This is a genomic window from Actinocatenispora rupis (genome assembly GCF_016861975.1).
In the GTDB taxonomy this organism is placed as follows: domain Bacteria; phylum Actinomycetota; class Actinomycetes; order Mycobacteriales; family Micromonosporaceae; genus Actinocatenispora; species Actinocatenispora rupis.
In genome coordinates this window covers 225759-281433 of the sequence record NZ_BOMB01000010.1, presented here as the reverse complement: position 1 = coordinate 281433, position 55675 = coordinate 225759, and the positions used below count along the sequence as shown (strand labels likewise).

Sequence of the window (55675 nt, the reverse complement as noted above, 5' to 3'; positions counted from 1 at the left end):
GGCCACCCTGTCCGCCGGGATCGGCGGCTGCCGGCTCGGCATCGGCGTGAGCACCGCCGCGGCCGCGTCCGGACTGCCCGCCGCCGCCGACGAGGCACGCCACCTGTGCCGGCTCGGACACCGGGCGCCGGGCCGGATCCGCGTCACCGACTCCGGCGAACTCACCTCGCACACGCTGCTGCTGTCCAGCGTGCCCGACGACCTGCGCCGGTCGTTCCGCGGGCGGCTGCTCGGCCCGCTGCTCGACTACGACACCCGCCACCACACCGAACTCGCGTACACCCTGGAGGTGTTCCTCGCCTGCGACGGCTCCTGGACCCGTACCGCCGAACGGCTCCACCTGCACGTCAACACCCTGCGGTACCGGATCGGCCGGATCGAGCGGCTCACCGGCCGCGACCTGTCCCGCTTCACCGACCGCGTCGACCTCTACCTGGCCCTCCGCACCCCCTGATCCCCTCGTACGCCCGCGTCGGGTCGACGCGGTGGTACGAACGGCCGAGCCGGGTCGGGCCGCGCGGTGCTGTCTTTCCGTTGATCTTGCTGGTATGATGCGGATCCCTTGTGTGCCAAGGGATCTAGGGTTGCGGTCGTCCGACCCGACCGACGAGGGGATCCCCCGGCATGTGCTACGACGACTCGGCCCGTCCACCCGTGGACACGCCCCCGCGTACCGGCGCGTCCGGTGCCGACCTGGTGCTGACGTCCGCCGACGGCACCCGTTTCGCGGCGTACGAGGCGCGCCCCGACGACGTCACCGGACACGCCGTGGTCGTCCTGCCCGACAACCGCGGCCTGCACCGCTTCTACGCCGACCTCGCGGTACGTCTCGCCGAGCAGGGGCACCCCGCCGTCGTCGTCGACCCGTACGGCCGGACCGACGGGGTGCGGCGGGACCGGCCCGCCGACTTCGACCCGATGCCGCACCTGATGCGCCTCACCACCGACGGCGTGTACGGCGACGTCGCCACCGCGGTACGCCGGCTGCGCGGTACCGGCGCGCCCGTGTGCTGCCTCGGGTTCTGCATCGGCGGACGGTTCGCGTTCACGGCCACCCGCCGTACGCTCGGGCTCGGCCTCGCCGGCGCCATCGGCTTCTACGGCGCGACCGTGCCGCTGTTCGGCCGCCCCGGACCGACCGACCTCGCCGGCGAGCTGACCGGCCCGATCCTCGGACTGTTCGGCGGCGCCGACGACGGCATCCCACCCGACGCGGTCGCCGACTTCGACGCCGCACTCACCGGCGCCGGCGTCGACCACGAGACCGTCACGTACCCGGGGGCGCCGCACGGCTTCTTCGACCTGTACCAGCGCGACCACACCGCCGCCTGCGCCGACGCCTGGCAACGCGTCCTCACCTTCCTCTCCTGACCCGCCAGTACGCCCGCCCGGGGCCGGGCGCAGCCACGGCACGACCGGAAGTACCGGGGCACGCGGCCGGAATCAGGGACCATCGCACGTACGACGAGCCACGCCGGTGACTCCCGGTCGGGCTCAGCGGCCGGCGCGGCCGGACCGTACGCGGCGGGCGATGCGGGCGGCGAGCACACCGGCGAGGGTGAGCAGGGACATGCTGGTGATCAACCAGCGGCGCTGCGCCGTGGTGAGCGTACGGGTGGACCACCGTTCCGGTACGGCCGCGGCGTGCCCGGCCCGACGCGATGCCGGCGGTACGGGGCGGGGTGGCCGCGGCGTGGCCGGTGCCGGCGGCGCACCCCGCGGTACGGGTCCGCCGCGGGCCGGTGGCGGTGGCGGGCGCGGCGCGGTCGCGGCCCGCAGCGGCGGTGGCGCCGGCCCACCCGGCCGTACCGGCGGCGCACCGCCCGGCGCCGGACCCGCCGACCGCGGCGGCCGGACCGGCGGCACCCCTACCGTCGGCGACGGGCTCCCCGACGGCGACACCGGCCGGGCGGACGGCGCGGACGACGGCGAGCGCGAAGGCGACGGGGAGGACGGCGGCGACGGGGAGGGCGACGGCGACACCGACGCGGAGACGGAGGGCGACGGCGACGGGCTGGTGGGGCGGGCCGGACACCAGGCGGCGTCGCTGCCGGCCAGCTCCGGCGCGGTCGCCAACCTGGCCACGGATCCCTTGTGCCGCAACGGAATCCGCAGCAACACGCCGGGGTGGCGTGGACCGTGCCGCCAGGCGTACAGATGGCCGGTGTCGTCGATGGCGACGGCGCCGAACGATCCGGTGCCGGGCAGTCGACGGGCGGGGCCGACGCGGACCGCACCGGTACGCGGGTCGACGCGGACGAGGGCGGTGCCGCCGCGGACCGCGCCGAGCCCGTACAGCAGGTGGTCGGTGGGGTTTGCGGCCCAGTCGCCGAGCCACGGCAGCCGCCCCAGCCGTACGGTGCGGGTCAGGTGCGGCGCCGGGCGCAGGGCGACGACGTCGAGCCGGCCGCGGTCGAGCAGCAGCAGCCGCCCGTCGACCACGTCCGCGGCGTACGACGCGGCGAGCGGTGGCCGCATCCCCGGTACCGCACCGAGATCCCGCACCGTACCGCCGGCGCCGAGGGCGAGCAGGTGCCCGCCGTCGCCGATGCCGCGCCCGTACCGGCGGGTGGCGACGCCGATCGCCCGCCCGCTCGCCCGGTCGTACCCGAGCGCGTTGACCGTGTACGCGAGGGTCCGCACGACGCGGAGGCGGCGCGTGGCCGGGGAGTACCGGAGGAGGGTGCTGGGGGCGCCGGTGGCGCGGTTCCAGACGGTGAGCAGGTCGCCGGGGCGGCCCGTGGCCGGTGGTGCGGCGGGGGCGGTGGCGGGTGCTGCGGCGAGAATCCCGCCGAGTGCGGCGGCGGCGAGGGCGGCGAGCAGGCGCATGGGCGATCCCTACCGGTCGACGACTCTCGACAAGCTACCCTAAGTGTCGATCATCTATACGAAGGGTAGTCATGTCGGTCTACGTCCACGGGGCCCTCATCATCGGCGGCGCCTGCGTGGTCGCCGCCGTCATCCTGCTGCTGGTGTTCCGGTTCGGCGAGCACGAGCGACGCGAGTCCAACAACGACGTCAACGGCCTGATGTTCGCCATCGTCGGCGTGCTGTACGCGATCGTCGTGGGGTTCGTGGTCACCGCGCAGTGGGAGAACGTCGGCAACGCCCGGGACGCCGCCGCGCAGGAGGCCAACGGTCTCGTCCGGCTGCACTGGGCCGCCGCCGCACTGCCGGCCGACCGCGCCGCCCAGGTACGCACGCTCGCGCAGCGGTACGGGACGGTGGTGCGGGACCAGGAGTGGCCGGCGATGGCTGCGGGTCGCCCGGTGGGCCCGGCGGGGCAACGGCTCCTGAACCAGCTGGCGCACGCCGCGCAGCCGCCCGGCGATCTCGGCGACACGCAGGCCGGCGACCTGTCCGCCGGCATCGGCGACGTACTCCAGGGTCGGCAGCAGCGGCTCACCCTGGCCCGGCAGAACCTCTCCGGGATGATGTGGTTCGTCCTGGTGGCCGGCGGGGTGCTGACCGTCGCGCTGGCGTACCTGTTCGGGGTGCCGAACCGGGTCGCCCACCTGGTGATGGTGGTGTCCCTGGTCGGAACGGTCACCCTGCTGCTGTACGCGTGCTTCCAGCTCCAGTACCCGTTCGGGCCGGCGACGCACCTGCGGCCGACGGACCTGACCTCGGCGCTGCGCCTGCTGTCCGCGTCGACCTGATCCGGGTCTCCCGAACATCGATGACCATCTGTAGTTCGACAACTACTATTCGTGACTGTCGGGGAGCGCGGGCTCCCCGGCCCCTTCGACAGAGGAGGTCACATGCGACGCATCGTCGCGATCGCCGCCACCGCAGCCGCCGCCGCGGTACTCACGATCGGCGTCAGTGCGCCGGCGTCCGCCGCGCAGGGTCAGGTCACCGTGTTCAGCAGCGAGCTGACACCGCTCGACACGTACGTGAACCCGAGCGGCTGTTACAAGCTGCCGATCGCCGCGCACGTCCTGACCAACCAGACCGACAGCCCGGTGCACGTGTACGCGGACCCGTTCTGCGTGACGCCGTCCCTGACCGTGAACCCCGGGTACGGCTCGCACGTGGCGGCCGGCTCCGGCAGCTTCTCGGCGTGACCCGCCTCCCGCGGGCGGTCCCCCGGGCCGCCCGCGGCACCTCCCGACCGCAGCAACCAAGGAGGACGAACCCGTGTCACCGTGCCTGACCGTGGTGGGCCTGGGGTACGTGGGGCTGCCGCTGGCCCGGCGTGCCTGTTCCGTGGGGCTGGGCGTGGTCGGCGTGGACAGCGCACCGGCCGTCGTCGCCGGGCTGACCGCCGGCCGCTCACACGTCGGCGACGTGTCCGACGCCGACGTACGGGCCATGCTCGGCGCGGGGTTCCGGGCGACCGGCGACCCGGCGGCCGTCGCGGGCGCCGACACCGTCGTCGTGTGCGTACCGACGGGGCTGACGGCGGACCGGGCGCCGGATCTCGCCGACCTGGTCGCCGCGGTCGACGCGGTCGGCGCGCACCTGCGCCCCGGCACCCTGGTCGTCGTCGAGTCGACGAGCTGGCCCGGCACCACCGACGAGCTGGTACGCCCGATCCTGGAACGCGGCGGGCTGCGCGCCGGGCTGGACTTCGCGCTGGCGTACTCGCCGGAACGGATCGACCCCGGCAACACCCGGTACGGTCTCGCGACCACGCCGAAGGTCGTCGCCGGGCACACGCCGGTCTGCGCCAAACGCGCCCAGGTGTTCTACGAGTCGCTCGCCGCCGACGTGGTCGTCGCCGCCGGTACCCGCGAGGCGGAGATGGCGAAGCTGCTGGAGAACGCGTACCGGAGCGTGAACATCGCGCTGGTGAACGAGGTCGCGCGGATCTGCGACGCGCTCGACATCGACGTGTGGGACGTGGTGCGCTGCGCCGGTACCAAGCCGTTCGGGTTCTCGTCGTTCCGGCCGGGGCCGGGCGTCGGCGGGCACTGCATCCCCGTCGACCCCGTGTACCTGGCGCACCGGGCAGCCGCGGCCGGTGTCGACACGCCGCTGATCGCCGCGGCCGGCGCGGTCAACGGCGCCATGCCGGCGTACGTGGCGGAGCGGGCCGGGCGGCTGCTGGACCGGACCGGCCGTACGCTCGCCGGCGCGGACGTGCTGCTGCTGGGCGTCACGTACAAGCCGGACGTGGCGGACGTACGGGAGACGCCGGCGGTACCGGTGGCGCGGGCGCTGCGCGCGGCGGGGGCGCGCGTGCGCTACCACGACCCGTACGTGCCGGCCTGGACGGTGGACGGGGTGCCGGTGCCGCGCGCGGAGGACCCGGCCCGCCCCGCCGCGGACCTGGCGATCGTGCTCGCCGACCACGGCTGCTACGACCTCGACGCGCTCGCCGCGACCGTACCGGCGCTGCTGGACACGCGGGGCCGGATCGAGGACACCGGGCACGCCGAACGCTTGTGACGCAACGCTTTCCGGCCTTCAGCTCCACCGGTACCCGCGGCCACCGACACGCCTGGGACGCAAGGATCCAGGTCCAGCAGCCGGTACCCGCGATCGCCGAACGCTTGGGACGCAAGGATTTCAGGTCCAGCGGCCGGTACCGGGTACCGCGGCGGTACGCAGTCGGGCGCGCAGTTCGGCCCGGCGTACCTTGCCGGTGGCGGTGCGGGGCAGTTCGTCCCAGGTGACGACGACGGGTTCGGTGAGCGGCGGCAGGTCGCGCGTCGCGGCCCGGAACGCGGTGCCGTCGAGCCGCCCATCCGCGGTCACCAGCACCGGTACGGCCGGGCCGCCCGGCGCGGCGAGCACCGTCGCCTCCACCACCGCGGGGAGCCGGTCCTCCAGTACGTCCTCCAGTTCGAGGCAGCTTCCGCCCGGTACCCGGTCGACCTCGCGGTCGAGCAGCCGCAGCGCGCCGCGGGACAGTACGCCGATGTCGCCGGTGTTCCACCAGGGGCCGTCGACCTTGTCGTCCCAGCGGTCCTGCTCGCCCACGTAGCCGAGGCAGCGCGCGTCGGTACGGGCGAGCACCAACCCGGGCCGCCCGTCCGGTACCGGCTGGAACGTGTGCTCGTCGACGATCCGCAGCCTGGTGCGCCCCGGTACCGGACGGCCGAGGTCGCGGGTGGTCGGGCGGCGCCGGCCGCGCGCGGCGAGCGAACCGCGGGTGAGGAACCGGAACGTCAGCGGCCCGGTCTCGGTCTGCCCCCAGCCCTGCATCCAGACCGGCAGCCGCCGCCGGCTCGCCCCCAGGTACGCGCGGACCATCGGCGGGTGCGCTGCGTCGAAGGTGCTGACGTACAGGCGGACGTCGCGGAACGGGGTGTCGGCGCCGGCCGTCAGCGGCGTCCACCGGACGTACGTGGCGGGGTCGGTTTCCAGCGTCGACGGCGGGCAGGCGCGCAGGACGGGCCCGGCGACGGCGGGGTCGCGGTCGGCGAGCAGCAGCATCCGCCGCGGCGCGAGCCAGGTGACGCTGACCGACCACGGCACCGCCCGGCCGTGGTGGAACGCGATCGCCGAGGCGACGGTGTCGGTGCGGCGGCTGGCGAGCAGCGGCCAGCGTACGGCCTCGAAACCGGCCAGCCGCCGGATGATCGTCCGCGTCGAGTGCACCACCAGCTTCGGTACTCCGGTGGTACCGGAGGTGTGGTGCACGACGAGCGGGTCGTCGTCGCGCCGCCGGTACGGCGGGGGTGCCCGGTGCCCGCGCAGGTCGTCCAGCGGCACCGCCCCGGCGGGCACCGTACCGGGGCCGGGCAGCGCGACGGTCCGCTCCACCAGGCCGGCCATGTCCACAGTGGACAGTACCCGGGGGGCGGCGACGAGGACGGCGGGGTCGAGGCGCGCGAGGAGTACGGCGAGGGTGTCGGGGGGCAGGTCGGCGGACAGCAGCGCCGGCACCGCGCCGATCCGGGCCGCCGCGCAGGCCAGCAGCACGATGTCCCAGTGGTTGTCCTTGACCACGGCGACGGTCGCGCCCGGCCCGGCTCCGGCCGCCCGCAGCGCGCCCGCGGTGTCCCGGACCAGCTCGGCGAGCGCCGGCATCCGCCAGCTCACCCCGCCGTCCGGCGCGAGGTCGAACGGCCGGCTCAGGCGTACCTCGGTGGGCACGCCGCGGTCGGCGGCGACGTCGAACAGGATCCCCAGATCGAGCGGTTTCGGTGTCATGCCAACGACCTCCCGGTCACGGTCACCATCACCTGGGACAGCCACGTGTTGCGCGGGTCGGACAGGTCGGCGAGCGCCCGGTCGATGTCGTCGTCGGTCACCCGCCCCCGCGCCACCATCGCGGTACGCAGCCGCGCGAGCCACCGCACGTACCAGCGGGCCTGGTCCGTGCCGCCGCGTACGACGACCGCGCGGCCCTCGGCCCGGACGTCGGCCAGGCCGGCGCCCGCGGCGAGCCGGGCGTCGAGCAGCCCGCACCGCGCGCGGTACCCGGCGTCCGCCATCACCTCGTACGCGGCGGCCTTGACGTCCGCGCAGAAGTCGTCCGTGTCGGCGTGCCGGAACAGCGACGCCCCGTCGAAGTCCTCCAGTACGAGCAGGCCGCCGGGCCGCAGCGCGCGGCACATCCGGGCCACGGCGGCGGCCGGGTCGGCGAGGTGCGGCACCACCAGCCGGGCGTGCACCAGGTCGTACCCGGTGGGCGACTCGTCGCGGTCGATGTCGTGCGCGCGGACGTCGACCCGGTGCCGGCGCAACCAGTCGAGCCGGTCGGTACGCAGATCGGTGGCGGTGACCCGGCCGGTGGAGCCGACGCGTTCGGCGAGCCAGTGCGCGAGCCCGCCGCGGCCGGCGCCGACCTCCAGGCAGGCCGCCCCGGGGCCGATGCCGAGCGCGGTGAGCCGCTCCCGGCTGCCCGGATCCCACAGCGTCTCGCCGTACGCGAGGCGGTCGGCCTCGTCGGCCGCCTCGAACAGGTAGCCGGTCTCAGGCACCGACCACCACCGGACTGTCCACCATGGACAGTACGCGGGGCACGGCGAGTTCGGCGGACCGGACCGCGCCCTCGCTGCACGGCCGGGCAAGCACCCAGTCCCCCGCGTACTCGACCGGCCGGACCGGGCGGCGCAGGAACGCCTCGCGCCGGGCCAGCGCCGTCGGCGTGCACTCGGGCAGCCCGTACGGGAAGCGGTGCACGACGGTCGCGCGGATCGCCGGCGCGAGCCCCGGCACGTACCGCTCGGCCTGTTCGGCGAGCAGCGCGGCGACCGGGCAGTCCGGCGCGGACAGCAGCAGCCGGCTCGCCGCCGGGGACGCGATAGCGGTGACCAGGCCGCGGCCGAGCGGCGCGCGGTCGATCGCCTTGTGGTGGTCCACGGTCAGCACCGCCAGGTGCGGGTTGTCGGTGCCGCGCACCAGTACCGCGGCGGCCCGCGACCCGGTCGGCCGCAGCGGCCGGTCCAGCAGGAACGCCACCCGCAGCATCGGCGCGTACGTGCTGGCGGCCAGGTACTCGGCCTCGTCGGCCGGGGCTTCCGGGTGCAGCGCGGCGGCCACCGGAGCCGGGACCGCGAGGACGGCCGCGCGGGCGCGGACCTCGCCGTCGTGCACCGACAGCACCACGCCGCCGTCCGCCGCGCGTACCGACTCGACCGGGGTACCGGTGGTCACGTCGACGCGGCCGGCGAGTTCGCGCGCCATCCGGTCCATGCCCCCGGCGTACGTGCGCCACCGCGTCGGGTCGCCCACCGCGGCCAGGTGCGCCACCAGCGGCGCCGCGCCGAACGTGTCCGGCAGCGCGCCGAAGAACCCGCCGACGAGCGGGCGCAGCACCGCCGCCGCCAGTTCCGGGTCGTACCGTTCGGCGAGGTCGGCGACCGTGAGCCCGGCCAGCGCGGAGCGTTCCGGGTGTTCCGGGTCGGGCGCGGCGGCCAGCTCCCGGCCGAACCGCAGCATCGCGAGCCGGCCCCGGACGGACATCCCGGCGCCGGTCAGCAGGCCGAGCGGCCGGCCCGCGTTCCGACGGGCCTTTCCGTTGCGCCACAAGGCAAGACCGCCGTCGATGCGCGGCACGTCCGCGGGCGTCAGCCCGAGCCGGCGGATCATCCGCCACGTCGCCGGGTACCCGCGCCCGGACAGCATCTCCGCCCCCGTGTCGATCCGGTACCCGTCGCGCCGCTCGGTCCGCATCCGCCCGCCGACCGCGTCGGCCGCCTCGTACACGCGGACCCGCCGCCCGGACCGGCGCAGCGCGTACGCCACGGACAGGCCGGCGATCCCGGCGCCGACCACGGCGACGTCCAGTTCCCCGCTCATTCCCCCACCTCTCGCAACCATGCCGCTGCCACCCCTGCCGCTGTCACCCCTGCCCCCTCAGACCCATGCCGCGACGAGGTTCGCCAGTACCAGGAGGGCGACGGTGAGCCGGTGCGCGCGGATCCCGAGCCGGCGCGCGGCCAGGATGTCGCCGCGGCCGAGCCCGGTCACGAGCTGCCCGATCCGGGCCAGCACCACGGGCAGCAGTACCAGCGGGAACCACCAAGGCGCGCCGAACGCCGGGGCGAGCACGATCAGCAGCATCTCGCCGACCGTCACCGCGGCGATGAACGCCGCGTTGCCGCGGGCGGAAACCCTTGCCGCGACGGTGATCCGGCCGACCGCGGCGTCGCCCGCGATGTCGTTGGTGTTCGACCAGACGCCGAACAGCAGCGGCCCCAACCCGAACAGCACCGCCTGGACGGCGACGAAGCCGCCCGGCGTCCCGGCCAGCAGCCCGTACGGGGCCAGCACCCAGCCGATGCCGAGCCCGGCGAGGAACACCTCCTGCCCGCCCCGGTACGACAGCTTCACGCCCCACGAGTACTGGACGGAACTGGCGAGGCAGAGCGCGGCGACCAACACCGTCCACAGTGGATGGTGCGGGGCGACGGCGACGGCCAGCGCCCAGAGCGCGGTGCCCGCGGCGGCCGTCAGCCAGCCGAACCGGATCGCCTCCGGCTCGGTCAACGTACCGGCCAGCAACGGTTTGCGGGCCAGCCGGCGGGCCGGCGCGTCCGGGCCGTAGTTGGCCGCGTCGCTGCCGTCCCGGTACCCGGTGACGTCGTCGAACGTGACCATCGCCGCCGCCACGCACACCTGCCCGGCCAGCAGTACGAGCAGCACCGCGAGCGTGCGCGGCTGCCACCGTACGGCCGGGGCCAGCAGCGACCACACCACCAGCAGGCTCAGGTAGTAGTCGAAGATGTCCAGCTTCGCCAGCCGCACGTACGCGCGGATCCGGTGCGCGACCGGCCGCGCCAGCACCGTACTCATGCGACCCTCGCGGCGGCGAACGAGCAGACGGTGTCGGCGATGTGCTCGACCTGCGCGTCGGTCAGCAGGTGGTGCACCGGGATCGACAGCATCCGGTCGGCGGCCGACTCGGCGTGCGGCCAGCGGACGCCGGGCGGCGCGTACCGGGCGAACGCCGGCTGGTACGGCAGCGCGCGCGGGTAGTACACGTGGCTCTCGATGCCATGTGCCGCAAGGTGTCCGGAGAGTTCGTCGCGGCGGTCGGCCAGCAGCGTGTACACGTAGGCGCAGCGGCCGTCGCGGCCGGGCGGCGGGGCGAGCACGCCGGGCAGCCCGGCGAAGCGTTCGGAGTAGTGGTCGGCGATCGCGGCGCGCCGGGCCAGCCGCGCCGGGAACCCCGGCAGCCGGTACGACTGGAACGCGGCGAGCACCTCGTCGAACCGGCTGTTGTACCCGATCGCCGCGTACCGGAACCGGCTGCGCTGGCCGTGGTTGCGCAGCCGCCGTACGGTCCGTGCCAGATCCTCGTCGTCGGTGACCACCGCGCCGCCCTCGCCGGCCGTACCGAACGTCTTCACCTGGACGAAGGAGTACACGCCGGCGTCTCCCCAGCGTCCGGCCGGCACTCCGGCGAGCACCCCGCCCTGCCCCACCGCCGAGTCCTCCACCAACCGCAGCCGGTACGCCGAGGCCAGGTCCCTGAACCGTGGCATGTCGGCCATGGTGGAGAACAGGTGCGCCGGCATCAGCGCCCGGGTCCGCGACGTGACCGCCCCGGCCGCCCGGTCCGGATCCACCACCAGCCGGTACGCGTCGACGTCGGCGAACACCGGCGTGGCGCCCAGGTTCACCACGGTCGCGGCGAGCGGCGCACAGCCCAGCGCCGGCACCACCACCTCGTCACCGGGCCCGACACCCATGGCCGCCAGTACCAGGGTGAGGGCGCCGGTGCCGCTGCCGCAGCAGACCGCCTCGCGCGCGCCGACCGAGTCCGCCAGTTCGCGTTCGAAGCGCGCGGTCCGCGGGCCGAGGATGAACGTCTGCCGCGGATCCGTGCCGATCTCGCGTACCAGGTCGAGCAGCACCGCGCGGTCCGCCTCGAACAGGTCCGGCGGGAAGAACGGTACGGTCATGCGCTTCTCCCGTCGTAGAACGTCCGGATCGCCGCGCACACCGTGTCGACCGCCGCGTCCGCGAGGTCCGGGTACAGCGGCAGCGCCAGCGTGCGCCGGCAGGCCGCCTCCGCGTTCGGAAACTGCCCCTCCCGGTACCCCAGATGGGCGAACGACGGTTGCAGGTGCAGCGGCACCGGGTAGTACGTCTCGGTGCCGATCCCTTGTGCGGCAAGGTGTTCGGCCAGCTCGTCGCGCCGGTCCACCTCGATCAGGTAGACGTAGAACACCGCGCGCGTCGGCACCCCGCGGTCCACCACCGTCGGCAGCCGCCGCACCCCCGAGCACGGCCGCAACAGCTCCGTGTACCGCGCGGCCAGCTCGGCGCGGCGGGCGATCTGCGCGTCCAGCCCGGCCAGCTTCGCCAGCAGTACGGCGGCCTGGATGTCGTCCATCTTGCTGTTGACCCCGGCCAGCACGGTCGCGTTGGAGATGCCGGGAAAGTTGTCGATCGTACGGCCGGCGCGGCCGTGGTGGCGCAGCGCGGCGACCGTGTCGGCGATCCGCTCGTCGTTGGTGAGTACGGCGCCGGCGTCGCCGATCGCGCCGAGTGTCTTGGTGGGGAAGAAGGACAGCACGCCACCCGCGCCGAGCAACCCGGCATGCACGCCGTCCCACCGCATCCCCACCGCCTCCGCGCTGTCCTCCAGTACGGTCAGGCGGTGTCGCGCGGCGAGCGCGCGTACCCCGGCCATGTCGGCGAGCTGGCAGAACAGGTGCACCGGCTGGACGATCCGGGTCCGGTCGGTGACCGCGGCGGCGGCCGAGTCGACGTCCATCCCGTACGTGACGGGGTCGATGTCGGTGAACACCGGCCGGCCGCGGGCGAGCGTGACCGCGGACGCGGACGCCACGAACGTGAACGCCGGCACCAGTACCTCGTCGCCGGGTTCGAGGCCGCAGGCGCGCAGCAGCAGCACGAGCGCGTCCGTACCGGAGTTGACGCCGACCACGCGGGCGGCGCCGGTCCAGGCCGCGAGCGCCGCCTCCAGCTCCGCGACCGTACGGCCGTGCGAGTACTTGCCGTGGCTGACGACGTCGGACAGCCGGCGTTCGAGTACCGGCCACAGCGCGTCGAAGGTCCTTGCCTGGCTGAAGAACGGGACGGGCGGTGGGCCCGCGTCGGTCCGGTCGGTGGCGGTCTGGACCTGACTGAGCACGCTGCTCCTTTCCCGCATCCGGCACCGCGCACCGGCCCCGCCGAAACGCGGACGGTACGCATCGGTGGCGCGCGGTCGCCGAGGTTGCCCTGATTCTCCCCCGATTCTTGCACAGACAGTAGCCACAGAGTCACGAATGGTAGTGTCGTGGCTGCGAGGCCTCGCAGCGGTGGGCCGGCCGTGCACCCGGTCCCCGGCAGTACCGACCACACCCTCTCGCGAGCAGTAAGAGCTGGCGACCTCACGAGGCTTAAGGAGCACGACGTCATGGCTACTGTCGTTCAGGAGCAGCGTCTTCAGGAGCGGTTCGATCTGTGGGACGTCAACGGTGACGGCACGATCGACAAGTCCGACTGGGAGGCCGAGGCGCGGCGCATCCTGCGCGGCTTCGGCGAGCCGGAGGACTCGCCGAAGGCGACCAAGCTGATGAACGCGTACCTCGGCATGTGGGACTACCTCGCCAACAAGGCGGGCGTGGGCAACAACGGTTCGATGACCCCGGACCAGTTCCGGCAGGTCGCCGACCGGCACATCCTGGCCGACGACGGGGCCGGGTTCGCCAAGGTGCTGCAGCCGACCATCAACGCGATCCTCAAGCTCGCGGACACCGACGGCGACGGCGCGGTCAGCCCGCAGGAGTTCCGCCGCTGGATCCAGGCGGTGGGCGCGGATCCGTCCGTGGCGGACGAGGCGTTCCGGCGCATCGACACCGACGGCAACGGCGAACTGTCGGTCCAGGAACTCGTCCAGGCCGTCAAGGACTACCACCTGGGCAGGCTGGAGTTCTCCCTGCTCGGTCGCTGACGCGGCAGCACCATCGGGCGGCCGGTCCCCCTGGGGGCCGGCCGCCCGCGGCGTCTTCCCTTGCGCCACAACCGATCCGCCCCTACGGCCGGCCGAACGTCACCGGCAGCTCCGGCGCCAGCGCCAGATCCGCGCCGGTACGCGGGACGTCGGTGGCGATCAGGATGTTGTAGTGGTTCGGGAAGTGGCAGGCGTCGAAGCCGAGTACCCGCCCCACCGTACGGTCGCCGAGGCGTACCTCGTCGCCGCGGTCGATCACGCCGGCCACGCCGATCTCCACGAACCCGAGGAACCCGACCCGGTCGACGCGCGCGCCCGGCTCGGTGTCGGTGTGGTCGGTGGTGACCAGCTCGTGCAGTTCACCGACCCGTACGCAGCGGCTGGCGTACTCCTCCAGCCGCATGCCGCGGTCGTCGCGCCGGTGCACCAGCACCTTCACCAGCGCGCCGGACACCGAACGCTTCGCACCGTCCTCGATCACCGCGCCACCCGTCCCGGTCGTTCCGCCCCGACGCGTACCGGCGTCGCGGTCGGCAGGCCCAGCCGGTACGTGTCGGTCACCAGGCTCAGCGCGGCGAGCCCGCCGTCGGTCCGGTGGTCCACGCGGCCGGTCGCCACCGCCGCGAACCCCCGCACGATCGCCCGGTACTCGTGCCACAGCGACGCCTTGAAGCCGTCGTGCCCGGCGAGCATGTCGGCCCGCCGTACGGTGCCGTCGGCGAGACGTACCTCGATGTCCTTGCGTTCGCCGTGCGGGTACGACCAGTCGAGGTCGACGCGGCAGGTGGCGCCGGAGTCGGCGCGCAGGTCGACCAGCGCGGTGCGGTCCACCCCGGCGGCGTCGACGCCGATCCGGGCGCCGGTCACGGTCAGCTCGCCGAGCAGCAGCCGCGCCAGGTCGTACGCGTTGGGTCCGTTGTCGGCGACGCACCCGCCCCCGGTACGCGCCGGGTCCAGGTACCAGCGGTCGGCGCCGACGTGCTCCTCGATCCGCTCGTGGTACCGGACGGTCACGGCGACCGGGTCGGGCGCGGCGCGCACCAGCTCGCGTACGGACGTGTTGTAGCGGCGGTGGAACGCGGTGAACAGCGGCACGCCCCGGTCGGCCGCGAGCCGGTCGACGGCCAGCCCCTCGTCGAGGGTGGTGGCGAGCGGTTTCTCCACGCACACCGGCATTCCGGCGGTCAGCACGTCGCGGCAGATCGGCGCGTGCAGGTCGTTCGGCACGGTGACGACGACGGCGTCCACGTCGCCCGCGGCGAGCAGCGCCCGGTGGTCCCGGTACGCGGGCACACCGGGGTGCGCGGCCAGCCGGTCCGGGTCGGTGTCGCACACCGCGCCGAGCCGTACGTCGGGGACGGCGTCGAGTGCGGCCAGGTAGTACCGGGAGATGACGCCGAGTCCGACGATCCCGATGCGCAGGCTCATCGCGCACCCGCCACGGGAAGCGGGAACGGGACGCCCGTCGCGGCGGACAGCGCGCGCAGCTCCGCGGCGAGCGGACCCGCCAGCGGTACTCCCGCGCGCTGCCGGGTCGCCGCCCGTTCCGCCTCGTACCAGCCGGGGTGGCGGACCGGGTCCGTACCGGTGGGCGGGCAGTCGAGCAGTGCGCCGAACATCCGCCGCGCGTCGTCGGCGATGGTTGCCGGGTCGCGCAGCGTACCGGGGGCGATCGCGACGGCGGTGTAGCCGATGTCGTCGTCGCGGCCGGTCGGCCGGCCGTCACCGGTCAGCGCCTCCGGTGCCGGCCCGGTGCCCGACCCGGACACCAGCGCGGCCAGCACCTCCACCGCCAACCCGAGCCCGAATCCCTTGTACGAGCCGGTTTCCGGCGTGCCGCCCAGCCACAGCAGGTGCGCCTCGCCGCGGTCGTACGCGGTGGGGTCGGTGACCGGCGCGCCGCGGTCGTCGGCCAGCCAGCCGGCCGGGATCGCGCGCCCGGCACGCGCCGCGGCCCGGACCCGACCGGTCGGTACCACGGTGGTGCTCATGTCCAGCACGTACGGGTGGCGGGTGCCGGTCGGCGCGGCCACCGCGAGCGGGTTCGTACCGAGCATGGCGACGGCGCCGCCCGGCGGCCGGGCGATCCGCTGCCCGCCGCAGTTGCTGGCGACCAGCCCGACCATGCCGCGGCGTACGGCGCGCAGCGCGTGGTACCCGGCGCAGCCGACGTGCGTGCCGCCGCGCACCGACACCAGCCCCACCCCGTACTCGGCGGCCCGGTCGGCGGCCAGGTCCATCGCGTCGCTGGCGTGCCACAGGCCGAGCGCGCGGCGGGCGTCGACGCGGACCGCCGCACCCCGGTCGGCGAGGACGACCGGTGCGGCGCGCGGATCGGCCCGCCCGGCGTCCAGCAGCGGCAGGTACAGCCGGGTCAGGTTGACCAGGCCGTGCGAGTCGGTACCGGTCAGATCGCCGTAACAGAGCGCTTCCGCGGCCCGCCGCGCCCGCTCGCACGGTACGCCGCGGGCGACGAACACCCGGGTGGTGAACGTCAGCAGCCCCGAGTACGGCAGCGGGTCGGTGGCGGACCGGTCGGCGAGCGCGGTCGACGGCCGCGGTACGTCGGTCATGCGTACTCCCGGGCGGTGGTGACGAGCAGCCGGGCGATGCCGGCGGCGTACGCGGACAGTTCGGCGAGGGTGGCGTACTCGCCGGCGGCGTGCGCGTGGTTGGTGTCGAGCCGGCCCGGCCCGTACACGACGGTGGCGGTGTCGGGGATGCCGGCGAGCCAGATCGCGTCGCAGCTGAACGGCGGCTCGCCGGCGGGCCAGCGCGGCACGCCCGCCGCGGCGAGCAGGTCCTCGGCCCAACCCGGTACGCCCTCGATCGTGGGCAGCCCGCGCTTGAGCCAGTCCAGCCGGGTGATGCGCGCCGCATCCGTTGCGGTGCGCCCGAATCCCGGCGTCCCCGAGTACGTGGCGGTGAACTCCGCCAGCGCGGTGCCGAGCGCCGTCTCCACCGCGTCCACCGCCCGCCGCCCCTCCGGCGCGCTGCCGTACGGCAGGTTCAGCGCGAGTTCGCCGGTGCCGTACACGCGGTTGTGGCGGGTGCCGGTGGTGAGGCCGCCGACGCAGACCCGGCCGGGCAGCGTACGGGCCAGGTGCGCGGCGACGTGCCCGAGCAGTACCGTCGCGTTGTGGCCGTGGCCGGGCCGGTCGTCGACCGCATCCCGCCCGGTGACGCGGATCCGGGCGGTCGCCGCGGCCGTCACCCGCCCCAGGTACGTCAGGCCGGTCGGCTCGCAGAACACGTTGAGCCGCCCCACGTACCCGGCGTCGACGAGCGGGCGGGTGCCGAGGGTGCCCATCGCGCCGCCCTCCTCGCCGGACACCGCGCACACCAGTACGCCGAGGTCGCGGCCGACCGCGGGATCGATCGCCGTCGCGGCGCGGATCCCGGCCAGCAGCGCCACCGCCGGACCCTTCGCGTCGATCGCGCCGCGCCCGGTCACCCGCACCCCGTCGTCGCCCACCGGTACGTCGCCGGCGACCGTGTCCAGGTGCACGTTGAACAGCACCGTCGCCGCGCGCGGCAGCGCGGATCCCAGTCGTAGCACCAGACTCGGCTGCTCGGCGAGGAACCCCGGCTCGTCCAGCCGCTCCCGTACGGCCAGCGGCAGGTCCGGGCCGAGCGCGTCCGCCGTCGGCGCCCCGTGGTACGCCACGGTCAGGCCGATCTCGGCCGCCGCCGCGGCGTACCGGCGCTGCGCCTCCCACATCCGGCCGCCGCACGTCCCGGTCTCCAGCGGGCCGGCGGTCGGCAGCGCCAGCAGGTCCAGCAGCAGCCGCCGGTCCGCGCCGGTCAGTACCGGGTCAGGCATGGGCGGCGACCGGTGCGGCGAGCCGCTTGCCGACCCCGAGCAGGCGTACCACCTCGGCGTTGAGGTCGACGTCGGCGAGCACCCGGCGCCCCGCGAAGTGCTCGTACGCCCGCGCGGTGAACGTGGTCAGCGACGGGTCGGCGAACACCTCGCGTTCGGTCCGCCCGCCCACCGTCGTCAGCACCTGCGCGTACTCGTCGGTCTCGCTGACCGGGAAGTGCCCCGTCACCGTCGCGCCCTCGAACCGGGCGGTGACGCTGCGCTCCCGGATCGGCGCGGCCAGGTCGGACCGCAGCTCGGTGCGGACGCCGTTGGCGTGCCGCAGCGACAGGCACGCCCGCCCCATCCGCGGGACGCACACGTCCGCGAAGCGCAGGTCGTCGCCCTCCGCGGCGGTCACCTCGGCCGGCCCGGCGAGCCGCAGCGCGACGCCGAGCCCGTGCGGCATCTCCACGTCGAACGCGGTCGGATGCCCGTCGCCGCCGGCCGACCGGGCGAACCGCGGCTTGTGCTGGGAGACGGCCAGCGCCCGGAGCGTCCCGTACCGCTCGTCGGCGACGGCGGCGGCCAGCCGGGCGGTCAGCCCGCTCTCCAACCACTGCGACACGACCACCAGATCCATCCGGTACGCGTCGCGCACCCGCAGTACCTCGGCGACGCCGGCGTCGTCGGTCGCCAGCGGCTTCTCCACCAGGACCTTCCGGTACCCGAGTCGGCCGAGTTCGGCGAGCGCCGCGGCCCGTACGGTCGGCGGCGTGCACAGGTGCACCACCGTACGGGCCGGGTCGGCCGCAGCGGCGGCCGCGGCGAGCGACCCGACCACCGTCGTACCGGGTGGGGCGGGCACGTCGCGCGGGTCGTACCCGAGGATCGGCGCGGGGTCGACGTGCGGCGAGCCGGCCGCGCGTACGACGGGGACGTGCAGGCCGGCGCCGGCGCGCCCGAGCCCGACGACCAGTGTCCGGAACCGCATCGTCTCCACCGCGCACCTCGCCGTCCACCGGCCTGCGCCGGCACGTCGCCCACTATGACCGACTGGGAACTCTTCGTGGCCACAACACGCCGCACAGTGATCACTGCCGCACGTCAGGCCGGCGCGAGACGCCACAGCGAGACGACCTCCCCGGCACGCGCGACACCCAGCGGCCCGTCGTCCGCCGTCGCCCGCGGATGCCGCGGCGCCGTGTCCAGCCGGCCCAGCACCCGCAGCCCCGCACCGTCCACCGCCGCCAGCAGCTCCGCCCGGGTACGCAGCCCGAACCGCTCGGCCAGGTCGGACAGCACCAGCCAGCCCTCCCCGCCCGGTACGAGATGGTCGGCCAGGCCGGCGAGGAAACGGCGCAGCAGCACGGAATCCGGGTCGTACACGGCGGTGTCGAGCGGTCCGGCCGGGGTCGCCGGCAGCCACGGCGGGTTGCACACCACCAGCGGCGCACGGCCGGGCGGGAACAGGTCCGCGGCGAGCACCGTGACCCGCCCGCCGTACCCGAGACGGTGCAGGTTCTCCGTCGCGCAGCGCACCGCCCGGACGTTCGTGTCGGTCGCCACGATCTCCGCCACGCCACGCCGGGCGAGCACCGCCGCGAGCACCCCCGTCCCCGTCCCCACCTCGTACGCCCGGGTCGTGGCCGGCAGCGGCGCCGCCGCCACCAGGTCCACGTACTCGTGCCGGGTCGGCGCGAACACCCCGTAGTGCGGGTGGATCCGCGCGCCCAGCGCCGGAACCGGTACGCCGACGCGCCGCCAGCGTTCGGCGCCGAGCGCGCCGAGCAGTGCGGTCAGCGCCACCGCACCCGGCCGCCCGACCCGCCCGTACGCCGCGGCGCAGGCGGCGCGGACGTCCGGCGCGGCCCGCAACGGAACGCGCGGCCCCGGACCCAGCGGTACCAGCAGGGCGGCGCGGATCCGGGCGTACTCGGCCCGGCGGCGCCGGTGCTCGGCGAACGTGCCGGCCGGTGGCGCCGCGCCGTCGGCGTGCCGGCCGAGCGCGCGCAGCATCCGCCGGGCGGCGACGAAGTCGCCGCGCCACAGCAGCGCGGTACCGGACCGGGCGAGCCGGTACGCGGTGCCGGTGCGCATCCGCCCGTCGCAGGCGACGACCCGGGCGGGCGCCGGTACGCCGGCGGCGGAGTACCAGATGGTGGTGCGGTCGGTGCGGGAGAGGTGGGCCATCGAGACTCCCGGTGATCGTGACGCGGACGGGGCGCGGTGATCACGTCGGTACGGGAGCGGGCACGCGGCACGGCCCGGCGACGGCGGGGCGCGGTGGCGCCGGGTCGACCGGGCGGGGCGGAACGCTGCGTCAGGCCGGCTCTCGCGTCGACGCGAGAGCCGTGCGGTCCCCGAGGACCATCCCGTATCCCATGCCGGACCTCTCTGGACGGCGGTGCCTTGCGCGGAACGATGCCACACCAACGGATCCGGCCCGTCGCCGGGCAGTGCGTGGAACTTTTCGCCATTCCGGAGGATCCGACATGCAGATATGATTCGCCCACCGTTCGAGCCCCGGGAGGTCCGATGGACAGGCGTGGCGTACTCAGGTTGGCGGCGCTCGGCGCGCCCGCCGCGGGACTGCTGGCGGCGGCGCCCGCGCGGGCCGGCACACCGCGGGTGGCCGCCGACTACGAGGTCGCGGTGTGCGAGCAGTACCACAACCAGGTCCAGATCCACCCGGCCGGTACGGCGTGGTCGCCGAGCACGCTGCGCTGGTCGTTCGCCCCCGGTACGGCGAACGGCTGGTCGAACCTGTCCGAGGTGAAGTTCCGCAACACCGCGCAGTTCGGTGAGGTGGCGCTGGTCGCCGCGTCCGGCGGGCGGGCCGGCATCGTCGACGTCACCAGCAAGACCGCCACCGGCACCGGCGACCTGCTCTGGTCTGCCACGCCCGGCAACAACCCGCACGCGATCGAGCGCATCCCGGACATCGGCGCGATCGTCGTCGCCACCTCCGGCGGTTACCTGTTCGTGTACGGCCCCACCGCGATCAGCAGGCCGAGCACCCTCGCCCTCGTCCAGACCATCCCGTACGCCGGGGCGCACGGCCTCTGGTACGACGACGTGCACGGGAAGCTGTGGGCGATCGGGCAGGGGCGGGCGACGCCGTTCACGGTGACCGGCACGTACCGGGACACCCGGCTGTCGGCGAAGGACGGCGACGTGAACATCGGCTCCGGCAACCTCGGCCACAGCCTCGACGCGTCGTACGCGGACAGTTCGGTGCTGCTCGCCAGCCACACCGCCGGCGTGATCGCGATCGACAAGGTCTCCCACGCGGTCACCACGATCGCCTCCGTCGGCGCCGTCAAGTCGTACTCCCGGACCGCCGCCGGCGAGTCGCTGTGGGTGCAGGCCACCGGCTCGACGTACCACGGGGACACCCGCAACTGGGTGAACCCGGCGGTGCAGTTCTTCGACGCGTCGGGCGCGGCGTCCTTCACCCGCTCGCTGTCGTACGGGGCGGAGTTCTACAAGGCGCGGCTGCACAACGTGGCCTTCCACTGACCGTACCGGCGGTCGCTGACGGAGGGTGTCAGCGACCGCCGGCTAGCGTCCCCGCGGGCCGACGAACGGAGCGGGGATGACCGGGACCATCGAGGACACGCGGCGACGGCTGACCGTCCCGCAGGGCACCGCGCTGTACGTCGGGGCGGTGCTCGGCACCGGCGTCATCGCGCTGCCCGCCCTGGCCGCGCGGGTCGCCGGCCCCGCGTCGCTGCTCGCCTGGGCCGCCCTCGTCCTCCTCTCGGTACCGGTGGCCGCGACGTTCGCCGCGCTCGGCGCGCGGTACCCGGACGCCGGCGGCGTCTCGACGTACGTCCGGCACGCCTTCGGCACCCGTGCCGCCGCCGTCGTCGGCTGGTGCTTCTTCCTCGCCGTACCACCGGGTGCGTCGGCCGCGGCGACCTTCGCCGGGACGTACGTGGCGGCGGCGTTCGGTGGCGGGCGGGCCACCGTGACCGGTACCGCGGTCGCGCTGATGGTGGTCGTCACCGCGACCAACGCGTACGGGGTGCGGCTGACCGGACGGGTGCAGCTGCTGCTCGCCGGGCTGCTCGTCGCGCTGCTGCTGGCCGCCGTGACCGTCGCCGTACCGCGGGCGCGGGTGGCGAACCTCCACCCGTTCGCGCCGCACGGCTGGCTCGCCGTCGGATCCGCGGCGGCGCTGCTGGTGTGGAGCTTCGCCGGCTGGGAGGCGATCACCCACCTGGCGGCCGACTTCCGCGACCCGGCCCGCGACCTGCCGCGCGCCACCGGCATCGCCGTCGCCGTCGTCGGCGTCCTCTACCTCGCCATCGCCGCCGCCAGCCTCCTCGTACTCGGACCCGCGACCGGGAGTACCGGGGCGCCGTTGGCGGCGTTGTTCGGCGGTGGGCGCGCGGCGGTGGTCGCCGCGGCGGCCGCGGTCCTGCTCACCCTCGGCACCATGAACGCGTACTACGCCGGCGCCGCCAAGCTCGCCGCCGCGCTCGGCCGGGACGGCGCGCTGCCGTCCTGGTTCGCCCACGGCAGCGCCGCCGGGGAGACGCCGCGCCGCGGACTCGCCGTGGTCGCCGCCCTCGGCACCACCGGCTTCGTCGTCACCACCGCCGCCGGCGTCGGCCCCGCGCCGCTGGTGCTACTCACCACCGGCTGCTTCGTCACCGTGTACGCCCTCGGTACGGCCGCGGCCGTCCGCCTGCTGCCCCGCCGTACCGCGGCGCACCGGCTGGCGCTCGTGGCCGTCGCCGCTGTCGCCGCGCTCGCCGTGAGCACCGGCCGGTACCTCGGGTGGCCGCTGCTCGTCGCCGCCGCGGCGTGCGGGTACCTGCACGTCCGCCGGCGGCGCGCCTGACCGTCCGGAGTGCCGCGTTCGACACCCCGGACCGTCGCCGGTTCATCGCGTCACGCGCAGGTTCATGACCTCTCCTTTCCTTGGTACGTCAGGGAAAGGTAGGTGCCGGCGCGTGGCGCGGTCAAACCTATTTTTAGGTCTGGCCTATAAATCTTGTTCCGGTGCGACCCCCCGGTCGCGCGCCGGATCCCACCGGGCGGTCAGTCGTGCTCGTGCGGGAAGCCCGCCGGCGCGCGGTCGAGGAACGACGTGACCGCACCGATCCGGCCGTCCGCGGCGACCACGAGCACGTCCGTACCGGTCGCGAACGATGCGCCGTCCGCGAGCCGGATGTCCCACTTCAGCCGGGAACGGTCGTGGTGGTGCTGCGGCTCCTCGCGTACGGCGAGCGTCGCGCCGCCCACGTGCGCAAGGAACTCGTTACGGAAGTCGATCAGCGCCTGCGGGCCGGTGAGCGCACCGACCGGCGCGTGGTACTCGACGTCCTCGGTCAGCGCCAGCGCGGCGAGCCGGCGCTGCGGCTCGCCCTCCGCGGCGTTCCAGAACTCGACGTACCGTTCGACCGCTGCTGCGTTGTCCATCGTCCCCACTCCTTCGTACGGATGCCCCGGCGATCCGCCGGTACCGCCACCGTGCCGCCGGCGGGGGCATGGTGTCGATTACCCGGGTGGTAGTTGCCGCCGGTCACCCGCGCGGGCACGCTGACCGACATGACAGCCACCACCGAACCCGTCGGTACGCTCGTGAAGCGCTGGCGCGAGCGGCGGCGGCGCTCGCAGCTCGACGTGTCGCTCGCCGCGGAGGTGTCCGCCCGGCACCTCAGCTTCATCGAGACCGGCCGCGCCCGGCCGAGCCGCGACATGATCGAACGGCTCTGCGACGAGCTGGACGTACCGCTGCGCGAACGCAACGCGCTCTACCTCGGTGCCGGCTTCGCCCCGCGGTACGGGGAGGTCCCGTTCGGTGACCTGGGTGCGGCGCGGGCCGCGGCCGAGGCGGTACTCGCCGGCCTCGAACCGAACCCCGCCGTGGTCGTCGGCGTGCACTGGGACCTGCTGGCCGCGAACGACGCGATGACCCGGTTCCTGCGCGACCTGCCGGCGGCGCTCACCGCCCCGCCGGTCAACGTCCTGCGCGCCACCCTGCACCCGAACGGGCTCGCCGGCCGGATCCGGAACCTGCCGCAGTGGCGGCGGCACACCCTGCGCCGGGTACGCCGGCAGCTCGACCGTACGGGGGCGCCCGGGCTCCGCGACCTGCTCGCGGAACTGGAGGGCTACCCGGCACCGGCCGACGACTCCCCCGTACCGGACGCGCCCGCCGACGCGCTGGCCACCCCGCTGCGCCTCGCCACGCCGTACGGGGAACTGGCCCTGCTGTACGCGACGACGGTGTTCGGCGCACCCCGCGACGTCACCCTGGACGAGATCGCGATCGAGACGTTCTTCCCGGCCGATCCCGCCAGCGCCCGGCTGCTCGCCGACCTCGCGGCGTGACTGGGACGAGTACAAGATGAGGTCGGGCCCAGGTTTCCGGTCGGGGTAGGGTGGGGCGGTGGGACTCCGCGAGACGAAGAAGGCGCAGACCCGGCAGGCGATCTCGGACACCGCCACCCGGCTGTTCCTCGACCGCGGGTTCGAACCGGTGACCATCGCGGAGATCGCGGCGGCCGCGCAGGTGGCCAAGATGACCGTGACGAACTACTTCCCGCGCAAGGAGGACCTGGCCCTCGACCACCACGAGGTGTTCGCGGCCAGCCTCGCCCGGACGGTTCGCGACCGGCGCCGCGGCGACTCGGCGCTGGCCGCGCTGCGCCGCGAACACCTGGCGGCGGTGGGCCGGCGGGACGCGGTGGCCGGCTTCTCCGGGCCGGAGTTCGCGGAGCTGATCGCCGGCAGCCCCACGTTGGGCGCGCGGCTGCGGGAGCTGCACGAGCAGCGCGAGGCGGCGCTCGCCGAGGTACTGGCCGCCGAGACCGGCGCGCGCGACGACACGCCCGTCGTGGTGGCCGCGGTGCTCGGCGCCGTCCACCGCACCCTGTTCCACCAGGTACTCGACCTGACGCGGGCGGGGACCGGCGCCGACGAGACCGCCGCCGTGGTGGCCCGGTCGGCGCGTCGGGCGTTCGCGTTGCTGAAGCCGTCGCTCGGGGAGTACGCGGTCCGCGTGGACTGAGAGCCTTTCTGTGAGAACCTCTGAACGGGCGCCGGCGAGGTGCGACGGCCGCCGGACCGCCGCCCGCGCCGCCGTCGTACCGGGAGGACGTGTCGTGGTCGACGGGTGGGAGTGGGACGACACCCTGTTCCAGGGCAGCGCCCCGTACTACGAGCGCGGGCGCCTGCCGTACGCGCCGGGCTTCGCCGGGGTGGTCGCCGACCTCGTCGGGCTGCGCGGGCGGGACCGGCTGCTCGACGTCGGCTGCGGGCCGGGGACGGTGACGCTGGCGCTCGCGCCGTACGTCGGCACCGCGGTCGGCCTCGACCCGGATCCCGGGATGCTGGCCGAGGCGGAGCGCCGCGCCACCTCAGACGGCGTCACCGGCGTCCGCTGGGTACGGGCGCGGGCCGAGGACCTGCCGGCCGGGCTCGGCACGTTCCGGGTCGTGGTGTTCGCGCAGTCGTTCCACTGGACCGACCGGGACCGGGTCGCCGCGACCGTACGGGGGATGCTCGCGCCGGGCGGCTGGCTCGTCCACCTGGCCGACGTGAAGACGGTCGAGCCGGTGCCGACCGCTCCCCCGCACGCGCGGATCCGCGAGCTGGTCCGGGAGTACCTGGGGCCGGTCCGTCGCGCCGGGCAGGGCAGCCTCCCGCACGGCACACCGGGCCGCGAGGACCTGGTACTCGCCCGCGCCGGGTTCGTCGACCACGCGCGGCGCACCGTACCGGCCGGGCAGGTCGTGGCCCGGAGCGTCGACGACATCGCCGCCGGCGTGTACTCCCGGTCCGACTCGGCGCCGCACCTGTTCGGCGACCGGCTCCCCGAGTTCGACCGCGACCTCCGCGTACTCCTGCGCGACGCCGAGCCCGCCGGCGGCTACACCGAACGCCTGCCCGGTACCGAGATCATGACCTGGCGTACGCCCGCCTGATCGGACTCTTTTCGCGGCGATGCAACCCGGTGCGGGGCGGGCCGTGTGTCAGGGGGCGAGAGGGGCGGTCCGCGCCCCGTACGCGAAGGAGAACATCGTGCGCGGCAGGCTTCTCGCGGCCACCCTGGGCGGTGCCGCGGTCGTGGCGGGGATCGCGGTCTCGGTGCCGGCGCTGGCGTCGTCGGGACACCACTCGCAACCGCCGGTACCGGTGCCGGCGTCGTCCGCACCGTCCCCGGTACGGTCCCGGCCGGCGGATCCGGTGCCGTCCGCGTCGGCGCCGTCGGAGCACCGGTCGCCGACGCCGGCCCGTCCGGTACCGTCGCCGCCCGGTGCGACCCGGTCCGCCGCCCCGGCCCCGCCGGAGGTGTCCCCGGTGCCGAGCGGCCCCATCGAGTCCGCCGTACCGTCGGCTCCCGCCGCGGCCCCGGTACCGTCGCGTTCGCCTGCGGCGCACCGGTAGTACGCCGGTGTCGCCGTGCCTCGGCCGGGCGCGGCGGCACCACCCGAGACCGTCCGGAGGGCAGAAACCTTGCCAGTACCGCATCCTCGGCGCCGATGACCCGCCGGGCCGAGCGCGACGACGCGTTCCGCGAGTACGTGGCGGCGCGGGCCGACGCCATGCGCTTCACCGCGTACCTGCTGGCCGGTGACTGGCACACGGCCGAGGACATCACGCAGACCGCGTTCGTCAAGCTGTACCTGGCCTGGGACCGCATCGACCGCCGCGACTCGGTCGACGCGTACCTGCGGCGCATCGTCACGCGCACGTTCCTCAACGAGCAGCGTCGCACGTGGCGGCACCGGGAACGGTTGACGGACGCGCCGCCGGACGTCCCGGCCGCCCCGGATCCGATGCCGGAGCAACGGATGCTGATCTGGCGCGCGCTGGTCGAGGTGCCGCCGAAGCAGCGCGCCGCCCTCGTCCTCCGGTACTGGGAGGACATGAGCGTCGCGCAGGCCGCCGACGTACTCGGCTGCTCGGTGGGGAACGTGAAGAGCCAGTGCGCGCGCGGCCTGGACACGCTGCGGGCCGTACTGCGCCGGCAGATCGGCGACGACGCCGACCGGATACTCACGGAAGGGGCGAGCTGGTGAACGAGCACGATCTGGCGGCGACGTTCGCCGAGCTCCGTACCCGGCCCGGGCCGCCGCTGGCGCTCACCCCGGACGCGCTGCTCGACGCGGGCCGCCGCGCCCGCCGCCGCCGGCGTACGGCGTGGGCGGGCGGCGCGGTCGCCGTACTGTGCGGTGTCGTCGTGGCGCTGCTCCTGGCGTTGCCGGGCGCGCACCGGTCACCCGAGCCGGCCCCGGCACCGCCCGCGCACCGCCCGGACCGCTCCGTACCGGCGGATCCGGTGCCGACCCAGCCGTCGCCGTCGCGCAGTCAGGCCGCGCCGCCCGGGGTGTCGCCCTCCCCTGGGTCGCCCGGGAGTACCCCGGCGAGCCCGACCGCGTCGCCGTCCTCCTCCTGGGGCCCCACCCGGCCGTGAGCCGCGAGTACCGGGGATTTCGGCGAATCCCTGCGCTGCCGACAGCGCACGGTTACCGTGACAAAACACGAAGTGTCATGCCTTCGCCAACCGGGAGTTACCTGCGCCGGATGCACACCGCGCGTACCCGACGGGCCCGGCGCGGCCCGTTCTCGACCGCCGGCCCGCGGCCGTCACCGAGCGGGCAGGAAGAGGCGACATGCCGAAGTTCGGGATCACCGCCATCGCCTGCGGCGTCGCGGCCGCGGTCGGCGCGATGGCCCTCGACAGCCCGGCCGTGTCCGCCGGCGGCGCCGCCGTCACCGGCCACGCGCACACCGCCGGCATCCGCCTGAACGTACGCAGCGCCCCGTCGCTCGGCGCCGCCCGCGTGCGTACGCTCGCGGACGGGTCGCGGCTCACCATCGCCTGCCGGGTCACCGCGCAACGCATCGCCGGGGTCGCCCGCACCACGTCCGACTGGGACCGGCTCAGCGACGGCACGTACGTCTCTGACGCGAACGTCTCCCGCCCCGTCCGCCCGACCGCCTGCATCGCCGCGGCCGTGCCGGATGCGCCGCCGACCGACCAGGCCGGCTTCATCCACGCCGTCGCGCCGCTCGCCCGGCAGAGCATGCGGGACTGGTCGGTGCCCGCGTCCGTCACCATGGCGCAGGCGATCCTCGAATCCGACTGGGGCCGCAGCGGGCTGTCCCGCGCCAACGCCAACTACTTCGGCATCAAGTGCTTCGACGGCGTGCACGGGCCGATCGCCGTGTCCTGCCGTACCTACCGCACCGGCGAGTGCGACCGGAAGGGCCGCTGCCACACCACCCGCGCACCGTTCCGCGGGTACCTGTCCGTCCGCGACTCGTTCCGCGACCACGGCCGCTTCCTCGTCGTCAACTCCCGCTACCACAACGCCTTCCGGTACTCCCGCGACCCGGACCGGTTCGCCGCCGCCATCGCCGCCGCCGGGTACGCAACCAGCCCGCACTACGGTCGCGACCTGGTCCGTGTCATGCGCGGCTACGACCTCTACCGCTACGACACCTGAACCGCCCGCCCGCTAGGCGATGTCGGGGCGCGGCGGTGCGACGTCGCCTGGCCCCGTCCCCGCGTCGCCGGATGGCGTGGCACCGGTGTCCGTCGGCGGCTCCGTGGTCGTCGGTACCAGCGCGGTCGGGTCGGCGCGTTCCCCGCCGTCGTCGGCGAACCGGAGCAGCAGCCCCGGCGGCAGCGCCCGGCGCAGGTCGTGGACGCTGTCGACCTCGGCGACGAGCACGCCCTCGTACCGGATGCGCACCACGGTGCCGCCCAGCGCGTCGTACGCCAGCGGTGTCGTGTCGATCTCGACCCGCCAGGCGCCATCGAGGCTGTACAGCACCCGCATGGCACCGACGCTACGCCGCGCCCCGTACGGCCGGATCTGCCCAACGGTTCGCCCCTCGTGCCCCAACGGCCACCCGCCGCGGTACCTCCGGACGCCCCGCCGCGTACGTCCGGGCCGGCGGTGGCGCGGCACCTGACGCACGGTGGCGGACTGGGCCGTCGGGAGTACGCGGGGTGGCGGTCAGCGGGGGCGGCGGCGACCGAACGCCAGGTACGCGATCGGGCCGAACGGCTGGACGGCGAGCGCCGGCCACCACAGCAGGGCCGGCCCGCGGGTGGCACCCCGGGAGGGCTGCACCAGGTCCACCACGCACACCGCGGTCACCGCCGCCTCGGCCACCCCGCCGGCGACGATCGCCACCTTCGCCGCCGTCGGCAGCTCGCGCCACGAACGCTTCCGCACACCCCGGACGGTACCGGGGCGCGGCGGTGCCGGCAGCGTTTCGCGGCGTACCGGCGGGGTGGCCGATCGTGAGGGCGGTCCACGGGTCGGAACCGGCGGCACCGGTCCTTGATGACGGGCTGTAGCGTGGCGCGGAGTACTCGACGGAGGGAGCCCGGCGTGAGCACTGACCCGACCGTGAACGTGGTGACGTTCCGGCTGAGGTCGATCGACGGGCCGGTCGTGGTCGAGGGGGCGGCCCAGGCGCCGGATGCCGTACGGAAAGCCTGGTGGAAGGTGATCCTGGAGCACCGTCCGCGGGCGCAGGACGTGGTCGCCGTGCACAGCGTCTGGCAGCCGTCGCCGGAGGACGCCTCGTTCATGCAGCGCACGTTCGTGAACGCCACGGTCGGTCACGACCACGACCGGCCGGAGGCGGACCGGTGGGACGAGGCGTTCGAGCGGGCCCGCGCGACGCCGGCGGGGCGGCCCGCCGACGACCGGCCGGATCCGGTGCCGTCGGCCACTCCGTTCGACGGGGACTCGGGCTCACCGTTCAGCCGCCGTACCCGGACGGCACCCGCCGGGGGCACGCCGTTCGATGACCGCTCGGCCGACGAACGGTCGGGTGGCCGCTCGGCCGCACCGGTCGGCGGGGTGCTCGGCGGCACCGACGCGCCGTCGACGCCGTCGCTCGGCGGGCGGCCGCGGCGCACCGACCCCGACTGGCCGTTCCTGTACGAGGACCAGGCGGCCTGGATCCGGCAGCGGATGGCCGCCGCGCTGGCCGAGCGGGGCGTACGGACGACGCAGCGCGGTCCGGTGCTGCTCGTCAACGGCACCGAGACCGTACTGCCGATGGACAACCTCGCTCGGATGTGCAACCAGGCGCCGGAGAGCGAGTGGGAGCGGATCGTCGACAACCACGCCGCGATGACCGCCACGGTCGGCGACGAGACCGCTCCGCGGCCGGACGAGTCGGCGGGCCGGCCGGTGCTGCGCCTGATGTCGGACGACGGGCTGCCGGAGGAGTTCGCCGTCGGGCACGCGCGTCCGGTCGGCGACGGGCTGGTGGAGACGATCGCGCTCGACCTGCCGGACCGGGTCCGGATCCTCAACGACGACGACGTGGCCGGGGCCGACCTGTCCGCGCTGCTGGCCACCGCGCGCGCCAACCTGCTGACCGAGCCGGTGGAGTACCAGCGGTTCGTGGACGAGGGCGCGGTGCTGCACCGGGTGTACGGCGACTCGATGTTCGTGGCGAGCAAGGCGCTCGTGCTGCCCGAGCTGATGCGCGAGGTGGCGCAGCTCGCCCCGCCGGCCGGTGGCGTGCTGCTGGCCCTGCCGAGCCGGCACGAGCTGCTGTTCCATCCGGTGGTGGACCAGACGGTGATCCCCGCCCTCAACGAGCTGACCCGCTACGCGCGAGGTCTGTTCGAGCAGAGCCCCGGCCCGCTGACCCCGCACGTGTACTGGTGGGACCGCGGTGAGCTGACCCCGCTGACGAACGACGTCGACTCGGGCGGGCAGGAGATCACGATCGTGATCCCGCCGCGGTTCGGCGAGGTGCTCAACCGGATCTGCGGCTGAGCACCACTCCCCCGGGTACTCGTCGCGGCGCACCGTTCGCGGTCGTTGCCGGTGCATGAATGTGGGCGGAGCACCCGCCGGCGCGGGCCGGTGACCGTCAGGCGAGCGCGTCGAGCTTCCGGCTCAACAGCAACCGTTCGCGGTCGTTGCCGCACAGCCGGACCGCGCGGGCGAGTTCGGCACGGGCCTCGTCGGTACGCCCGAGTCGGGTGAGGAGTTCGCCGCGGACGCTGGGCAGCAGGTGCGAGCCGTCGAGCGCGCCGGCGGCGGCGAGGTCGTCGACGATGGGCAGCGCGGCGGCGGGGCCCTGCGCCATGGACACGGCGACCGCGCGGTTGAGGTCGACGACGGGTGACGGGGCGAGCTGGCCGAGCGCCTCGTACAGCAGGACGACGCGGTCCCAGTCGGTGTCGGCGACGGACGGGGCGACGGCGTGGCATTCGGCGATGGACGCCTGGAGGCCGTACGCGCCGAGGCCGCGACCGATCCGGACGGCGCGGGCGAGGACGGCGCGGCCGCGGCGGATGGCGGCGCGGTCCCAGCGCCGACGGTCCTGGTCGGCGAGCAGCACCGGCTCCCCCACCGGCCCGGTACGTGCCGGGAAGCGCGCCGCGGTCAGTTCGATCAGCGCGAGCAGCCCGTACGCCTCGGGCACGTCGGGTACGAGCCGGGTGAGGATCCGGGCGAGCCGCCGCGCCTCGCCAGCCAGGTCGGGACGGATGACCGCGTCGCCGGAGGTGGCCGACGAGCCCTCCGTGAAGATCAGGTAGACCACGCTGAACACCGAGCCGAGCCGCTCGGTACGTTCGTCGGCCGGTGGTACGGCGAAGGGCACGTGCGCCGCGGCGAGGGTCTTCTTCGCCCGGGTGATGCGCGCCTGCACCGTCGCCGTCGGTACGAGGAAGGCGCGGGCGATCTCGTCGCTGGTGAGGCCGCCGACGACGCGCAGGGTCAGTGCGACCCGGGCGTCCGGCGACAGCACCGGGTGGCAGGCGACGAACATGAGCGCGAGTACGTCGTCGTCGATCTGGTCCGGGTCGTACGGCAGGTCGTCGCCGCCGGGATCGGTTGCGGCGCCGGCGAAGGCGCCGCCCTCGGAGAGTCCGCGGCCGAGCGCGGCGTACCGCTCGTCGAGGGCGGACCGCCGGCGGTACGCGTCGATCGCGCGCCGCCGGCCGACCGTGAGCAGCCACCCCGCGGGGTTGCCGGGTACGCCGTCGCGGGGCCAGGTGACGAGCGCCTCGGCGAGCGCCTCCTGCGCCAGGTCCTCGGCCAGCGCGAAGTCGCCGGTGTAGCGCGCGAGCGCACCGACGATCCGCGCCGACTCGATCCGCCACACGGCGCCGACGGCGGCCCGCCCGGTCGGCCGGGCGGTACCGCCGGTCGTGCTGCCGCGGGATGTCGTCACAGCTGACCGGTCGCCTCGCGCCACGCCCGTTCCTTCCGTACCCACTCGTTGTCCTGCGGGAACTCCTCGATGCTCGCCACCCGGCGGATCTCGCACCGGCTGCCCGGCCCGGCCATCGGCGCCCGCTTCGCCCACTCCACGGCCTCTTCCTGCGAGGCGACGTCGAGGATCCAGAAGCCGCCGAACAGTTCCTTGGTCTCACCGTACGGGCCGTCGGTCACCACCGGCGGCTGCGACGAGTAGTCGACCACGACGCCCTTCGCCGCGTCGTCCAGCCCTTCGGCGGCGATGAGTACGCCGGCCTGGATCATCTCGTCGTTGAAGCGCCCCATCGAATCCAGGATGTCCGTGAACTCCACGTCCCGGTACGCCTCCAGCGTCTCGTCGGTGGCGCGCATGATCAGCATGTACTTCATGGTCGTGTCTCCCTGGTCCGGGGCCCGGTGCGGACCCTCTCATCCTCAGGTCGAACGGCGGCCCCACCGGATCGACACGCCAGCCGAACGGATTCGCGACGCGGGACGGAGCCGCCGTTACCGCGCCCTGTCCTGCGCCAGCGTGTACGCGACGACGGCGTTCGCGTGCCCGTGCCCCAGCCCGTGTTCGGCCTTGAGCCAGGCGACCAGTTCCATGTGCTTGGTCAGCGGCGACGACCGCACCAGCTCCTGCCAGTACGCGATCGGCTTGCCGTGCTTCTTCTCGATCGACGGGAAGTAGCTCGCGGGGCCTTTCACGGGCTCGCTCATGTCGGTGTCCTTTCCTTGGTACGCAACGGAAGTGGTCAGTCGGTGGTGGCGCGGAGCCGGGCGATGACGGCGGTGAGCCACACCAGCCCGAGCGCCGCCCCGAGCGTGAACGCCAGCGGTGCCGCGGCCGAGCCGGCGAACCCGGCGACCACACCGACCGGTACGACCCGGCACCCGATCGCCCAGCCGCGGTGGCCGCGCGCCGCGAAGTGCCGCGCCAGTACCAGGAACGCCACGCACAGCGCGAGGAAACCGGTCCCGGCAGCGGCCATGTGTACGGTGCCGTGCGCGCTCAGCGCGGCGGGCGCGAGATCGGGCGTACCGGCGGGGAAGCCCCGGCCGGGGTCGGCCCGGAACACCGCCGCGACGAGGAACGACACCCCGAAGACGGCGATCACCGGGGGCGCCCAGGTACCGCCGGGTGCGCCGCGCAGCGCCCGCCGTACGCCGACCGCGCCGGCGACGGCGAGCAGTCCGGTGAGGACGAACGCCGTGATCTGGACCCAGCCGTACGTGCCGAGGCTGAGCTGGCTGAGGGCGTTGCGGGTGAAGTCGAAGCCGTCCCGGGCCAGGCCGCCGGCCACACCGGTGACGAGGAACAGCGGACCCGCGACGGCGCCGGCGACGAGCAGCGCGCGGGCTGGCGTACTCGCAGGTCGGAGGGGGTTGGGGTGGGTCATGCGGGGACCTCTCTCGTTCGTGCCCCGCCACCGCGGGAACTGGACGGTACAGTACCCAAGCGAGAACTGGACTGTCCAGTACTATGAAGCGAGGAGGCGATATGTCAGAGAACGAGCCGACCCGGTCGGCCCGCAAGCACCAGGCGATCCTGGACGCCGCGACCGGCGTCTTCCTGGCGAAGGGCTTCGCCGGCACCAACATGGACGACATCGCGAAACGCGCCGCGGTGTCCAAACAGACCGTCTACAAGCACTTCGCGGACAAGGAGAAGCTGTTCGCCGAGATCGTCCTGGGCACCACCGACCGGGTCGACGGGATGGTCGACCTCGTCGCCGACGTACCGGCCGAGGCGGACACGTTGGAGGAGAACCTCCACGCGCTCGCCCGGCAGTTCCTCGCCGCCCTCACCGGGGCAGAGGTCTTCCAGCTGCGGCGCCTCGTCATCGCCAACGCCGACACCTTCCCCGAACTCGGCGCCACCTGGTACGAGCAGGGGTTCGAGCGGGTGCTCGGCACCCTCGCCGACACGTTCCGGCGACTCACCGAGAAGGGCGTGCTGCACGCCGACGAACCGCTCCTCGCAGCGCACCACTTCGCCGGGCTGCTGCTGTGGATCCCGGTCAACCGCGCCATGTTCCACGGCAGCCCGCAGCACACCGAGGCCGAACTCGACCACTACGCCACCGCCGGCGTCCGCGCCTTCCTCGCCGCGTACCGCTGAGTGCCGCTGAGTGATTGCCGGCCCGGACGCGGTGTCCGGGCCGGCGCGACACCGCGTCAGGCGACGAGGCGCTCGGCGTCCAGCTCCTCCAGGGTCACCGTGCTCAGCCCGCCGCGCTGGGTGGTGACGCCGGTGACGGTCAGCTGCGTGCCCGGCGCGAGAATGTACTCCTCCTCGCCGGTGAACGCGGAGAACCGCCGGATGCCCACCGCCCGCGCGGGATGCACCTCGAACAGGGTGCGCCGGCCGCGACTGCCCAGGAACCCTTGCGCCACACCGATCTCCGACGTGCACGACGAGACGCCCCACCACGTGACCGTCCGCCCCTTCGGGTACTGCGCGCGCAGGTCCAGCGACACCCCGCGCCACAGCGGCCCGGTACGCACCGGCAGGCGTCCGATCGCCGAGAACAACAGCCGCAGGTACGGCAGGTACGCGGTGACCCGGCTACGGTCCGGGTCGCGCAGTGTCGCGTTGATCTGGCGGTAGAACGCCGACTCGCAGGTGTAGAGGTGGAGGGCGGCGGCCTCGTCCGCGGACAGCCCGTCGGCCACGCCGTCGGTGCGCCGCTTGCCGAAGTCGTGCGACCGGGTGATGTGCCCGTCCAGTCCGGTGAGCAGGCGGGCGACGGGCGCGACGGCGTCCCGGAAGCCCATCAGCGGGGTGTCGGCGACGCCGGTGATGGCCGGCAGGACGAGGCCCTCGTCCTTGACGCTGGCCAGCCGTTCCAGGTAGAGCTTGTGCAACTCCATGGTGGACGCGATGAACTCCCCCATCCGGTCCGCCGTCGCCGTGTCCGGCGCGCCGGCGTGCGTCCGCGCCGCCCATCCCGTACTCGGAAGCCAGTCGATCTCGTCGGTGCCGAGGGCCCGGAGCGCGTCGTTGACCGCGCCGAAGTGGTTGCGGTCGCAGAAGATGTCGCCCTGCGCGGCCGGGTTGGCGTGGTCGATGTGCAGCACCTGCACGTCCGGGTACCGGCGCTGGATGCGTTGCACGGCGCTCTTGAGGGTGCGGGCGTGCGCGCCCCACCAGGCGAACACCACGCCGCGGTCCTGCTCGTCCACGTCGGGGCCGGACTTCGCGCGCAGGATCTCCTCGACCAGCCGCTCGATCACCGGCCGCCAGAACGCGGTGTGCTCGTCGGTGGCCATCGCGCCGTCGCTGCTGGCGGTGAGCGCCGCGTTCAGTAGGAGCACGCCCTGCGTGAGCATCGCCTGGAACCACTCCGGCGGCTGCACCGTGTCGTGCCGCTTCAGCAGCTTGCGGATCTCCGCGATCGGCGTCTTCTTCGCGATCCCGTACTTCCACATCGCGGCGGCCTTGATGATGCAGCGGATGCTGATCACCTTGCCGAACGTGCTGTCCGCCCAGTCGTGGAACGCGTTGTCGAACATCGCGATGCCGGTGGCGCTCTCCGGCCGCGGGTACGGGTTCTGGCCGAAGACCACCACCTTCCACCTGTGCGGCGGGTTCGGCTTGAGGGCCTGGAAGGTCAGCTCCCGCACGGGCACCACGGTCGACGCGCGGCCCGGCCCGATGAAGGTGGGCGCCGCCGGCTGCGCCTCGATGACCGGCCTGAGCAGCGGCAGCCACGGTTCGCCACCACCGGCGAACAGGCCGGTGAGGGCGAGCGGGTCGGTCGGGTCGGGCGGGGTGGGGGTGTCGCTCATCGTGGCTCCCGGTCGGGCGCGCGTGCCGCTGCCGGCACGGTCGGCGGAGTGGCGTTGTCAAGCGCCGCAACGGTTTCCGGGCAGCGTCGGGCACCGGTCAGCCGGCGGCCACACGCCGCCGCGGGTACGCTCCGGCGTCGTGCGGCACAGTGTAGGTCTGGGGTGGGACACGAATTTCTGTCGGACCCACGAGGTACGTTCCGTGCCGGTCGGAGACATCCCCTTCACGTGACAGGAGCAACCGTGCCCGTTGACGACAGGAACCCGCAGCTCAAGGTCGTTCTGACCGACCTCAACCCGGGCGTCGTGGCCGCCTGGCGTTCGGCGTTCTCCGACACCCCGGAGGTCGAGGTCCGGTCCGGGTCGCTGCTCGACCGGCCGGCCGACGCGTGGGTCAGCCCGACCAACTCGCGCGGCCGGATGGACGGTGGCGTCGACGCGGCCGTGAAGCGGCACCTCGGCGCCGGCATCCAGCTGCGCGTCCAGCGGGCCATCCGGGACGGCTTCGGCGGCTCGCTGCCGGTCGGCAGCGCCGTCTGCGTACCGTCCGGCGCGGCCAACCCGAAGTACCTGATCTCCACGCCGACGATGGTCGCCTCGGTGGAGAACGTACGCGAGACGCTGAACGTCGCGTTCGCCTGCGCCGCGGCGTTCCAGGCCATCCACCGGCAGAACGAGGCGGCCCCCGGCAGCATCCGTTCGGTGGCGCTGGTCGGCCTCGGCGCGGCCACCGGAAACGTGCCGGCGCAGGTGTGCGCCAACCTGATGTGGACCGGCTACACCCTCTTCAACGACCACTACTTCCGCGACGACGACGAGCTGCGCGCGACGGTCCGGGCCCAGCTCGACGACATCGAGAGCCGTCCGGTGCACGAGCGCCCGCGGATCACCCCGCCCGTCCACCGCTGACCGCCCTGGCGCCACCGTCCAGGGGCGCGGCGCGGGTCAGGGCCGCGGCGGCGGTTCGACCAGGCCGGCGAGCTTGTCCAGCGCCATGCGGGTGCCCAGTTCGTTGTCGGCGCGGGGAACCACGTCCGGGATGCCGTCGTGCACGACGCGTACCTCGGTGCCGCCGTCGGTGTCCCGCAACGTCGTGGTCATCGTCATCGGGCCGGCCAGCGCCGGGTCGTCGCTCTCGAACTCCAGCACCTCCACGACGCACTCGTCCGGCACCAGCCGGGTGAACCGCCCGTGGTACGTGTCGGTGTGCGCGGCCGACTTGCCCGCCGCCGTCGGATCGCCGTACGTGAGGGAGATGCGGAAGCGACCACCCGTCCGCGCCTCGAACTCGTGCACCTCGGCGGTCATGCCGTCCGGCACCCGCCAGGCGGCGACCGCGTCGGCGTCCAGCAGGGCACGGTACACGGTCGGTCGGGGCGCGCGGACGGTCCGGCGGACCTCGGTCGAGTACATGCACCCCAGCGTACGGACCGCGGCCGGTACGCGGTGGAGTGTCGGCGTGGCCGTCGTGGCGCGGGGACGGACGGTTCTCGTGCGAAGCGAAGAGGCCGTCGAGCGGCGGTGGGCGGTCCCGGGGCTTACGTCCGCGGGCCGATGCCACCGGCGTCACGTGCGGTTACTGTCGCGGCATGCGTACCAAGCTCCGGGAGGTGTCGCCGCGGTGGACGCGCCCGCTGCTGTCGTGGGCGGGCGCGACGTTCCTGACCGTCGCGGTGACCGTCAACGCGTTGCCGGTGCCGTTCGGGGTCGGGCTCGGCTACGTGCATCCGGGGCCCGCGCTGGTGGCGCTCGTGATCGCGGTCCTGGCGGCGCTGCTGTGGCGTGCCCCGCTGGTGGCGCTCGCGCTACTGCTCGCCGGCGCGGCCACGGTCGCGACCGTGCTGGGCGATCTGCGGGTCGGTTTCGAGCCGATGCTCCCGGCGTACGTGGCGCTGTGCTACATCGCCGCGTCCCGGGGCCGCCGCACGTCGGTGGCTGCGCTGTGCCTGGCCGTCGCCGTACCGGCGGGTCAGGGGGTGGTGTTGATCGCCCGCGCCGGCGCGGGTATGACGGTGTGGTGGAGCCAGACGCCGGTGCTGTACGCGGCGGTCTTCGCCTGGCTGGTCGGGCACACGATCCACCGCAGCCGGCAGTTCGCGGCGACCGCGCGGGCGCAGGCGGCCGACCGCGCGATGACCGCGGAACGGCTCCGCATCGCCCGCGAACTGCACGACATGGTGGCGCACAGCGTCGGCGTGATCGCGATCCAGGCCGGGATGGGCAGCCGCGTCATCCGTACCCAGCCGGACGAGGCCGAGCAGGCGTTGCGCACGATCGAGACGACCAGCCGGGAGGCGCTGACCGGACTGCGGCGTACGCTGCTCGCGCTACCGGCCGGGCGGCGGCTACCGCGTCGCGGTCACCCTGCCGCTGCCGGCATCCGCGCCGTCCGCCAACCCGCTGCCGTCCTGACTGTCCACAGTGGACAGAGTCGGTACGTCAGGGCGTGACGGTGGCGGTGACCACCCAGTGGCGCTTGCCGAGCGGGCGGCTGCGGGTGAAGCCGCGGCGCTCGAAGAGGGCCACGGTTCCGTTGTACAGGAAGGATCCCGAGGTCTTGCGGCCCTCCACGTCCTCCGGGTAGCTCTCCACGGTGCCGCCGCCGAGCCGCGCGATCTCGGCGAGCGCGCCGTCCAGCGCCGCACCGGTCACCCCCTGCCGCCGGTACGACCTGTCGACGAAGAAGCACGTGATGCGCCAGTCCGGCGGCGTCACCTGGCCGGCATCGTACGCACGGCGGTGTTTGATCCGGGGCAGCTCGTCGGTCGGGCCGAACTGGCACCAGCCGACACACGCGTCCCCGTCGTACACGAGCGCGGCGTGCGCGTGGCCGTCGAGCACCCGCTGGTGCTTCTCGTCGCGGTTCAGCTCCGCGCTCACACCCCAGCCCGGCCCCTTCGGGTGGAAACCCATGCACCAGCAGCCGCCGAAGATCCCGTTGTGCCGCTCCACGAGCCCCGCGAACGCCGGCCACGTGTCCCCGTCCAACGCCCGCACGCGGTACTCCGTCATCGCCCCTCCCCCTCGCTCGCCCGGGGCCCGTGCCGCCACCCCCGACGATCCGTTGCCGCGACACGGGTTCCGGCGATCGTCGCCCGGCCAGTACGAACGACCCATGACAGTAGTATGTTCCGGCGAGCGCGACCGGTCGCCCGTTTCCGCACGTACGCCCCCCGCGCCGGTCCCCGGGGTCGTCGCCGCACCGTGCGAGCCGCCCACCAGCACCGCACGGCGTCACCCACCGGCCTCGCACCGAACCGTCCACACCCGACACCCGCCTGGGTCACCACGTCCGACGAAGCCCTGCTCGTTCCGCACCGACACCCCCGCGCCGGCACCCTGCCGGTCACGGTCCGCCGAAGCGGTAGACGCGGGAATCCCTTACCCGGAAACCGATCCGCTCGCACAGCCGGTTCGCCGCAGGGCGCGTCGGCCGGGACGTCAGATCCACCGTACGGGCGCCCTCCTCCCGCGCCAGCTCGACCGCCGCCCGGGTCAGCGCGGCGCCCACGCCCCCGCCGCGCGCCGCCCCGTCCACGACCACGTCCTCGATCCAGGCGCGCGTCCCCGTCGGGATCGGGAACACCACGAGCGTCAACGTGCCCCGCACCGTCCCGTCCACCCGCGCCACCAGCATCCGGTTACCCGGATGGTCCAGCACCCGGCGCAGCGCCGCCGCGTCCGGCACCACCGCGGTCCTCGACACCTGCGGCACCAGCCGGGCGAACGCCTCGACCAGCTCCCCGTCGACCACCGACACGCGCTGCACCACCACACTCATGCCGCCGACCCTACCCGGCCGGCGCACCCCGTACCGGGTTCTGTTTCCTAGCAAGGAGTCCACGCAGGCACCCCGCGAGCCGCCCACGATCGCCGGCATCGCCCGACGTGGACGGTACGCATGGCGTGGCCGGATCACGCACTGTCGTCGAACGGCGCAGATCCTTGACGCGCAAGCGAACCGTGAGTCCGTCGAGCCCGGCCGGGGGACGGGCTCAGCGGGTGGGAGCCCAGAGGCGGGAGGCGTCGCCGGCACCGAGACGCTGCTCGTACACGTCGATCTTGTGGTCGATGAGGGCGAGATTGTCCTGCAACTCGGCGATCCGGGCCAGTACGTCGTCGCGGTGCTCGGTCAGCAGCGCGAGCCGGTCGAGTTCGTTGCCACGACCGGCGGCCACGAGCTCCGCGTACCGCCGGATGCGCCGGATCGGCATTCCCGTGGCGCGCAACCGGGTGCAGACCCTGATCCAGTCCAGATCGAGCTTCCGGTACCGCCGGCGGCCACCCGTGGTGCGATCGACCGGGGAGACGACCAGGCCGGCGCGCTCGTAGTAGCGCAAGGTGTGGACGCTGACGCCGGTGCGCCGGGCGGCCTCGCCGATCCCGAGCCCGGGGTCGCCGTCCGTTTGCGCGGCCCGTTCCAGTCCACCGTTCTCCACACCCGGATCCTAGCCCGCCACTCCGACACCGCCGACGTACCGCCACTGCCACCGGGCGTCCCCGGCACTACGCGGACGCCCGCGGCGCCGCCCCGGAAACCGCACGGTTCCGGCGATCCCGCGTGCTCCACAACACCGCGGGCACCGGAAAGCCGACAGTTCCGGCGATCGCGCACGGCACCGGTCGCCACGACCCGGCGGTACGTCGTGGGCTCGGCCACAGTACGGCCGGATTCGGTATTTCTGCCGTGGCGCGTGAACCGGCCGGGTCGCTAGCGTCGGCGCGTTCACCACCGTGAGAAGCCCCCGTGCACAGCGACATCTTCAACGCCGACAACATGGTCCAGCCGCCGACCCGGGCGGGGATGAGCCTGCAGCACCCGCGCTGCGTCCGGTACACCGTGAACGGTGAGGTACGCGCCCGGCAGGGTTCGATGGTCGCCTGGCGGGGGAACCTGACGTTCGAGACGCAGCGGCAGGGCATCAGGAACTTCGTGAAGCGCGCGGTGACGGGCGAGGGCGTACCGCTGATGGCGGTGCGGGGGCAGGGCGAGGTGTGGTTCGCCGAGGGTGCCGCGTCGTGCTTCGTCATCGACCTGGAGCAGAACGACGTTCTCACCATCAACGGGCGCAACATCCTGTGCTTCGACCCGACCCTGGCGTACGAGATCCACCTGGTGCAGGGCGCGGGGATGCTCGGTGGCGGGCTGTTCAACTCGGTGTTCAGCGGGCACGGCCAGCTCGCGGTGCTGTCGAACGGGCAGCCGCTGGTCATTCCGGTGACCCCGCAGGTGCCGGTGTTCGTGGACACGAACTCGGTGATCGGCTGGTCGCACCAGTTGCAGACGTCGATCCACCGGTCGGAGAGCCTGAAGTCGGTGCTGCGCGGCGGTTCGGGCGAACTGTTCCAGCTGCGTCTCGACGGCCAGGGCTTCGTGCTCGTACAACCCAGCGAGGGCCTGCCGTACTCCCCCGCCGCGGCCGGCGATTCGGGGTCCACGGCCGGTTCGCAGGGTGGCCTGCTCGGCAGCTTCCTCGGCGGCTGACGGCGTCCGCGGGCGCCAGCCGCGGACAGGACCGCCCCAGGTCAATCCATAGTGGACGGTCAGCGGCCGGTGGCCCGCAGGAAGGGTATGCCGTCCACGCTGCCGTCGGCGCGGTAGTGTGCGGCGAGCACCGCGCCGAGCCGGCCGGACGGGTCGACGCGGTCGGCCGGCGAGTACACGAGCACGAGGGTGGGCCGGTGCGGGCCAGCGAGCAGCGTCCGCAGGTCCGGCAGCGCCGACGGGATCTTCGCCATCGGCATCCCCCACAGGTACGGGTACGTCGTGTCGCGGTGGGCCAGGAAGTAGACGTTCGCCTCCGAGGACAGTGCGTAGATCTGTTGCCCCGGCGTGGTCCGCGCGCGCACCGCGGCGGCGACCCGCTCGTCCACCCTGGTACGCCGGTAGTACGGGATGGCGTGCTCGCGCTGGGTCTGGTTCATCGGGACGAGGGCGAGCAGCCACACCAGCGTGGGCAGCACGGCGACCGCCCCGTGCAGCAGGCCGCGCCGGGGCTGCGCGATCGCCGCCGCGGCCAGCAGTACCAACGGGGGCAGCAGTTGCACGTAGTAGTGCGGCCACCAGGATCCGCCGAGGCCGGCGCCGACCAGCGCGGCGGCCAGCCAGGCCAGCGCGACGGTCAGCTCGGCGCGGCGCCGGCGCAGCAGGTACCCGCCGACGGCGGCGACCGCGACGGGGACGAGCAGGTCCATCGCCGACCGGGGCAGGCTGGCGAGGAACGTGTGCCAGCGGTCCGGGCCCGCCGCGGCGAGCTGGTAGCCGGCGAGCGCCCGCCAGTACGCGCCGAGGCCGACCGCCCAGCCGTGCAGCACCGACGCCGCCACCGGTACGAGCGCGGCACCGGCCAGGATCCCGGTGTGCCGCAACCGATCCGGCCAGCCGCGGCCGGTGACCAGTACGACCGCGAGGCACGCCAGCCCACCGTCCACACCGGACTGTTTCATCGTCACCGCGGCACCCGCCGCGAGCCCGGCGCCCACCAGCCACCGGACCCGGCCGGTACTCCGCCAGGCCAGCGCGAGCGCCACCGCCACCGTCGCCGCCGTACTGGCGAGCAGTTCGCCGTTGAGGGTGAAGCCCTCCAGATGCGGTGCCACGCCGACGATCGCGTACGTGCCGGCGGCGGCGACCGCGGCCCGGCGCCCCAGCAGCAGCCGGCCGCACGCGCCGAGCGCGACCGTGACGACCACGCCGCACAGCGCCGCGCCCAGCCGCACCGTCCAGCCCGACCCGTCCACCGCCAGCAGCCCGCGGTACGCCAGCAGCAGGCCCTGCGGCCGGTCCAGCCACGCCTGCCGGTACGGGGTGGCGCCCTCGGCCCAGCGGCGCGCCACGTACGCGTAGCCGCCCTCGTCCATGCCGAGCCCGACGAACACGAACGGCAGCCGTACCAGGAACGCCAACACGGCCGCGCCGCACACCGCGACCACCGCCGTACGCCCGGGTCGGGTCGACACCGGCCGTCGTTCCGCCACACCGACCCGCACGGTCTCCCCCCCCGCTGCCGTGGCCTCCCCGACCAGTATCCTCCGGGCGGTCCGCGGCCGGTGTACGGCCTCAGGCGGACGAACGCACCGGCGCACCGGTGGCGAGCGCACGTGCCGCGGCGCGCGCCCGGCCGGCGTCGTCGCCCAGCAGGTCGACCACGGCGGCGAGGACCCCGGTCCGCGCGTCCCCGGCGTACTGCCGGATGGTGGCGAGTGCCTGCCGGCGCGGCGCGTCGCGGTCGGTGCCGAGCGGCACCGGATGCGTACCGAAACAGGCGAAGAGCAGGACCATGCCCAGCGCGTACAGGTCGTCGGTGTCGCGGGGCGGGTCGCCGCGCCGCTGCCGGGCCGGCGCGTACCCGGGGGTGCCGCCGGGCAGCTCGACGCCGTCGAACGCGGCGAGCCCGAAGTCGACCAGCGTGACGCGGTCGCCGTCCACGGCCACGGTGCGGGGCGTCAGGTCGTGCACGACGACGCCGCGATCGTGCAGCTCGGCGAGGATCCGGGCGAGCCGACCGCCCAACCGCGCCAGCGTACGGCCGTCGCCCGCGCGGTCCGGGTAGCGCCCGGCGCGGGCCACGTCGTCCGCCAGGTTGCCCGCACCGGCGTCGCCGACCACCAGGAACTCGTCCGGTCCGTACCGGAAGTGGTCGACGAACCGCGGCACGCCCGGCACCCCGTCCAGCGCGACGAGGACCCGGCGCTCGTTGCGCAGCCGCAGCCGTACGTCGTGCTCGTCCACCCGGGCGCGCGCCTGCTTCACCACGACCGCCGCGCCGTCGCGCTCGTCCACCGCCCGGTACACGGTGCCGCGGCCCGACCCGAGCAGCCCATCCACCACCCGGTACCGGCCGGCGAGCACCGCGTCGCCCGCCGTACCGCCGGTGAACGGGTCGGTCGGCCACGGCGGCTGCCGGTACCGCGGGGTCGCGAGCGCGCCGTCCGGCCCGTGGACCAGCGTCACCGGCCGGCCGTTCGCGTCCGCGCCCCAGGACCACGCGAACGGCCCGTACCGGTAGTACACGGGGGCGGTGGGGTCGACGGCACGGTCGCTCGGCACCCGCGGCCCCTGCTCGCCGTGCAGCAGCGCCGCCAGCCCCAGCCCGACCTCGCGTACCCGGTCGGCCGCCGGGTAGACGGTGAACGCCTTGCCGGCGGTCCCCGGCGAACGGTGCCCGTCGTTGAGCCGGGTCAGCACCCGGGTGGACCGCGCCAGCTTGAACGCGCAACCCCAGTCGAGGAGTACCGGGACGAGGCGGTCGACCAGCGCCGGGAACGTGGCGACCCGCGCGGACACGTGCAGCTTCCAGCCGTGCGCCGGCAACTCGACCGGATCCGGGTACAGGACGAGCCAGGTGGGGTCGTGCCGGAGCCGGTAGCGGTGCCCGGCGTGCCGCCGGACGGCGCGTTCGACCCGGTCGGCCATCTCGATGTCTGCCATGCCGTACGCCCTTCGGGTCAGCACGCCTGGTCCCTACGTCACCGCGTCTGCGAGTGGCTGGCGCTCTCGACGGCGCTGGCCGCACGCGGCAACCGGCGCAGCGGGGCCGGTCCTGTTCGGCGTGGCACTCGACGGCCGGTTCGACGGTACGGCCGCCGGCGACCCGCGGCTCCCGGTCGAGCCATGCTCATCACCCTCTCCGGCCGGTACGGCCCGACGGAGGAATGTTGCGGCCGTGAGTATGCCTACCAAAAGGAGTCACTGATGATCAATAGCCGCAAGCGCTGACATCCTGCGTACCGCCGGATATGCCACCGGCGCGAAACACAACGCGGACATACCGCGTGCGTACCCGGGGTGCGGTGCCCGGCAGAAGTACCGATGTCGGCGAGGCGCGGGGTCGGCAGACTGGCGGCATGCTCCTGCCGGTCACCCCGTTCGCCTGCCTCGTCATGGGCGTCGCCTGCCTCGGCATCTGCGGCTTCACCGTCGTCACCGCGTGGTCGATCCCGGCCCTGCTCGCGGTCGGCGTGGTGTTCGGGCTGCTCGGACTCGGCCTCGTCGCCCTCGGCGTCCTGGTACGCCGCACCGGCCGCGGCTGGTTCGAACGCTGACCCACCGCCGCGCCGTCACCCGGTGGCGGGATCAGTCGGCGAGGGCCAGCTCCACGGCGCGGTCCACGTGCAGGCTGGTGGTGTCGAACAGCGGCAGGCCGGGCACGTCGTCCGGCCCGAGCAACAGACCCAGCTCGGTACAGCCGAGCACGAGTCCCTGCGCGCCGCGCGCCACCAGCCCGTCGACGATCCGCAGGTACTCGGTGCGCGTGGCGTCGGCGACGACGCCGCGGGTCAGCTCGCCGAAGATGCTGGCGTGCACCAGATCCCGGTCCGCCGGCTCGGGCACCATCACCTCGACGCCACCCACGGCGAACCGCTCCGCGTAGAAGCCGGGGGCCATCACGGGTGCGGTGCCGAGCAGCCCGAGCTTCGTCGTACCGGCGGCGCGCGCGGCGTCCGCCGTCACGTCCACGATGTGTACGAACGGGATACCGACCGCGGCCTCGATCTGCGGCGCCACCCGGTGCGGGGTGTTCGCCGCCAGCAGCAGGAAGTCCGCGCCGGCCCGCTCCACCTGCCGGGCCCGCTCGCTCAGGTACGCCGCGGCCTCGTCCCACGCCGCGGTCCGGATGCACCGCTCGAACACGCCGAAGTTCACGCTGCGCAGTACGATCTCCGGCGCCTGGTGCCCGCCGAGCCGCGCGTTGACCCGCTCGTTCAACAGCCGGTAGTACTCCGCGGTCGCCACGCTGCTCAACCCGCCGAGCAGACCGATCGTTTTCACGTACGTCCCCTTCCGCCGCCGGAGGCCCAACCTACCCGGAGCCACGGCAGGGTGACCCGGGCCGGGTTTTCGCCGTACGGCCGTGGGCGCCGCCGCCGCTTTGCCAGAGTGGTACGAGGCGAACGGCCCGACCGGCTGACGCCCCCACGTCAGCGGCGCCCGACACGTCGGAGGTCGCATGATGCCCGGATCCCGGGTACGCCGGTGCGCGGCGGCCGGCGTCCTGCTCCTCGCCGCCACGCTGACCGGCTGCACCGGTACGCACACCGCGCCGCGGCATGCCACGGCACGGCACGCCGCGGCGACCACGCACCCGTCGCCGGCACCTGCCGGGCTGCCCGGCATGCCGCCCGTCGCCGACCCGCACAACGTCTACCGGGACGCCGGCGCGAACATGCTCGCCCCCGCGGTCCGCCACGACCCGCCCCTGGTGTACGTGCCGCACAACGGTTCCGGCGACGTGTGGGTGATCGACCAGCGTACGTTCCGGGTGGTGGCGCGGTATCCGGCCGGTGTCGAGGTGCAGCACGTCGTGCCGTCGTGGGACCTGCGCACCCTGTACTCCACCGACGACGTCGGCAACCACCTGCGCGCGTTCGACCCGCGTACCGGGAAGGCCGGCCGCACCATCGCCGTGGTCGACCCGTACAACCTGTACTTCACGCCCGACGGCCGGTACGGCATCTCCGTCGCCGAGGACCACCGCGCCCTCTACTGGTACGACCCGCACAGCTGGGCGCAGCGCGCCGTCACGCCGCTGCCGAAGTGCGCCGGGGCGGACCACGCCGAGTTCAGCGCCGACGGGCGTACGGCGGTGTTCACGTGCGAGTTCGCCGGTGCCGTCGCCGTCGTCGACGTGGCGTCGCGCCGGCTGCTGCGGATGGTGGACATGCCGCGCCGGTACACGCACATGGGCCCGCAGGACATCAAGCTCGCACCCGACGGCCGGCACTGGTACGTCGCGGACTGCGACGCCGGCGGCCTCTGGGTACTCGACGGCGCCGCCCGGTCCGTGCAGCGCTTCGTCCGTACCGGCGCCTGCGCCCACGGCCTGTACTTCGACCGACCGGCGCGCCGGATGTTCGTGTCGGACCGGATGGCGGGCAGCGTCAGCGTGCTCGACGCGTACACGGCGCGGCCGCTGGCGACGTGGCACCTGCCGGGCGGCGGCAGCCCCGACATGGGCAACGTCACCGCCGACGGGCGCCAGCTCTGGCTCTCCGGCCGGTACGACGACGTGGTCTACGTACTGTCCACATCGGACGGACGGCTGATCCGCCGGATCCCGGTCGGGAACGGGCCGCACGGGCTATGCGTCTGGCCGCAACCCGGCCGGTACTCCCTCGGCCACACCGGCATCACCCGCTGACCGCCGTACCGGGGCGTCGAGGGCGGGACAGCGGTCAGCCGAACAGTTCCGCGGGCGTCCCTCCAACGCGCGGCGACCGTCCACAGTGGAGCGCCGACCGGCCGGCGGGTGGCGCCGCTACTTGAACAGCGAGAGCTGGAACGGGAAGCCGTACCGCTCCCCCTTGCCGGCCTTGACACCGCACAGGATGCCGAACACGACACCGCCCGCCCACACGGCGATCTGCGCCAGCCACAGCACCAACGACACCACGTTGTACAGCACGCCCAGGTCGGCGCCGAGCAGGATCACGCCGAGGCACATCCGCAGTACGAACAGGATGACCGCCACGCCGCTGACCGGTACGAAGAAGTTGAGCGCGGCGACCGCCTCGGCGCGGATCGCCGGGGATTCCTTACCACGGGCCAGGAACGCGATCAGCGGGCCGAGCGCCGACAGCACGCCGAGCGAGATGAACGAACCGACCGCGGCACCGTACGTGAGGAGCATGCGCCACGTCTGGTCGTCGTTGGCGGGCTGCTGGCCGGGGGCCGGCGTCGGGCCCGGCTGGTACGGCGGCTGCTGCGGCGGGGGATACGACATGAGGGGCATCTCCGTGTTCCGATGGATGTGTCGGGTGGACGACGGTCGCGCGGTGGCGGGTTCTCCCGCCGGCCACGTGCCCGGCGTCGTCGCGGGGCCAGGCGACGACGCCGGGATCGCCGCCGACGTCGCCCGTCGAGGGATCGAGACTGTATCAGGTCCCGGCGCGGAAACAAATTGGCTCTGCAAAAGGGCTTCCGCCGGTCACCGTCCCCTGTGGACAGTGGGTATTTCTACCTACACGAGGGCTTCCGGCGGGTGGTCAGTCGGTGTCCTGGAGGGAACGGGCGAGTCGCCGGGCCGGCTCCGGCAGACCCGGTGTCATGCCGGCGGTGCAGGCCAGCGACCCGGCGATGGTGACCACGCGGTGCCGGCGTACGTCGGCGGCGTCGGTGACGCGCTCGGCGACCAGCGCGGCGACGTCGGCACGGGCGCCCGGATCGACCCAACCCTGCACCGCGAGCGCGAACGTGGCCGCCTCGGTCACCCAGTCCTCCACCCCGAACGCGAGATCGCCGAGCGTCCGGCGCCGCACCGACACCGGCCACGGCTCGTCCGCCCGGTGGTGCAGCAGGCCGACGCACGCGGCGACCTGCACCATGCGCAGCCAGTACCCGGGGGCGCCGGCGAGCTGCCGACCGGTGTCGGTGTCCGGCGGCTCCGGCGGGTACGTCAGGACGCCGAGCAGGTCGTCCAGCGGCAGCGCGCCGAGGTGCACGGCCGCGTCGTACAGGGCGGTCGGGTGCGGCCAGCGGATCCCGGCCAGCGCGGCGAACTCGCCCACCGCGCGGGCACCGTCGGCGCTCGGCTCCGGCCGCACCGGGCGGGCCGTGGTCCCGTCGTACGCCCAGATCTCGGTGCCGACGGCGCGCCGGGGCCGGCGGATGTCCGGCTCGGGCACGTCGCCGACGGACACGGTCAGGCCGGGCAGGGCGCGGGCCAGCGCGGTGAGCGCGCTCGGCGCCTCCAACGCCGTCACGTACGTGCTGACCGGGCGGGCGCCCGCGGCGAGGAACTCCGGCTCCAGGAACCGCGACACCGCCTCCCCCGGCCCCGGTACGAACGACAGCCAGGGTTCGCCGTCGCACGCGCCGGCCAGCATCGCGTGCGCGTGCTGCACGTCCGGGTGCGCGCGCAGGTAGTCGGCGAGCGCCACCAGGTGCGCCGGGTCGGCGTCGCGGGCGTACCGCAGCCGGCAGGCCGTCGGGAACGCCGCCGGGTCCTGCGGGTCGACCGCGAGCGCACCGTCCACCCAGGACAGTGCCTCGTCGGTGCGGCCGACCTCGGCCAGCAGTTCCGCCACGTCGGTGTACGCGGCGGTGTTGGTGGGGTTGAAGCCCAGCACCCGCCGGAACGCGGCGACCGTCTCGTCCACGTCGCCCGCCGACCGGTACGCCAGCGCGGTGAACAGGGCCGTCATCTCCGACGGTGCCAGGCTCTCCCCGCGGGACGCCCACGCCACGGCCTGCTTCTCGGCGCCGAGCCGGCGCGCCAGGTTCGCGGCGGCGCCGTGCAGCAGCGCGTGCCCGGGATGCGCGGCGAGCGCGTTGCCCGCCAGTTCCAGGTACGGCAGCAGCGGCGCCCGGTCCTCCTCCGGTACGGGCGTGGGCAGGCCGGCGGAGAACGACATCAGCTCCGGCGCGAGCCGTTCCGGGTCGAGGCGCGCGCCGAGACCCGGGTCGGTCACCCACGGCACGTCCGCCCACGGCCGGCGCGGATCGTACCCGCTGGCGGACAGCAGCAGTTCCACCGCGTCGTCGGCCGAACCGCCGTCGGCGAGCAGGTGGGCGCGCGCGACCACGTTGCCGACGTACACCTGGCCCTGGACGGGGAACAGGTCGAGCGCGGCGTCGCCGGCCTGCCGCGCCAACCCCAGCACCGCCCGGTACGCCTCGGCCGGGTCCGGCGCGGTCACCAGCGCGGTCGCCACGTGCCGGGCCGCGGTGGTCAGGTCGCCGCGCTCGACGAGCAGCCGCGCGGTGGTCAGCTCGTCCTGCGCGGAGCGCGGTGCCGCGGCGTGGTCGTGGCCGTCCGGCGCGGCGCCGTCGCCGAGCAGCTCGACCAGGTGGTACAGGTCGTGCCGGTAGCCGGCCATCGCGGCGACCGCGGGGTCGGCGGCGAGCGTGCCGACGAGGTCCGCCACGCGTTCCCGGTCCGGCACCCGGCCGCGGACCGCGCCGAAGTGCTGGAGCATCGCCAGCGCCGGCGGCATCCACCCGCCGAGCAGCCACCAGGACATCGCCAGCGTGTACGCGTCGTCGCCGAGTACGGGTTCCAGCCGTACGGCCGCCGCCTCGACCGCGTCCGGCTCCGACCCGTCCGCCGTGGCGCCCGGATCCGGCAGCGGTATGCCGGCGTGCTCGTGCCACGCCGCCACGAAGTCCACCGCGTACGACAGGACCAGGGTGAGGCGGTCGAAGACCGGGGCGACCAGCGGGCCGGGTGCGGCGCCCATCTCGACGAGCGCGCCGGCGGCGAGCGCCGCCCACCGGCCGACGGGCGGCGGTGCCGCGGCGACCACGGCGGCGATCGGGCCGATCGCCGCGTCCCGTGCCGACGGCGTCGCGTCCTCCCCGGCCTCCACGATGCGGTGCACGGCGGTGCCGAACAGCTCGCCGTCCTCTTCCCGATCGGCGCGGACCAGCTCGTCGCACCAGTGCCGCAGCGCGGAATCTCCCACAGCTTTCCCATCGTCGTGGTCGCCCGCCGGTACCGGCGCGCGGTGTACGGATGCGGCGGACCCGCCGCGGCTCCGAGACTCCACCACGATGGCCGCCGTACGCAAACCTGGCCCCGCCAAACGGACAAAGCCCTCCACCGTCCCACGTGGACAGTGGGTACTTCGACCCACCCCGCGGCCGTCCCGGGTACCGGATCGACTCGTCCGTCCACAGTGGACATCGGGTGTACCGCGGCGGCGTGGTGGGATGTGGCGCGCCTATGATCGTTCGTCCGAGACCGGCCGGACGACCCCGCCGGACGCCGACCGGGGTGGTGGGATGAGGTTCGCCGTACTGGGACCGTTGACGGTGCGCGCGCCCGACGGCACCGCCGTGCACGTACCCGGGGAGCGGTGTCGCGCGGTGCTGGCCGTCCTGCTGTGGCACGCGAACCGGCCGGTGCCGGTGTCGGTGCTGACCGAGGCGGTGTGGCAGGGCGCCCCGCCCAGTTCCGCCGCCGCCAACCTCCAGACGTACGTGTCGCGGCTGCGCCGGTTGCTGCCCGACACGGAGCTGTCGTACGCGCACGGCGCGTACCGGTTGGTGGTGGCGGACGGCGACCTGGACCGCACCGCGTACGCGACGGGCGTGGCGGCGGCGCGGGCGGCGCTGGCCCGGGGCGACGCACCCGCGGCGGCGGCCGGGCTGCGCGCCGCGCTCGGACTGTGGCGGGACCGCCCGCTCGTGGACGTCCCGGTGCCGCTGCTGGAGCCGGAGGCGGACGCGCTGGAGGACGACCGGCTCGCGGTCGTCGAGGACTGCATGGACGCGGAGCTGGCCGGCGGCCGGCACGCCGACCTGGTCGGCGAGTTGCAGGCGCTGGTCGGCAAGCACCCGCTCCGGGAACGCTTGCGCGGCCAGCTGCTGCGCGCGCTCGCCGCGTCCGGGCGTACCGCGGAGGCGCTGGACGCGTACCAGCGGACCCGGACCGAACTGGTCGACGCGCTCGGCGTCGAACCCGGCCCGGACCTGCGCGAGCTGCACACCCGCATCCTGCGCGGCGAGCCCGCCGCACCCGCGCCCCGGCCGCCCGCGGCGCCGACCGCGGTGTGCCAGCTGCCCGCGCAGGTACCGGACTTCACCGGCCGGCAGGACGAGGTCACCGCGCTCACCGCGCTGCTGACCGCGACCACCGACGCCGTCCCCGTCGCCGTGCTCACCGGTACGCCGGGCGGCGGCAAGACCGCGCTCGCGGTACGGGTGGCGCACGCGGTGCGGTCGCACTTTCCCGACGGGCAGCTGTTCGTACACCTGGCGGGCGGGTCGTCGACGCCCCGGCCGGCCGCCGACGTGCTCGCCGAACTGCTCCGCTCGCTCGGGATGGCCGGGCCGAACCTGCCCGACGGGCTGGACGAGCGCGCCGCGGCGTTCCGGTCGCTGCTCGCCGACCGCCGGGTCCTCGTCGTCCTCGACGACGCCGCCGACCCGGCCCAGGTACGCCCGCTGCTGCCCGGTACCGCCGGCAGCGCCGTGCTGGTGACCGGCCGCCGCCAGCTGCCCGCGCTGTCCGGCCACGCCCGCCCGGTACGCCTCGGTCCGCTCGACGCCGCCGAGGCGGAGGCGATGCTGGCCCGGATCGTCGGCGCGGACCGGCTCGCGGCGGAACCGGCCGCCACCACCCGGGTACTCGCGGCCTGCGGCCGGCTGCCGCTCGCCGTACGGGTGGCGGGTGCCCGGCTCGCCGACCGTACGGACTGGGCGGTGGAGACGCTGGCCGACCGGCTCGACGACGAGCAGCGCCGGTTGGACGAGCTGGCCGTCGACGACGTCGAGGTACGCGCCAGCCTCGCGCTCAGCTACGCCGGCCTCGCCGCTCCCGTACGCCGGGGGCTGCGGTTGCTCGCCCTGCTCGACCCGGTGACCGTCGCCGACTGGTCGATCGCCGCGCTGCTGGGCGACGGCGACCCGACCGCCGAGTACGGGGAGGCGGGTGATGCGGACACCGACCGGGTGGTCGGCGCACTCGTCGCCGCGAACCTGCTCGACCCGGTGGGCCGGGACCGCGCCGGCCAGCCGCGCTACCGCCTGCACGACCTGCTCCGCGTGTACGGCCGGGAACGCGCCCGCGCCGAGGATCCGGTGGCCGACCGGCGTGCCGCGCTGCGCCGGCTGTTCCACCGGGCGGCGACGCTGACCGTGGTGGCCGACGGGGGCGTACCGCGGCAGGAGCCGGTGCCGCGGCTGCCGGGCGACCCGCCGCCGCCGACCGCGGCCGGGCCGCTGGTGGCGCGGATCCGCCGCGATCCCCGCGCGTTCCTCGATGCCGAACGGTCGAACCTGATCGCCGCCGCGGTGCACGTCGCCGGGCAGGGGCGTACCGGGGAGGCGGCCTGGTTCGCCGGGCACCTGCACCCGCAGCTGTGGCTGGACGGTCGCACCGAGGACCTGATCCGGTTGCACACCACCATTCGCGACGCGGCGGCCGCGGCCGGCGACGCGCCCGCCCGGCTGCGCGCCGAGTACCTGCTGGGGCGGGTGCGGACGCGGCGCGGCGAGCACGACGCGGCGCTGCGGGCGGTGACCGGCTGCCAGGAGGAGGCCGAGCGGCTGGGCCTGCGGCACCTGCTCGCCTGCTGCCTGGCCACCCGCGGCCACCTGCTGCGGAGTACGGCGAGCTTCGCCGACGACAGCCCCGGGTACGCCCGGCGCGCGGTCGAGCTGTTCGCCGAGCTGGACGACCGGCCCGCGACCGTCGCCGCGGAACGCGAACTGGCGCTGGCGCTCAACCGGTCCGGCCGTACCGACGAGGCGTTCGCCGCGCTGGAACGGGCCGTCGCGGGCGCCCGCGCGCTGACCGACCCGGCCCTGAGTGCCTTGGTACTCAACGGGTACGGCGTGTGGCTGATGGGCGCCGGCCGGTACGCGGAGGCCCGGGACGCCGGCGAGGAGTGCCTGGCCGCGCTGCGCCGCCTGGACGACCGGATCGGCTGCCTCCAGGCGATCTGCCAGATCGGCCTCGCCGACCTCGCCCTCGGCCACCACGACGAGGCGGTACGCCGGTTCGCGGAGGCGCGCGCCGGCGCGCTGGCGTACGACGACGTGGAGCTGGCCACGTTCGGGTCGCTGGTGGTGGCGACGAGCTGGATCGCCGCGGGCCGCGCCGACGAGGCGGTACCGGTGGTCGAGCGGTGCGTGCGCACGTTCCGGGAGGTGACGCAGCCGCGGCGGGTGGCGCAGGGGCTGCACGTCCTGGCCGCCGCGTACGAGGCACTCGGCCGGGCCGCGGACGCGGACCGTACCCGGGCCGAGGCCACCGCGCTCGACGGGTACGACGGCACGGGCGCGCCGCGTACCCTCTCCACCCGGCTGCTGCTGCGCCTCGCCGCAGGCCGTACGACGGACTGATCCGCCCTCGTGTGGCGGACGTGTGGTGCCGGTGTGGCGGGGGCGCGGAGACTCACGGCACCCGTGGAGGACGAGGTCCTCCGATCCTCATGTCTGGAGTCATCCGCAACCATGGCAACACAACAGCCGGTCCACCCGGCGCCCACCCGGGGCGTCGTGCCCGGACCGCCGGCAACCCGACCCACCTCGCTGCGCCTCGCCTGGTACGCGTCGCTCACCGCGATGCTGGTCGCCGTGGTCGGCGCGGTCGTCGTCTTCGCGACCGGCCGCGACTTCGTCGAACACGCCGGCAGCGACTACCTGAGCGAGAACGCGGCGGGCGCGTTCGACCACGCCGACGCCGTGGACACCGCGTACGGGCTGCTGGTCAACCGCGCCGTACTCGACCTGGTGGCGATCGGGTTCGTCCTGCTGTTCGCGGTCTTCGCCCGCAACGGCGCCACCTGGGCGCGGGTCCTCGTCACGGTCGTACTGCTGCTCGGCGACACGACCCGGCTCGCCACGATCGGCAGCGGCCCGGTCGGCTCCACCGTCACGACGGCGCTGCTGGTCGTCCTGTCGCTCGCCGTACCGGTGCTGCTGTTCCTGCCGGCCAGCGGCCGGTACGCGAAGGCCCGCAAGGCCGCCCGCGCGGCCTGACGGCGCACTCTCCCCCGGATCGCATCTCCCCCGAACGCATCTCCCCCGAAAGGCACCCCATGCGTACCACCCTCGTCCGGTCCGTCGTCCTCACCGCGGTCGGCTTCGGCCTCGCGCTCGGCCTGTCCGCGTGCGGCGGCGGCGTCGACAAGGCCGCACTGTCGGACAAGCTGAAGACCGAGGCGGACTTCAAGGGCCTGCCCGACTCGTTCGCCGACTGCATGGCCGACGCGATGCTCAAGTACGGCGACCAGGACGACCTGCAGAAGTACGTGGACGGAAAGCTCAAGGTCGACAGCGTGGGCGGGCTCGACGGCAAGGACGCCGAGGCCGCCGCGCAGAAGTGCGCCGACCAGGTCCAGTGACACCCCGACCGGCCCGTACGCGCGACGCGCGTGCGGGCCGGCCCGTCCGCTTTCGGCCGCCTTCCGCACCCGGCGTCACGCCACCGACGTACGGGTCTTGCCTTCGTCTTACCTCCGGTTAACCGCTCCCTGGTGGGCTGGCGCGCGTTCGCACGTCACGACGACCCCTGCCAGGAGCCGCCCCCATGCGCACACCCACCGGACGCCGACTCACCGTCGGCGCCGCCCTCCTCGCCGCCGCCGCGACCACGCTAGCGGTGACGACCACGGCCGGCGCGTTCGGCGACACGCCGACGCACGCCAGCGCGCACGGCGCGGTGAAGAACGTCATCCTGCTGATCGGCGACGGCATGGGCGACTCGGAGATCACCCTCGCCCGCGACTACACCGTCGGCGCCGCCGGCCGCCTCTCGATGGACCGGCTCCCCTTCACCGGCGCGTACACGACCTACGCGGTGCACGCCGACGGCACGCCGGACTACGTCACCGACTCCGCGGCCAGCGGTACCGGCTGGGCCACCGGGCACAAGACGGTCAACGGCCGGATCGCCAAGACCCCGGACACCGACAAGGCGGTACCGACCCTGCTCGAACTCGCGCAGCGGAACGGGCTCGCCACCGGCAGCGTCACCACCGCCGAGCTCACCGACGCCACCCCCGCCGTACTCGCCTCGCACGTCACCGACCGCTCCTGCCAGGGCCCGGCCGACATGGCCGCCTGCCCGGCCGACACGATCACCGCCGGCGGACCCGGCTCGATCGCCGAGCAGTCCGTGAACCACAAGGTCGACGTCCTGCTCGGCGGCGGGCGGCAGCGCTTCGAGCAGCCCGTCACCGCCGGCCCGTACCGTGGCGGCACGGTGACCGACCAGGCGCGCAAGCTCGGGTACCAGGTGGTCACCGACTCGGCGGGGCTGGCCGGGGTCGACGCCGGCAAGCCGGTGCTGGGACTCTTCGCGGCCGGCAACGTACCGGTGGAGTGGACGGGGAAGGCCGCCGCGGTCGGCGGTACGGCCCCGCAGCGCTGCACGACCCGCAACCCGAACCGCCCGGCCGGTACGCCGAGCCTCGCGGACTCGGCGACGAAGGCGATCGAGCTGCTCACCGCGAAGCAGAAGCACTCCGGCAAGGGCTTCTTCCTCCAGGTCGAGGGCGCGTCGATCGACAAGCAGGACCACGCCGCCGACCCGTGCGGCCAGATCGGCGAGACCGTGGCGTTCGACCGCGCGGTACAGGTGGCGCGGGCGTACGCGGCGAAGCATCCGGACACGCTCGTCGTGACCACCGCGGACCACGGGCACAGCAGCCAGATCGTGCCGGTCGAGGCCGCGCCGCCGGGCCTGTCCTCGACCCTGGTCACCGACGAGGGCCAGCAGCTCAAGGTCAGCTACGGCACCAACACCCCGGGCAAGTCGCAGGAGCACACCGGTACCCAGGTGCGCATCGCGGCGCAGGGCCCGCACGGTGACCGGGTCCTGGGCGTCACCGACCAGACCGACCTGTTCACCACGATCCGTACGGCGCTCGCCCTGCGCTGACCCGGATCCCCGGTACGGCGGGGTGGCCCACGTGGCCGCCCCGCCGTCGCCGTGCCCGCGGCGTCAGCCCTTGATACCGGTGAGGTTGGCGCCCTCCACGAACGCGCGCTGCGCGAAGAAGAACAGCACGATGATCGGCAGCGTGAAGACGACGGTGGCGGCCATGGTGAGGTTCCAGTTCACCGCGTGCAGCGACTTGAACTGGGTGAGCCCGATGGAGATGGTCCAC

57 protein-coding genes (2 of these 57 only partly in view) are annotated in these 55675 nt (G+C 74.5%); 25 read left to right on the top strand and 32 right to left on the bottom strand.

Features of this window, described 5'->3' with window-relative positions; translation table 11 throughout:
• On the top strand, positions 1–454 hold the 3' portion of the coding sequence (locus Aru02nite_RS09490) for a PucR family transcriptional regulator (RefSeq protein ID WP_203656726.1). 1037 nt of this gene lie to the left of the window's left edge; 454 of the gene's 1491 nt are visible here — the last part of the coding sequence; its start codon lies off the left edge, out of view; it ends in the stop codon at positions 452–454.
• Positions 455–654: 200 nt separating this feature from the next.
• On the top strand, positions 655–1371 hold the full coding sequence (locus Aru02nite_RS09485; RefSeq protein WP_203656725.1) for a dienelactone hydrolase family protein: 717 nt from the start codon (positions 655–657) through the stop codon (positions 1369–1371).
• A 123-nt stretch (positions 1372–1494) separates the two neighbouring features.
• On the opposite strand, the gene Aru02nite_RS09480 is transcribed toward Aru02nite_RS09485, so the two are convergent.
• Positions 1495–2829, bottom strand: a complete 1335-nt coding sequence (locus Aru02nite_RS09480; RefSeq protein ID WP_203656724.1) for a DUF6923 family protein — start codon at positions 2827–2829, stop codon at positions 1495–1497.
• Between the two features lie 71 nt (positions 2830–2900).
• Here Aru02nite_RS09480 and Aru02nite_RS09475 point away from each other — a divergent pair, with 71 nt between their 5' ends.
• The 3 genes from Aru02nite_RS09475 (at position 2901) to Aru02nite_RS09465 (ending at position 5394) form a co-directional block, all read left to right on the top strand.
• Positions 2901–3659, top strand: a complete 759-nt coding sequence (locus tag Aru02nite_RS09475; protein WP_203656723.1) for a bestrophin-like domain — start codon at positions 2901–2903, stop codon at positions 3657–3659.
• A 102-nt stretch (positions 3660–3761) separates the two neighbouring features.
• Positions 3762–4067, top strand: coding sequence for a hypothetical protein (locus Aru02nite_RS09470; RefSeq protein WP_203656718.1), 306 nt, complete (start codon positions 3762–3764; stop codon positions 4065–4067).
• A 73-nt stretch (positions 4068–4140) separates the two neighbouring features.
• Positions 4141–5394 (top strand): nucleotide sugar dehydrogenase, encoded by a 1254-nt coding sequence (locus Aru02nite_RS09465; RefSeq protein WP_239076565.1) that lies wholly within the window; start codon positions 4141–4143, stop codon positions 5392–5394.
• A gap of 120 nt (positions 5395–5514) precedes the next feature.
• On the opposite strand, the gene Aru02nite_RS09460 is transcribed toward Aru02nite_RS09465, so the two are convergent.
• Genes Aru02nite_RS09460 through Aru02nite_RS09435 form a run of 6 tightly spaced genes read right to left on the bottom strand, consistent with a single transcriptional unit; the run spans position 5515 to position 12505 of the window.
• Positions 5515–7104, bottom strand: coding sequence for an AMP-binding protein (locus Aru02nite_RS09460; protein ID WP_203656716.1), 1590 nt, complete (start codon positions 7102–7104; stop codon positions 5515–5517).
• Complete coding sequence (locus tag Aru02nite_RS09455; protein ID WP_203656715.1) at positions 7101–7877, bottom strand: class I SAM-dependent methyltransferase; 777 nt, start codon at positions 7875–7877, stop codon at positions 7101–7103. The genes Aru02nite_RS09460 and Aru02nite_RS09455 overlap by 4 nt, the downstream gene beginning before the upstream one ends.
• On the bottom strand, positions 7870–9198 hold the full coding sequence (locus Aru02nite_RS09450; RefSeq protein ID WP_203656714.1) for a protoporphyrinogen/coproporphyrinogen oxidase: 1329 nt from the start codon (positions 9196–9198) through the stop codon (positions 7870–7872). The genes Aru02nite_RS09455 and Aru02nite_RS09450 overlap by 8 nt, the downstream gene beginning before the upstream one ends.
• 57 nt (positions 9199–9255) lie before the next feature.
• On the bottom strand, positions 9256–10194 hold the full coding sequence (locus Aru02nite_RS09445; RefSeq protein ID WP_203656713.1) for a UbiA family prenyltransferase: 939 nt from the start codon (positions 10192–10194) through the stop codon (positions 9256–9258).
• Positions 10191–11306: a DegT/DnrJ/EryC1/StrS family aminotransferase gene (locus Aru02nite_RS09440; RefSeq protein WP_203656712.1), complete on the bottom strand. Its 1116-nt coding sequence runs from the start codon at positions 11304–11306 to the stop codon at positions 10191–10193. Before Aru02nite_RS09440 ends, Aru02nite_RS09445 begins: the two co-directional genes overlap by 4 nt.
• Positions 11303–12505, bottom strand: coding sequence for a DegT/DnrJ/EryC1/StrS family aminotransferase (locus Aru02nite_RS09435; protein ID WP_239076563.1), 1203 nt, complete (start codon positions 12503–12505; stop codon positions 11303–11305). Before Aru02nite_RS09435 ends, Aru02nite_RS09440 begins: the two co-directional genes overlap by 4 nt.
• Before the next feature lie 267 nt (positions 12506–12772).
• Here Aru02nite_RS09435 and Aru02nite_RS09430 point away from each other — a divergent pair, with 267 nt between their 5' ends.
• On the top strand, positions 12773–13309 hold the full coding sequence (locus Aru02nite_RS09430) for an EF-hand domain-containing protein (RefSeq protein WP_203657004.1): 537 nt from the start codon (positions 12773–12775) through the stop codon (positions 13307–13309).
• 82 nt (positions 13310–13391) lie between these two features.
• Here Aru02nite_RS09430 and Aru02nite_RS09425 read toward each other — a convergent pair whose 3' ends face one another.
• The 6 genes from Aru02nite_RS09425 to Aru02nite_RS09400 all read right to left on the bottom strand — a co-directional run bounded on the left by Aru02nite_RS09425 (position 13392) and on the right by Aru02nite_RS09400 (position 19304).
• Positions 13392–13790, bottom strand: coding sequence for a DUF6917 domain-containing protein (locus Aru02nite_RS09425; protein WP_203656710.1), 399 nt, complete (start codon positions 13788–13790; stop codon positions 13392–13394).
• A complete protein-coding gene (locus Aru02nite_RS09420; protein WP_203656709.1) occupies positions 13787–14737 on the bottom strand; it encodes a Gfo/Idh/MocA family protein in 951 nt (316 codons plus the stop codon). The genes Aru02nite_RS09425 and Aru02nite_RS09420 overlap by 4 nt, the downstream gene beginning before the upstream one ends.
• Positions 14734–15882, bottom strand: a complete 1149-nt coding sequence (locus Aru02nite_RS09415) for an Ldh family oxidoreductase (protein ID WP_203656707.1) — start codon at positions 15880–15882, stop codon at positions 14734–14736. The genes Aru02nite_RS09420 and Aru02nite_RS09415 overlap by 4 nt, the downstream gene beginning before the upstream one ends.
• Entirely contained in the window at positions 15879–17132 is a 1254-nt protein-coding gene (locus Aru02nite_RS09410; RefSeq protein WP_203656705.1) for a M20/M25/M40 family metallo-hydrolase, read from the bottom strand. The genes Aru02nite_RS09415 and Aru02nite_RS09410 overlap by 4 nt, the downstream gene beginning before the upstream one ends.
• Positions 17125–18105: a Gfo/Idh/MocA family oxidoreductase gene (locus Aru02nite_RS09405; RefSeq protein WP_203656703.1), complete on the bottom strand. Its 981-nt coding sequence runs from the start codon at positions 18103–18105 to the stop codon at positions 17125–17127. The genes Aru02nite_RS09410 and Aru02nite_RS09405 overlap by 8 nt, the downstream gene beginning before the upstream one ends.
• 113 nt (positions 18106–18218) lie before the next feature.
• Positions 18219–19304, bottom strand: coding sequence for a methyltransferase (locus Aru02nite_RS09400; protein WP_203656702.1), 1086 nt, complete (start codon positions 19302–19304; stop codon positions 18219–18221).
• A 345-nt stretch (positions 19305–19649) separates the two neighbouring features.
• Here Aru02nite_RS09400 and Aru02nite_RS09395 point away from each other — a divergent pair, with 345 nt between their 5' ends.
• Together Aru02nite_RS09395 and Aru02nite_RS09390 are read left to right on the top strand one after the other, a co-directional pair.
• Positions 19650–20633 (top strand): hypothetical protein, encoded by a 984-nt coding sequence (locus tag Aru02nite_RS09395; protein ID WP_203656700.1) that lies wholly within the window; start codon positions 19650–19652, stop codon positions 20631–20633.
• A 76-nt stretch (positions 20634–20709) separates the two neighbouring features.
• Positions 20710–21963, top strand: a complete 1254-nt coding sequence (locus tag Aru02nite_RS09390) for an APC family permease (protein ID WP_203656698.1) — start codon at positions 20710–20712, stop codon at positions 21961–21963.
• 200 nt (positions 21964–22163) lie between these two features.
• On the opposite strand, the gene Aru02nite_RS09385 is transcribed toward Aru02nite_RS09390, so the two are convergent.
• A complete protein-coding gene (locus Aru02nite_RS09385; protein ID WP_203656696.1) occupies positions 22164–22544 on the bottom strand; it encodes a nuclear transport factor 2 family protein in 381 nt (126 codons plus the stop codon).
• A gap of 129 nt (positions 22545–22673) precedes the next feature.
• Between Aru02nite_RS09385 and Aru02nite_RS09380 the strand changes: the two genes are divergently transcribed.
• The 3 genes from Aru02nite_RS09380 (at position 22674) to Aru02nite_RS09370 (ending at position 25054) form a co-directional block, all read left to right on the top strand.
• Positions 22674–23459 (top strand): helix-turn-helix domain-containing protein, encoded by a 786-nt coding sequence (locus Aru02nite_RS09380; RefSeq protein WP_203656694.1) that lies wholly within the window; start codon positions 22674–22676, stop codon positions 23457–23459.
• A 58-nt stretch (positions 23460–23517) separates the two neighbouring features.
• Positions 23518–24138 (top strand): TetR/AcrR family transcriptional regulator, encoded by a 621-nt coding sequence (locus Aru02nite_RS09375; protein ID WP_203656692.1) that lies wholly within the window; start codon positions 23518–23520, stop codon positions 24136–24138.
• A 94-nt stretch (positions 24139–24232) separates the two neighbouring features.
• Entirely contained in the window at positions 24233–25054 is an 822-nt protein-coding gene (locus tag Aru02nite_RS09370; RefSeq protein WP_203656690.1) for a class I SAM-dependent methyltransferase, read from the top strand.
• Positions 25055–25102: 48 nt separating this feature from the next.
• Here Aru02nite_RS09370 and Aru02nite_RS09365 read toward each other — a convergent pair whose 3' ends face one another.
• On the bottom strand, positions 25103–25447 hold the full coding sequence (locus Aru02nite_RS09365) for a hypothetical protein (RefSeq protein ID WP_203656689.1): 345 nt from the start codon (positions 25445–25447) through the stop codon (positions 25103–25105).
• Positions 25448–25612: 165 nt separating this feature from the next.
• Between Aru02nite_RS09365 and Aru02nite_RS09360 the strand changes: the two genes are divergently transcribed.
• The 3 genes from Aru02nite_RS09360 to gsmA all read left to right on the top strand — a co-directional run bounded on the left by Aru02nite_RS09360 (position 25613) and on the right by gsmA (position 27583).
• Entirely contained in the window at positions 25613–26152 is a 540-nt protein-coding gene (locus Aru02nite_RS09360; protein WP_203656688.1) for a SigE family RNA polymerase sigma factor, read from the top strand.
• Complete coding sequence (locus Aru02nite_RS09355; protein ID WP_203656687.1) at positions 26149–26547, top strand: hypothetical protein; 399 nt, start codon at positions 26149–26151, stop codon at positions 26545–26547. Before Aru02nite_RS09360 ends, Aru02nite_RS09355 begins: the two co-directional genes overlap by 4 nt.
• 199 nt (positions 26548–26746) lie before the next feature.
• The gene (gsmA, locus tag Aru02nite_RS09350; RefSeq protein ID WP_203656686.1) at positions 26747–27583 is read left to right on the top strand and encodes a sporangiospore maturation cell wall hydrolase GsmA; all 837 of its coding nucleotides are present in this window, start codon (positions 26747–26749) and stop codon (positions 27581–27583) included.
• 12 nt (positions 27584–27595) lie between these two features.
• Here gsmA and Aru02nite_RS09345 read toward each other — a convergent pair whose 3' ends face one another.
• Together Aru02nite_RS09345 and Aru02nite_RS09340 are read right to left on the bottom strand one after the other, a co-directional pair.
• A complete protein-coding gene (locus Aru02nite_RS09345) occupies positions 27596–27919 on the bottom strand; it encodes a hypothetical protein (protein ID WP_203656680.1) in 324 nt (107 codons plus the stop codon).
• A gap of 180 nt (positions 27920–28099) precedes the next feature.
• Positions 28100–28321 (bottom strand): PLDc N-terminal domain-containing protein, encoded by a 222-nt coding sequence (locus Aru02nite_RS09340; RefSeq protein WP_239076561.1) that lies wholly within the window; start codon positions 28319–28321, stop codon positions 28100–28102.
• Positions 28322–28480: 159 nt separating this feature from the next.
• Between Aru02nite_RS09340 and Aru02nite_RS09335 the strand changes: the two genes are divergently transcribed.
• A complete protein-coding gene (locus Aru02nite_RS09335) occupies positions 28481–29890 on the top strand; it encodes a hypothetical protein (RefSeq protein ID WP_203656679.1) in 1410 nt (469 codons plus the stop codon).
• 97 nt (positions 29891–29987) lie between these two features.
• On the opposite strand, the gene Aru02nite_RS09330 is transcribed toward Aru02nite_RS09335, so the two are convergent.
• The 4 genes from Aru02nite_RS09330 to Aru02nite_RS09315 all read right to left on the bottom strand — a co-directional run bounded on the left by Aru02nite_RS09330 (position 29988) and on the right by Aru02nite_RS09315 (position 32724).
• Positions 29988–31298 carry an RNA polymerase sigma factor gene (locus tag Aru02nite_RS09330; RefSeq protein ID WP_203656678.1) on the bottom strand — a complete coding sequence of 437 codons (1311 nt, stop codon included), beginning with the start codon at positions 31296–31298 and terminating at the stop codon, positions 29988–29990.
• A complete protein-coding gene (locus tag Aru02nite_RS09325; protein WP_203656677.1) occupies positions 31295–31714 on the bottom strand; it encodes a YciI family protein in 420 nt (139 codons plus the stop codon). The genes Aru02nite_RS09330 and Aru02nite_RS09325 overlap by 4 nt, the downstream gene beginning before the upstream one ends.
• Positions 31715–31831: 117 nt before the next feature.
• Complete coding sequence (locus Aru02nite_RS09320; RefSeq protein ID WP_203656675.1) at positions 31832–32044, bottom strand: DUF4287 domain-containing protein; 213 nt, start codon at positions 32042–32044, stop codon at positions 31832–31834.
• Between the two features lie 35 nt (positions 32045–32079).
• Positions 32080–32724 carry a DUF998 domain-containing protein gene (locus Aru02nite_RS09315; RefSeq protein ID WP_203656672.1) on the bottom strand — a complete coding sequence of 215 codons (645 nt, stop codon included), beginning with the start codon at positions 32722–32724 and terminating at the stop codon, positions 32080–32082.
• 101 nt (positions 32725–32825) lie between these two features.
• Here Aru02nite_RS09315 and Aru02nite_RS09310 point away from each other — a divergent pair, with 101 nt between their 5' ends.
• Entirely contained in the window at positions 32826–33446 is a 621-nt protein-coding gene (locus Aru02nite_RS09310) for a TetR/AcrR family transcriptional regulator (RefSeq protein ID WP_203656670.1), read from the top strand.
• Between the two features lie 56 nt (positions 33447–33502).
• Here Aru02nite_RS09310 and Aru02nite_RS09305 read toward each other — a convergent pair whose 3' ends face one another.
• A complete protein-coding gene (locus Aru02nite_RS09305) occupies positions 33503–35116 on the bottom strand; it encodes an ADP-ribosyltransferase domain-containing protein (RefSeq protein WP_203656668.1) in 1614 nt (537 codons plus the stop codon).
• Between the two features lie 243 nt (positions 35117–35359).
• On the opposite strand from Aru02nite_RS09305, the gene Aru02nite_RS09300 reads away from it, so the two are divergent.
• Entirely contained in the window at positions 35360–36025 is a 666-nt protein-coding gene (locus Aru02nite_RS09300; RefSeq protein WP_203656666.1) for a macro domain-containing protein, read from the top strand.
• 36 nt (positions 36026–36061) lie between these two features.
• Here the strand turns inward: Aru02nite_RS09300 and Aru02nite_RS09295 are convergent, their stop codons facing one another.
• Positions 36062–36529, bottom strand: a complete 468-nt coding sequence (locus Aru02nite_RS09295) for an SRPBCC domain-containing protein (protein ID WP_203656661.1) — start codon at positions 36527–36529, stop codon at positions 36062–36064.
• Between the two features lie 176 nt (positions 36530–36705).
• Here Aru02nite_RS09295 and Aru02nite_RS09290 point away from each other — a divergent pair, with 176 nt between their 5' ends.
• A complete protein-coding gene (locus Aru02nite_RS09290) occupies positions 36706–37566 on the top strand; it encodes a histidine kinase dimerization/phosphoacceptor domain-containing protein (protein ID WP_203656660.1) in 861 nt (286 codons plus the stop codon).
• Here the strand turns inward: Aru02nite_RS09290 and Aru02nite_RS09285 are convergent.
• From Aru02nite_RS09285 to Aru02nite_RS09275, 3 genes are all read right to left on the bottom strand, one after another.
• Positions 37556–38128: a GNAT family N-acetyltransferase gene (locus Aru02nite_RS09285; protein WP_203656659.1), complete on the bottom strand. Its 573-nt coding sequence runs from the start codon at positions 38126–38128 to the stop codon at positions 37556–37558. The two genes, Aru02nite_RS09290 and Aru02nite_RS09285, sit on opposite strands and share 11 nt — an antisense overlap.
• Before the next feature lie 334 nt (positions 38129–38462).
• Complete coding sequence (locus tag Aru02nite_RS09280) at positions 38463–38897, bottom strand: GNAT family N-acetyltransferase (RefSeq protein ID WP_203656658.1); 435 nt, start codon at positions 38895–38897, stop codon at positions 38463–38465.
• A 214-nt stretch (positions 38898–39111) separates the two neighbouring features.
• On the bottom strand, positions 39112–39555 hold the full coding sequence (locus Aru02nite_RS09275) for a MerR family transcriptional regulator (RefSeq protein ID WP_373324857.1): 444 nt from the start codon (positions 39553–39555) through the stop codon (positions 39112–39114).
• Positions 39556–39863: 308 nt separating this feature from the next.
• On the opposite strand from Aru02nite_RS09275, the gene Aru02nite_RS09270 reads away from it, so the two are divergent.
• Positions 39864–40601 carry an AIM24 family protein gene (locus Aru02nite_RS09270; protein WP_203656657.1) on the top strand — a complete coding sequence of 246 codons (738 nt, stop codon included), beginning with the start codon at positions 39864–39866 and terminating at the stop codon, positions 40599–40601.
• Between the two features lie 59 nt (positions 40602–40660).
• Here Aru02nite_RS09270 and Aru02nite_RS09265 read toward each other — a convergent pair whose 3' ends face one another.
• Together Aru02nite_RS09265 and Aru02nite_RS09260 are read right to left on the bottom strand one after the other, a co-directional pair.
• Entirely contained in the window at positions 40661–42076 is a 1416-nt protein-coding gene (locus Aru02nite_RS09265) for a glycosyltransferase family 39 protein (protein ID WP_203656655.1), read from the bottom strand.
• A gap of 100 nt (positions 42077–42176) precedes the next feature.
• Positions 42177–43547, bottom strand: a complete 1371-nt coding sequence (locus Aru02nite_RS09260; protein ID WP_203656652.1) for a class III lanthionine synthetase LanKC N-terminal domain-containing protein — start codon at positions 43545–43547, stop codon at positions 42177–42179.
• A 416-nt stretch (positions 43548–43963) separates the two neighbouring features.
• On the opposite strand from Aru02nite_RS09260, the gene Aru02nite_RS09255 reads away from it, so the two are divergent.
• Entirely contained in the window at positions 43964–44161 is a 198-nt protein-coding gene (locus Aru02nite_RS09255) for a hypothetical protein (protein ID WP_203656650.1), read from the top strand.
• Between the two features lie 31 nt (positions 44162–44192).
• On the opposite strand, the gene Aru02nite_RS09250 is transcribed toward Aru02nite_RS09255, so the two are convergent.
• Positions 44193–44888: an aspartate/glutamate racemase family protein gene (locus tag Aru02nite_RS09250; protein WP_203656648.1), complete on the bottom strand. Its 696-nt coding sequence runs from the start codon at positions 44886–44888 to the stop codon at positions 44193–44195.
• Positions 44889–45069: 181 nt separating this feature from the next.
• Here Aru02nite_RS09250 and Aru02nite_RS09245 point away from each other — a divergent pair, with 181 nt between their 5' ends.
• Positions 45070–46257, top strand: coding sequence for a YncE family protein (locus Aru02nite_RS09245; RefSeq protein WP_239076559.1), 1188 nt, complete (start codon positions 45070–45072; stop codon positions 46255–46257).
• A 117-nt stretch (positions 46258–46374) separates the two neighbouring features.
• Here Aru02nite_RS09245 and Aru02nite_RS09240 read toward each other — a convergent pair whose 3' ends face one another.
• Together Aru02nite_RS09240 and Aru02nite_RS09235 are read right to left on the bottom strand one after the other, a co-directional pair.
• Positions 46375–46839, bottom strand: a complete 465-nt coding sequence (locus Aru02nite_RS09240) for a DUF4870 domain-containing protein (protein WP_203656646.1) — start codon at positions 46837–46839, stop codon at positions 46375–46377.
• 262 nt (positions 46840–47101) lie between these two features.
• Positions 47102–49519 (bottom strand): tetratricopeptide repeat protein, encoded by a 2418-nt coding sequence (locus Aru02nite_RS09235; RefSeq protein WP_203656644.1) that lies wholly within the window; start codon positions 49517–49519, stop codon positions 47102–47104.
• A gap of 319 nt (positions 49520–49838) precedes the next feature.
• Between Aru02nite_RS09235 and Aru02nite_RS09230 the strand changes: the two genes are divergently transcribed.
• From Aru02nite_RS09230 to Aru02nite_RS09215, 4 genes are all read left to right on the top strand, one after another.
• Entirely contained in the window at positions 49839–52904 is a 3066-nt protein-coding gene (locus tag Aru02nite_RS09230; RefSeq protein WP_203656641.1) for an AfsR/SARP family transcriptional regulator, read from the top strand.
• Positions 52905–53060: 156 nt separating this feature from the next.
• Positions 53061–53543: a hypothetical protein gene (locus Aru02nite_RS09225; RefSeq protein WP_203656639.1), complete on the top strand. Its 483-nt coding sequence runs from the start codon at positions 53061–53063 to the stop codon at positions 53541–53543.
• A 59-nt stretch (positions 53544–53602) separates the two neighbouring features.
• Positions 53603–53908, top strand: a complete 306-nt coding sequence (locus Aru02nite_RS09220) for a hypothetical protein (protein ID WP_203656638.1) — start codon at positions 53603–53605, stop codon at positions 53906–53908.
• Between the two features lie 185 nt (positions 53909–54093).
• Positions 54094–55446 (top strand): alkaline phosphatase, encoded by a 1353-nt coding sequence (locus Aru02nite_RS09215; protein WP_203656636.1) that lies wholly within the window; start codon positions 54094–54096, stop codon positions 55444–55446.
• 63 nt (positions 55447–55509) lie between these two features.
• Here the strand turns inward: Aru02nite_RS09215 and Aru02nite_RS09210 are convergent, their stop codons facing one another.
• Positions 55510–55675 carry the final stretch of a carbohydrate ABC transporter permease gene (locus Aru02nite_RS09210; protein ID WP_239076558.1) on the bottom strand. It continues 710 nt past the right edge of the window, so 166 of the gene's 876 nt are visible here — the last part of the coding sequence; its start codon lies off the right edge, out of view; its stop codon occupies positions 55510–55512.

Coding starts and splice junctions, on each gene's coding strand:
- Aru02nite_RS09480 (WP_203656724.1), bottom strand. CDS start 2,829: ATGCGCCTGCTCGCCGCCCTCGCCGCCGCCGCACTCGGCGGGATTCTC.
- Aru02nite_RS09475 (WP_203656723.1), top strand. CDS start 2,901: ATGTCGGTCTACGTCCACGGGGCCCTCATCATCGGCGGCGCCTGCGTG.
- Aru02nite_RS09470 (WP_203656718.1), top strand. CDS start 3,762: ATGCGACGCATCGTCGCGATCGCCGCCACCGCAGCCGCCGCCGCGGTA.
- Aru02nite_RS09460 (WP_203656716.1), bottom strand. CDS start 7,104: ATGACACCGAAACCGCTCGATCTGGGGATCCTGTTCGACGTCGCCGCC.
- Aru02nite_RS09450 (WP_203656714.1), bottom strand. CDS start 9,198: ATGAGCGGGGAACTGGACGTCGCCGTGGTCGGCGCCGGGATCGCCGGC.
- Aru02nite_RS09445 (WP_203656713.1), bottom strand. CDS start 10,194: ATGAGTACGGTGCTGGCGCGGCCGGTCGCGCACCGGATCCGCGCGTAC.
- Aru02nite_RS09440 (WP_203656712.1), bottom strand. CDS start 11,306: ATGACCGTACCGTTCTTCCCGCCGGACCTGTTCGAGGCGGACCGCGCG.
- Aru02nite_RS09430 (WP_203657004.1), top strand. CDS start 12,773: ATGGCTACTGTCGTTCAGGAGCAGCGTCTTCAGGAGCGGTTCGATCTG.
- Aru02nite_RS09420 (WP_203656709.1), bottom strand. CDS start 14,737: ATGAGCCTGCGCATCGGGATCGTCGGACTCGGCGTCATCTCCCGGTAC.
- Aru02nite_RS09415 (WP_203656707.1), bottom strand. CDS start 15,882: ATGACCGACGTACCGCGGCCGTCGACCGCGCTCGCCGACCGGTCCGCC.
- Aru02nite_RS09410 (WP_203656705.1), bottom strand. CDS start 17,132: ATGCCTGACCCGGTACTGACCGGCGCGGACCGGCGGCTGCTGCTGGAC.
- Aru02nite_RS09405 (WP_203656703.1), bottom strand. CDS start 18,105: ATGCGGTTCCGGACACTGGTCGTCGGGCTCGGGCGCGCCGGCGCCGGC.
- Aru02nite_RS09400 (WP_203656702.1), bottom strand. CDS start 19,304: ATGGCCCACCTCTCCCGCACCGACCGCACCACCATCTGGTACTCCGCC.
- Aru02nite_RS09395 (WP_203656700.1), top strand. CDS start 19,650: ATGGACAGGCGTGGCGTACTCAGGTTGGCGGCGCTCGGCGCGCCCGCC.
- Aru02nite_RS09390 (WP_203656698.1), top strand. CDS start 20,710: ATGACCGGGACCATCGAGGACACGCGGCGACGGCTGACCGTCCCGCAG.
- Aru02nite_RS09385 (WP_203656696.1), bottom strand. CDS start 22,544: ATGGACAACGCAGCAGCGGTCGAACGGTACGTCGAGTTCTGGAACGCC.
- Aru02nite_RS09380 (WP_203656694.1), top strand. CDS start 22,674: ATGACAGCCACCACCGAACCCGTCGGTACGCTCGTGAAGCGCTGGCGC.
- Aru02nite_RS09365 (WP_203656689.1), bottom strand. CDS start 25,447: ATGGGGCCGCTCGGCACCGGGGACACCTCCGGCGGGGCCGGGGCGGCG.
- Aru02nite_RS09360 (WP_203656688.1), top strand. CDS start 25,613: ATGACCCGCCGGGCCGAGCGCGACGACGCGTTCCGCGAGTACGTGGCG.
- gsmA (WP_203656686.1), top strand. CDS start 26,747: ATGCCGAAGTTCGGGATCACCGCCATCGCCTGCGGCGTCGCGGCCGCG.
- Aru02nite_RS09345 (WP_203656680.1), bottom strand. CDS start 27,919: ATGCGGGTGCTGTACAGCCTCGATGGCGCCTGGCGGGTCGAGATCGAC.
- Aru02nite_RS09325 (WP_203656677.1), bottom strand. CDS start 31,714: ATGAAGTACATGCTGATCATGCGCGCCACCGACGAGACGCTGGAGGCG.
- Aru02nite_RS09320 (WP_203656675.1), bottom strand. CDS start 32,044: ATGAGCGAGCCCGTGAAAGGCCCCGCGAGCTACTTCCCGTCGATCGAG.
- Aru02nite_RS09315 (WP_203656672.1), bottom strand. CDS start 32,724: ATGACCCACCCCAACCCCCTCCGACCTGCGAGTACGCCAGCCCGCGCG.
- Aru02nite_RS09310 (WP_203656670.1), top strand. CDS start 32,826: ATGTCAGAGAACGAGCCGACCCGGTCGGCCCGCAAGCACCAGGCGATC.
- Aru02nite_RS09305 (WP_203656668.1), bottom strand. CDS start 35,116: ATGAGCGACACCCCCACCCCGCCCGACCCGACCGACCCGCTCGCCCTC.
- Aru02nite_RS09295 (WP_203656661.1), bottom strand. CDS start 36,529: ATGTACTCGACCGAGGTCCGCCGGACCGTCCGCGCGCCCCGACCGACC.
- Aru02nite_RS09290 (WP_203656660.1), top strand. CDS start 36,706: ATGCGTACCAAGCTCCGGGAGGTGTCGCCGCGGTGGACGCGCCCGCTG.
- Aru02nite_RS09285 (WP_203656659.1), bottom strand. CDS start 38,128: ATGACGGAGTACCGCGTGCGGGCGTTGGACGGGGACACGTGGCCGGCG.
- Aru02nite_RS09280 (WP_203656658.1), bottom strand. CDS start 38,897: ATGAGTGTGGTGGTGCAGCGCGTGTCGGTGGTCGACGGGGAGCTGGTC.
- Aru02nite_RS09260 (WP_203656652.1), bottom strand. CDS start 43,547: ATGGCAGACATCGAGATGGCCGACCGGGTCGAACGCGCCGTCCGGCGG.
- Aru02nite_RS09255 (WP_203656650.1), top strand. CDS start 43,964: ATGCTCCTGCCGGTCACCCCGTTCGCCTGCCTCGTCATGGGCGTCGCC.
- Aru02nite_RS09245 (WP_239076559.1), top strand. CDS start 45,070: ATGCCCGGATCCCGGGTACGCCGGTGCGCGGCGGCCGGCGTCCTGCTC.
- Aru02nite_RS09240 (WP_203656646.1), bottom strand. CDS start 46,839: ATGTCGTATCCCCCGCCGCAGCAGCCGCCGTACCAGCCGGGCCCGACG.
- Aru02nite_RS09230 (WP_203656641.1), top strand. CDS start 49,839: ATGAGGTTCGCCGTACTGGGACCGTTGACGGTGCGCGCGCCCGACGGC.
- Aru02nite_RS09220 (WP_203656638.1), top strand. CDS start 53,603: ATGCGTACCACCCTCGTCCGGTCCGTCGTCCTCACCGCGGTCGGCTTC.
- Aru02nite_RS09215 (WP_203656636.1), top strand. CDS start 54,094: ATGCGCACACCCACCGGACGCCGACTCACCGTCGGCGCCGCCCTCCTC.